We start from the raw sequence: 56,870 nt of genomic DNA, 5'->3' as shown, positions 1-56,870 counted from the left end.
GCGCGCCAGTTCGCGCAGCACCGCGCGCTCGGCGACCACGTAGCCGCAGCGCAGCCCCGGCGTCACCGTCTTCGAAAAGCCGCCGACGTACAGCACGCGCTGCAAGCCTTCCATCGCCGCGAACAGCGGCGCGCCGGACGGCGCGAGTTCGCGGCTCACGTCGTCCTCGATCACCCACATGCGCTGACGCTCGGCGATCTGCAGCAGGCGGAACGCCGCGGACATTCCGAAGGTCGCGCCGGTCGGATTCTGCAGCGTCGTATTGACGAAGATCGCCTTCGGCTTGTGCTCGGCAACCAGCGCTTCGAGCACGTCCGTATCGACGCCCGCCGGCGTGCGCGGCACGCCATGCACGACCAGGCCGGCGAGCTTGAGAATCTGCAGCAGATTGCAATAACCAGGATCTTCGACGATCACGGCGTCGCCCGCTCGCAGCAGCGTACGCACGATCAGATCCAGCCCTTGCGTCGCGCCTTGTGTGAGCAGGATGTTCGACACATCGACCGGCAAGCCGCGCCGGTCGAGTTGCTCGGCGATCCGCTCGCGCAACGGCGCGAATCCGTACGGATGCCCGTAATCGCCGAGACGCGCGGCCGGCACCCGGCTCATCGCGCGCAGCGCGTGCTGCAAACCGGTTTCGTTGATCCACTCGTTCGGCAGCCAGCCGCCGCCCGCCTTGATCGGCACCGAATGGTCGGCGAACACGTCGGACAGGAGCCAGGTCGCGGTGAGGCTCGGCGGCTGCCAGTCGGTCGCGGCGACCCGCGCCGACTGCGAGCGCGCCGCCACGCGATAGCCGGAACCGCGCCGCGCGACCACGAGGCCCATCGACACCAGCCGGTTGTACGCCTCCGTGACCGTGAAGGTGCTCAGGTCATGGCTTTGCGCCAGTTGCCGCACCGACGGCAGCAGCGCGCCCGCGCGCAGCGATTGCCCCTCGATGGCGCGCGCAAAGCCTTGCACCACCTGGTCGACGAGCGTGGGAGCGGCGCGCCGGTCGCGCTCGAGTTGTAGTTCGATCATGGTCTGGACAAAAAAGCGGGCCGCGCGGGGCGGCTGAACGGGTGAATACGTGCGTAATGCGTACGTGCGAAATGCGGCGCCGGCGAGCCTGCCGACCTGCCACGGCACGCATCGACACAGTTGGCGAAGATTCACCAACACAGTTAGCGCCACACCGCGTCAACTGTTTATGCCGCCATTAAACCGCGAACGCTACAGTTTCGCCATGCCCCGAAAGGAAGTCCTTCCTGGGGGACTACTTCGATTCGAGGAGATACCATGACTTCGCGCCCCGTCATCGACGACCTGTCGTCTTTCTGGATGCCCTTCACCGCCAACCGCCAGTTCAAGGCCGCGCCGCGCCTGCTGGAGTCAGCCAAGGGCATGTACTACCGCAGTACGGACGGGCGTGAAGTGCTCGACGGTTGCGCCGGTCTGTGGTGCGTGAATGCCGGCCATGGCCGTGACGAAATCGTCGCGGCGATCACGGAGCAACTCTCCACGCTCGACTTTGCGCCGACCTTCCAGATGGGCCACCCGCTCGCCTTCGAAGCGGCCACGAAAGTTGCCGAGCTGATGCCGGAAGGCCTCGACCGCATCTTCTTCACGAACTCGGGTTCGGAATCGGTCGATACCGCCCTGAAAATCGCGCTCGCCTACCACCGTTCGCGCGGCGAAGGCCAGCGCACGCGACTGATCGGGCGCGAGCGCGGCTATCACGGCGTGGGCTTCGGCGGCATTTCGGTCGGCGGCATCGCACCGAACCGCAAGACCTTCTCGGGCGCGCTGCTGCCGGCGGTCGATCATCTGCCGCACACCCATAACCTCGAACACAATGCGTTCACGAAAGGCCAGCCGGCTTGGGGCGCGCATCTCGCCGAGGAACTCGAACGTATCGTCGCACTGCACGACGCGTCGACCATCGCCGCCGTGATCGTCGAACCGGTGGCCGGCTCGACGGGCGTGCTGATTCCGCCGCAAGGCTATCTGCAAAAGCTGCGCGAGATCTGCACGAAGCACGGCATCCTGCTGATTTTCGACGAAGTGATCACCGCGTTCGGCCGCGTCGGCAAGGCTACGGCGAGCGAGTACTTCGGCGTGACGCCGGACCTGATCACGATGGCGAAGGCCATCAACAATGCCGCGATCCCGATGGGCGCGGTGGCCGCGAGCCGCACGATCCACGACAGCATCGTGAACGGCGGCGCGCAGGGCGCCATTGAACTGTTTCACGGCTACACGTATTCGGCCCATCCGGTCGCGACGGCCGCCACGGTCGCGACGCTCGACCTGTACAAGCGCGAAGGCCTGTTCGAGCGCGCCGCGACGCTCGCGCCGACGTTCGAAGCCGCAGCCCATTCGCTGCGCGGCGCCAAGCACGTGAAGGACGTGCGCAACCTGGGCATGATCGCCGGCGTGGAACTGGAATCGCGCGACGGCGCACCGGGCGCGCGGGCTTATGAGGCGTTCGTCAAATGTTTCGAAGCCGGTGTGCTGGTGCGCTTTACGGGCGATATCCTCGCGTTCTCGCCGCCGCTCATCATCAACGAAGAGCAGATCGCGCATATCTTCAAGACGGTTGGCGACGTGCTGGCTACGGTGCAGTAATTAGCTTGCGATAAGCAGCAGGAAGACGGCGGCGCGTTATTCGCGCCGCTTTTTTTTGAGCGCGCTTTGCGCCTTACCGGCTCGAACCAGGCACGTCGAGGATGGCGGCATCGCGCAAGACAGCGCGGCCGCCGCCGGGCACGGCGGACGGCGGGCCATCGGCCTGGCTCAGTTCGGCTGACCGCCGGACCGCGCCGCCCGACTGCAACATACCTCAGTGATGCGTACGCGAAGCCCGCGTCTGAGCAGCTTTCTTCGCCGCCGCTGAACGTCCTGCAGCCCCCTTCGTCGCGGCCGCCTTCTTTGCCGCAGCCGAACGGCTGGCCGCCGGGCGTTTCGCTGCCGCGGTCTTCGTCTGCTTCGACAGCGCCGCGCGCGACGCGCCCGCGCTGCCTTCACGCTTCAGCGCATCGGTAGCGGCGCGCGAGCGCTTCGCAGTCGACTCTGTGCTCTTCTTCGTCGTGCTCTTGTGCTGGCCCGCGGCGTTATCCGTGGCGGCTTTCTTGCGCGTGGCCTCGCTTGCCGTGCCCTTCTTCGGCGATTTCACGGCCACCCCCGCGCGGCGCGCTTCCGAGAGACCGATCGCAATCGCCTGCTTGGCGGACCTGACGCCGTGCTTGCCAGCACGCACCTTGTCGACCTGTTCCTTGATGAATTCACCCGCTTGGGTGCTCGATGCTTTGCCGGCGCGCTTGTCACTCTTGGCACGCTCGATCGTTTTCTTTTCAGGCATGACGGTTCTCCGGTTGGGTATGGCCTATGTCATGCAGCAACGCGTGTGCCGCGCGGCGCCCACAATTGCCCGTGGCGTTTGGTCAAGTTCCCCAGCACCGCAACACCGCTCCCCGTCAGCCTAAGAAACGACAACCGTAAATTCGACCCCTGACTCGAAGTCCAGCGTCGTCGTCGAGAAGCGCGGATTGCCGTCAAGGTAGTGCTTGTATGGCCGAACGGCGTCCTCGGCTGTGTACATGTTATCGGCGAGAACGATAGATCCGGGACGTAGCAGCCGTTCAACCTGCTTAAATAGATTCAGATAGGAGCTGGCCCATACGTCGATAAACACCATGTCGAAAGTGCCGTCCAGTCCGGAAACGGTCTGGAAAACATCGCCCTCCCGCAGGTCGACATATGTTTGCACGCCCGCCGTTCCGACGTGGGCGCGAAGTTGCGCGCATTTAACAGCGTCGAGTTCGGTCGCGACAACGATGCCACCGCCGAGCATGCGGAGCGCCTCGGCGAAATACAGCGTGGACACACCGCAGGAACTGCCGAGTTCGAGGATTCGGGCCGGTTTGTGCGAAAGCACCATATTGCGCAAGAACCTTCCCGTTTCCGCCGACACGGCGAGAGACAGCGGTGTGCCTTGCGAGGACTCGAAATCTTCGCTGGATAGCCCGAGCGTTTCGAGGAACCGTCCACGCAGACGCGGCGCGAGCATTTCGTATTCCTCGGCAAGATCCTGAAACTCCTGGCTCGATCCCTGGAACTGCGCCCGTGCGCGGGCTATGACTTCTGTCTGGCTCTGTTCATGAAGCCGCTGCAAAAGACCTGTGGTTGATGAAGCCATATGCGCTCCTTGACGAGACCAAAAATGCTGATGACGTATCAAACGGCAAACCACCGCACTGTCTTTCCGTCGCCAGCTAAAAAACGTGCGGCGCTATGCCGTTCTGGCCAGCTTGATCGCCCGTTCGGGACACGCCGTCACGCAAAGCCCGCATGACCGGCAGGCGTGCGCGTTGGGCGTGTAGGCGACATTCATTCCATGCACGCGCAGCTTGAGGCGATGCAGCAGATCGAGGCCGCGATAGTCGACCTCGTCGATGCGCCGGATCTCAAACACATTCTCGGGGCAGACCTCCATGCAATCGCCCTTTCCCTCGCAACGTGTCAGGTCGACAACGGGTGCAATCACGCCCGGCATCTGTTTGCACTCGGCCGCTGGTTTCTCGCGCATGTTCAATCTCCTGTGCGCCGGTCGCGGCCCGATCGCCATGCCGTCTTGAAATGCTCGCGTTCTTCCGGCGTCATCGCTTCCCATTTGCGCCAGCGACGCCGTTCGCGCCAGCCGCCGTGTCCGCGGAATCCGCCGAACAGGATGCGGCTCAAAACCAGCAAGCCCAACGCATGGGCAAAGTCGATCGCACGAGCGCCGACGAATAGCGCCGGAATCACCCAATTCCATAGCGTCATGACCACCCAGCCGAGCACGCCGATAGCGACCACCACAAGCAGTGCCTTACCCGCACATCTGGTTCGAAAATTCATCCGCCAACTCCTTTAGATACCCAATTCGTCATAAATGGCCTGCAGCCGCGCACGCAGATGCAAGACCGCATAGCGTTTGCGCGCGAGCAACGTATTGAGCGTGACGCCGCTTTCCGCCGCCATCTCCTTGAAGGACCGGCCCTCCAGTTCGTGCGCGACAAAGACCTCACGTTGATTCGCCGGCAACTCGTCGAGCGCGTCCTGCAAGGCCTTGAGCAATAGAGCGCGCGCGTAGAGGGCTTCGGGGCCCGCATCGTGCGCCGGCAGGTCGAGGTCGAGGCGATATTCACTGTCGGCGTCGTCTCCGCTCGCGGACAGATCCGCCAGCGGCTGCTCTTTCTTCTTGCGAAACCGGTCGACGATGCGATTGCGCGCGGCACGAAACAGCCACGCGCTCGCCTGTTCGATCGGCGCGGGAAGCCGGTAAGCCTGCACGAATTCGTGGAACACATCCTGCAGAATGTCCTCGGCATCGTCCGGGTCGCGAATTCGACGCCGGATAAAATTGACGAGCCTCGTGCGCTCACGCACCACGGTCGCGGTGATGTCGGTGTCTCGTTCGGTCATCGTGTGCGAAGTGGGTGGCGGTTCCATGCGCCTGAAGACGTTTCAGGCACGCGAATATTGTGGCGGGCGCGAAAAATCTTTGCTGGAGCAACTGTGCAACAGCGCTCGCGCCGCTCATCCGGACGGCGTATGGTGCTGGTAAGGGTCGGCGTGTGGTCCGGTCCGACGGGAGACGTCCATGAAGATACCTACCGTACGTGCCGGCGCGCATATCGAGGGCGTGCACTGGATCGCCGAGTACGCCGAAGACGTCCACGAGATTCGCGTCTTTCGCGAAGGCCAGGAAGTGGACGTGCACAACGCGCCGTCCACCCTGTTCGGCGACGAGGAAAATGCGGGCTCCAAAAGCACCGCGGATCATCGCGCGGTCGAAGCCGCCGTACTGGCTTATCTGAAACGATTCGTGATCGAGCACGACGCGGAGGAGTAGCCCGCCGTGCTCCGCGCACTGCCCTCCGCCGCGCGCTGCGGCGGGTCACCGTGGATCGCCGTGCGGCGACCGCGTGCATTTTGCTTCAGATGCCCGCGACGCCGCGCGCCGCAGGCATCGGCACCTTACTCGGCAGGCCGCAGCTTCTTGACCTCGGCATCCGAGGGCTGAACGCTCGCGCCATCGATATACCGGTACGAGGTCATCACGCCCTTGCCGTCCTTCAAACCCGTCACGCCGACATACGCGCCCATGGTCGACTGATTGTCCTGCGCGCGAAAGGTGATCGGCCCGAACGGCGTGTCCACACCGAGGCCCTTGAACGCGGCGGCGAGCTTATCCGGATCGACCGACCCCGCCTTCTTGATCCCGGCTGCAATCGACATCAACGCCGAATACCCCACCACCGAGCCGAGCCGTGGATAGTCGTGATACTTGGCCTGATACGCATCGACGAACTTCTTGTTGGCCGCGGTATCGATCGAATACCACGGGTAGCCCGTCACGATCCAGCCGGTCGGCGCTTCCGCGCCCAGCGGGTCGAGATAATCCGGCTCGCCCGTCAGCAGCGACACCACGCTGCGATCCTTGAAGAGCCCGCGAGTATTGCCCTCACGCACGAACTTGCCGAGGTCGGCGCCGAACAGCACGTTGAAGATCGCGTCCGGTTTGGCGTCGGCGATCGCCTGCGTCACCGCGCCCGCATCGACGTTGCCAAGCGGCGTGGCCTGCTCGGCGACGAACTGCACGTCGGGTTGCGCCGCCTGCAGCAGCTTCTTGAAGGTCGCCACCGCCGATTGCCCGTACTCGTAGTTCGGATACACGAGTGCCCAGCGCTTCTTATGCAGCTTGGCGGCTTCCGGCACCAGCATCGCCACTTGCATATACGTGGAAGGCCGCAGACGGTAAGTGTATTTGTTGCCATCGGCCCAGACGATCTTGTCGGTCAGTGGCTCGGCGGCGAGGAAGAAAATCTTCTTCTGCTTCGCGAAGTCGGTCAGCGCGAGGCCGGTGTTGGAGAGAAAGCCGCCGAACAGCAATTGCACCTGCTCGCGCGCGATCAGTTCCTGCGCGACGCGAATCGTGTCGCCCGGATTGCCGTTGTCATCGCGCGACACCACTTCGAGTTGTTTGCCGAGCACGCCGCCCGCGGCGTTCACCTGGTCGAGCGCGAGATTCCAGCCGTTCTTGTAAGGTCCGAGAAAGGCGGGTTGCGCCTTGTAGCTGTTGATCTCGCCGATCTTGATGGTCTGCTGTGCGCTCGCACTCAAGGCGGCAAGCGAGAGCACCGTCGGCACCATGAGGCGAGAAATCCATCCTGCGCGCGTGGTCATGCGTTTCTCCGTTATCAAAAGGATTGCGGGAATGCGGTCATTGTTATCGGGTGTTTCGAAAGCGGTTCGCGATTCAGTCGGCTCGCGGCGGCGTCACGCGAATCCTGGCAACCTTCGCCGCGACGTCCTGCCATGCCGGCTTGCCGCCGGCGAATTGCTGACGCAGGTACGACACGAGTTCGGCGACCTGGGCGTCGTTGAAACTGTCGCGGTAAGCCGGCATCGTACCGAGTTCGGGCCGCGCAGGCGAGCCGATGCCGTCGAGAATCACGCGAATCAGATTATCAGGCGTCGCGCTGTGCAGATTCGTGTTAAGCGCCAGCGAAGGATGCGCACCGAACAACTGCGGCCCGCTGCCCGTGTGATGACAGGCGGCGCACGCGCCGTCGAAAAGCCGCGCGCCGAGGCCCGCAGGCGCGCCCGAGATCGCGCTGGCCTGTTCATACTGACGCGCCACGGCGGCTGGGTCGGCGTTCGGTTCCAACGGATTGAGCGACGCGAGATACGTGGCCATCGCGCGAATATCGCTGTCGGGCAGCGCCGCCAGATCGCCGACGACCGGCGCCATCGGCCCGGCTGCGACGCCGTGCAGCGGCGCGTGACCATTGCGCAAGTAGCTGAAGAGTTCGTCCTCGCTCCAGGGCACGGGCGCGGTCGAGCGCGCCGACAACGCGGGCGCTTCCCAGCCGTCCGCCATGCCGCCGCCCATGAACGCCGCACCGGTTTTCTCGGCGCCGAACGCATTGCGCGGCGTGTGGCACGCGCCGCAATGGCCGAGTCCGTTCACCAGATACGCGCCGCGATTCCATTGCGCGGTTTGCGTCGCGCTGGGGGTGAACGTTGTGCGCCCGAGAAACAGCGCGTTCCAGGCAGACATCAGCGGACGCACGCTGAACGGATACGCGAGCTTCGTTTCCGGCGGACGCGAGCGCACCGGCGTTTGCGCCATCAGGTAGGCATACAGCGCTTTGAGATCGTCGTCCGAGGTATTCTGGAACGAGGTGTACGGAAAGGCCGGGTAGAGGCGATGGCCATCGCGGCTGATGCCTTGCCGCATCGCCCGCACGAAGGCTTCGAGCGACCAGTTGCCGATGCCGGTGTGACCGTCCGGCGTGATATTGGTGCTATACACGGTGCCGAACGGCGTATCGAGCGGTTTGCCGCCGGCGTTCGGCACGCCGTTGTGCGCGGTGTGGCAAACCGCGCAGTTGCCGAGCGATGCCAGCAGTTTGCCGCGCGCCACGAGTTCCGGCGCGAACGCGCTCGCCAGCGGCGGCGTGATCGGCGCGATAGCGTGCGGCGCGATAGCGTGCGGCGCGATAGCGTGCGGCGCGAGCGACCATGCGCCGAGCCAACCCGCCGCTCCTGCCGCCAACGCGCCTAAAAACCCAAACCGCCAGCGCTTCTTCCTACGCGCCGCCTTGTCTTCGGCTTGCGCATCGGCGAGCGCGGCGCGGATCGTTTCCGGCGTGAACGGCGGCCGCCGAAACCGCACGCCCGTGGCGTCGAAGAGCGCATTGGCAATCGCCGCCGCGCCGGGCAGCGACGCGGATTCGCCCGCGCCCATCGGCGGCTCGCCGTGGCGCGGCATCATCACCACGTCGATCACGGGTACTTCGCGGAAGGTCAGGATCGGATACGCGCCCCACTCCTGGCTCGTCACCGCGTTCTCGCCGAACGTCACGCGCTCTTTCAGCGCGCGGCTGGTCGTCTGGATCACATTGCCGTGGATCTGATGACGCACGCCATCGGGATTCACCATCGTGCCGGTGTCCTGACCGACCACCACACGCGTCACCGCGAGTTCGCCGCTCTTGCGATTCACTTCGACGTCGGCCACCCACGCGGACCATGCTGCACCGAAGCCGGGGAATTTGCTGTGCACGTAGCGGGCGTAAGCGATGCCACGCCCGCGTGCGATGTCGCCTTCCTCGTCTTTAAGCTTGGCGTTGTGCTCGGCATTGCGCTCACTGTTCCGTGGCTCCCAGCCGGCCTTTTCCGCGACCGCTTTCACCAGTTCGATCGCTCGCGGATCGGTCAGATGCCTCAGGCGGAACTCGACCGGATCGACGCCGGCTTCCACCGCGAGTTCGTCGATGAAGGACTCGTGCGCGAACGTATTCGGCAACGCGGATACGCCGCGCAACCACGACGCGCGCACGATCGGCGGCGTGTCGTCGCAAACGATGCGCATGCTGCGGTAATCGTACGGCGGCACCGCCGTGCGGTCGCCCATTTCGAACACCTGTGGCTGCGCGGAGATCGCGCCCGTCAGCAGCAACGCCAGCGTCGGCGCATCGTTGGACGGATAGCGCGTCGCGAAATCGTAGGCGGCCAGTTCGCCTTCGGCATTCAGCGCGCCGCGCACGTCCATCAATTGCGCGGCGCCTTTCGGTTCCCACGCGTGCTCGTCTTCGCGCGAGAGTTGAACGCGCACCGGACTGCCGGTGGTGCGCGAAAGCAGCGCGGCGTCGGCGGCGACATCGTCCGCGCAATTGCGGCCGTAGCAGCCCGCCGCTTCCATTCGCACGATTTCGATGTGCGCTTCGTCCATGCCCATCAGCAGAGCAAGATCGGCGCGCAGCGAATGCGGGTTCTGCGTGCCCGACCAAACTTTCAACGCGCCCTCGCGATAATCGGCCACCGCGCATGACGGCCCAATCGATGCATGCATCTGAAACGGCCATACGTAGGTGCGTTCCAGCGTGCGAGCGAAGTCTTGCGCGAGCGCTGCATCGACATCGCCTTCGATCACCAGATCGCGCCGTTTGGCGGGATTCGCGCGCAACGCCGCTTCCACTTCCTCGCTGGTTTCGAGCGACGGCAAACCTTCTACCGCTTTCCATTGCACGCGAAGCCGCTTCACGGCCTGCTGCGCGACTTCCTCGCGCTCCGCCACGATGCCGACGAAATCGCGAATCACCACCACTTTGACGATGCCGGGCAAATCGCTAATGGACTGTTCATCCACCTGCAGCAGACTATTGCCCATGAAGTCGCCCTGCGCGACTCCAGCGTACGGCGGCCGCACCACACGCCCATGCAACATGCCGGGCACGCGCACGTCGTGCACGAAACTCAATTCGCCCGTTGCCTTCGCGGGAATATCGACGCGCGGCGCGCTCTTGCCGACGATCTTGTACGTGTCCGACGACTTCAGCGGCGCATCGGTGGCGAGCTGCAATTCGACGCGTTTTCCGCCAATCAACTCGCCGTAGCCAATGCCTTTCCCAGCCGCGCCGCAGTCACGTCGATAAACGACGCCATCGCGCACATCGAGTTGCTCGGCGCTCACATTGAAGCGCGCCGCCGCTTCCGCCAGCAGAAATTGCCGCGCCTGCGCCGCAGCGTGCCTCAATGGCACCGCCGAAATCTGAATCGTCGCGCTGGCAATCGTCGGCCCCTGATTCGGCGCTTCACGTGTGTGACCGAGCACGATCGACACGCGCGTCAACGGCACATCCAGTTCTTCCGCGACGATCTGCGCGAGCGCCGTGCCGATGCCCGTGCCCAGATCGACGTGACCGTTGAACGCGACCACGCTGCCGTCGTCGCGCACCACGAGAAACATGTCCGCTTCAGTCGGCACGAACGATGAACGCGAGCCCGGCTGACCGATCGCCGGCTTCACCGGCGCCTGCGGCGCACGCATGACGATCAGCACGCTCTGCGCATCGTAGAGCTGCTGCCGGGACGGCGGCGCGCTGCGTCGATCGACGCTGAAATCCGGCCCGGTCATGCGCGCACTCCTTCGTGCACCGCTGCCCGCGCCCCGCCTTGCGCATCGAGCAATTCAGCGGCGCGCTGCACCGCGCGCACGATCTCGACATGCGTGCCGCAACGGCACAGATTGCGGGACAGCTCGCGCCGGATCGTCTCGACGCTCGGATGCGGATCGCGATCGAGCAGCGCCTTGGCCGTCATGATCATGCCGTTCAGGCAATAGCCGCATTGCGCGGCCTGTTCTTCGATGAACGCCTGCTGCACCGGATGCAGCGCGGCCCGTGTGCCCAGTCCTTCGAGCGTGGTGATTTCGCGGCCCAATGCGACCTTCGCAGTCGTGACGCACGCGCGCGTCGGCATGCCGTCGAGCAACACCGTGCACGCGCCGCATTCGCCGAGTCCGCAGCCGAACTTCGGACCGTTCAGCGCGAGGTCGTTACGCAGCAGATAAAGCAGCGGCGTGTCGGCGTCGGCGCTGACGAGATGCGCCGCGCCGTTCACCTTCAGTAGAAGAGGCGCGGGGCGGTTCATGACCGTGCCGGAGCGGCTATGCGACACGTGCTCACAGCACCACCGGCACTTCGGTAGCCGGCGGCGTATTACGGCTGCGCCGGCAGCGGATCAGACCGTCGATCATCACCATCCCCACGCCCGGAATATCGCCGAGCTGCACGCTTTCGAGCAGCGTATCGGCCGCCGTATGTTGTGCGCGATCCATGAACACGAGGTCGGCGGGGCGGCCCACTTCGATCAGCCCCTGGCGCAGATTGCGCTGACGCGCGGTGTTGCCCGTTGCGAAGCAAAAAGCGATTTCCGCGGGCACGTCGGCGAGGCTCGAAATCAGCGCGATCATGCGCAAGATGCCGAGCGGCTGCACGCCGGAACCGGCGGGACTATCGGTGCCGAGAATGATCCGGTGCGGGCACTTCAATTCGATCGCATGACGCGCGGTCAGCAAGGCGATCCGTTCGTTGCCGTTGTGGACGATTTCCAGCGCGCGGCTCGACTGCTCGCACAGATCGCAAACATGCCGGTATGAGAGCGACGTATGCCCGCCGTTGATGTGGCCGATCACGTCCGCATCGGCCGCGAGCACCACGTCGCGATCGATCAGGCCCGAGCCGGGAATGGACGGACCGCCCGTGTGAATCGTGCTCTGAATGCCGTACTTGCGCGCCCATGCGACCATTTGCGCGGCTTCCTCGCCGCCTTTCACGCTGCCGAGGCCGACTTCGCCGAGCAGTTTCACGCCCGCTTCGGACAGCTCCTTGAAGTCCTCTTCGACCATGCCCTTCTCGATCACCGGCGCGCCCGCCATGACCTTCACGCCGCCGCCGACACCTGCGCCCCGCATGCCTTCGAACGAACGTTGCGCAGTAATCGCAAGCGCCTTCACGCCGAGCACGTCTTTGGGGCGGCCGGGCAAATGCACTTCGCCGGCGGAAATCATCGTGGTGACGCCGCCGTTCAGATTCGATTCGATCCAGCCCATCTGATTCTGCCGCGGTGTCCAGTCGCCGAACACGGGGTGCACATGCGAGTCGATGAGTCCGGGCGCGACCGTCGTGCTTTTGCAATCCACCGTCGTGCGCGCGCCTTCGAGATCGCAGTCCTTTTCCCTGCCGACCGCAACGATCACGCCGTCGTCGATCAGGAGCGTGTCCGCGTCGAGAATCGGCTGATCGATGTCGCCCGATAACAGCAGCCCGATATTGGTTACCGCGACCTTGCCCGACAAGCCTGTCAACGTCTCTGCTGCCATCTGCCTCTCCTTTCGCAACGACTGCCCGGCGCTCACGAAGTGTCACAGCATGCATTTCGCGCGCGCCGATGGAAGGAATCACACGCTCAGATAAGCGCGCCTCACTGTTTCGTTCTGTGCGAGTTCGCCGATCGTGCCGCTAAAACGGATCTGCCCTTTTTCGAGCACATACGCGCGGTCGCTGACCAGTTCGGCGAAGTGCAGGTTCTGTTCGGACAACAGAATCGACAGCCCTTCGCGCTTGAGTTCGAGAATCATGTTCGCCATCTGTTCGACGATCACGGGCGCCACGCCTTCGGACGGTTCGTCGAGCAGCACGAGATACGGATTGCCCATCAGCGTGCGCGAGACGGTGAGCATCTGCTGCTCACCGCCGCTCATTTGCCCGCCGGGCCGCTGCGGCATTTCGCCGAGATTGGGAAAGAGCCGGAACAGTTTTTCCGGCGTCCATTGCGGCGCGCCGTCGCGCGGCGGCTGACGGCCCGTGGCGAGGTTTTCCATCACGGTCAGATCGGCGAACACGCGCCGATCCTCGGGCACAAAGCCCATGCCCATGCGCGCGATCTTGTACGGCGGCAGCGCCGCGATGTTCTGCCCGCGAAAATTCACTTCGCCCTGACGGCGCGGCAGCAAACCCATCACCGCTTTCATCGTGGTGGATTTGCCGGCGCCGTTACGGCCCATCAGCGCAACGACCTCGCCGCGCCCGACTTCGAGGCCGACGTCGAACAGAATATGCGCGCGGCCATAGAACGCGTTGAGGCCGGAGACTTTCAGCATCGGCTCGCTCATTGCAGCGCTCCTTGTCCCTGACGGCCGCCCGCTGCGTCGTGCAGCGGCGCGTGCGGCTGGAAGGTCTTGCCGGTGCCGAAATAGACTTCCTGCACGCGCGGGTCGTTGCGGATCGTGTCGGCGTCGCCCTCGGCGATCAGCTTGCCGCGCGCGAGCACGATCAGGCGATCGGCGTAGGCGAATACGACGTCCATGCTGTGCTCGGTAAACAGCACGCCGATCTTGTGTTCGGTGACGAGGCGTTTGGTCAGCGCCATCAGTTCATTGCGCTCCTTCGGCGCCATGCCCGCAGTGGGTTCGTCCATCAGCAGCAGCTTCGGGCGGTTGGCGAGCGCGATCGCGAGTTCCACGCGCTTCACGTCGCCATAAGCGAGTACGCCGCAAGCGCGGTTCGCGTCCGCGGCCATGCCGACCTGGTCGAGCAGCGCGAGGGCTTCGTCGGCGTAGCGCGCGCCGGCGGGTTTCCATAGACCGAAGGTTTTGCGTTCGCGCGAGACCAGCGCCATCTGCACGTTCTCGATCACGGTCATGGAATTGAAAGTCGCGGCGATCTGAAACGTGCGGCCCACGCCGAGCCGCCAGATATCGCGCGGACGCATGCCGACCAGTTCCTGACCGTCGAGACGGATCGATCCAGACGAAGGCGGCAATTGTCCGTTGACCATGTTGAAACAGGTCGACTTGCCGGCGCCGTTGGGTCCGAGCAGCGCGAGCAATTGGCCGGCTTCGAGATCGAACGAGACATCGTCGACCGCCTTGAGTCCGCCAAACGATTTGGAGAGGCCAGAGACGCGCAGCAAGCTCATAGCCCCTCCTTGATCGCGGCGCGTTGGGAAGGCGAAACGGCGCTCCTGTCCGCGGGATCGGCACTGTCGTCGCCGAAACGCTCGCGAATGAAGCCGACGATTCCCTGCGGAAACGCGATCACCAGCAGCAGGATCGCGAAGCCCAACAGCGCCTGCCAATAGTCGGTCTGGCGCGCGACCGTGTCTTGCAACCACGTGAACACAGCCGCGCCGACGATCGGCCCGGTGAGCGTCTGCAAGCCGCCGAGCAGCACCATCACGAGACCGTCCACGGAACGGCTCACGCTGATCACTTCCGGCGAAATCGTGCCCTTGGAGAACGCATACAGCGAACCGGCGAGCCCGCAGAACAGCGACGCGATCACGAACGCGGCCCATTGCACGCGCTTCACGTCGATGCCGATCGCCTCGGCGCGCAGCACCGAATCACGCGAGGCACGCATCGCGTAACCCAGCGGCGAGAACAGCATCTTGCGCAACAGCCACACGCCGATCACGGCGCACACGAGCGTCACGTAATAAAAGGCCACCGGGGAGGACAACCAGTTCGACGGCCACAAACCGAGAATGCCGTTGCTGCCGCCCGTCACGTCGTCCCACTGGAACACGACCGACCAGACGATCTGCGCGAACGCGAGCGTCAGCATCGCGAGATACACGCCGGAGAGGCGCACGCAGAACCAGCCGAACACCAGCGCGCCGGCCACGGCCAAAAGCGGGCCGAGCAGCAAGGCGGCTTCCATCGGCAGATTCAGCACTTTGAGGAACAGCGCGGCGCCGTACGCGCCCAAGCCGAAATACGCAGCGTGGCCGAACGAGTGCATGCCGCCCGGTCCCATGATGAAATGCAGGCTCGTGGCGAACAGCACGGCGATCAGGATCTCGACCAGCAGCACGGGCATGTACGGAAACGCGTTGGCCGCCAACGGCGCGAGCACCAGCACCAGCAAAGCAATGGCGGCCAGCCACTTGAGACGCTTGCCCGCCGGACGCAAAGGCGTTTCCGGCGCCGCCATGCCGCGCACCGCGGCGCTCGCGCGGCCGAGCAAACCCCACGGCCGCACCACCAGCACCACGGCCATCACGACGAATTCCGCTACCAGCGTGAAGCGGCTCAACGACAGCCCGACGCCGAAGATCGTCACATGGCCGATGCCGATGCACAGCGCCTTGATCTCCGCGATGATCAGCGCGGCGACGAACGCCCCCGGAATCGAGCCCATGCCGCCGACCACCACCACGACGAACGCGTTGCCGATCGTCTCCAGATCCAGCGACAGATTCGCCGACATGCGCGGCCCTTGCAGCGCGCCGCCCAGGCCCGCGAGAAACGCGCCGACGAAAAACACGCCTGTAAACAGCCACGCCTGATTGATACCGAGCGCGCCGAGCATCTCGCGATCCTGTGTCGCGGCACGCACCAGCGTGCCCCAGCGCGTGCGCGTCAGCGCGTACCAAAGCAGCAGCAACACCACTGGCCCGATCACGATCAGCGCGATGTCGTAAGTCGGCAGCGGATGGCCGAGGAAATCGACCGCGCCCGCCAGATGCGGCGCACGCGGTCCGAACAGGTCTTCCGGACCCCAGAGCCACAGCGCGGCATCGCGAAAGATCAGCACCAGCGCGAACGTGGCGAGCAGATGAAACAACTCGGGCGCCTGATAGATGCGCCGCAGAACCACCATCTCGACCAGCGCGCCCAGCACCGCGACCACCAGCGCCGCCGCCAGCACCGACAGCCAGAAGCCGCCCGTCGTATGTCCGAAGCGGCTCGCGATGCTGTACGCGAGATAGATTCCGAACATATAGAACGAGCCGTGCGCAAAGTTGACGATGCGCGTCACGCCGAAGATCAGCGACAAACCGGCGGCGACGAGAAACAGCGTCGACGCGTCGGCGAGTCCGTTGACCAGCTGTACCAGCAAATTCGAAAGCATCGCGACCCTTGGCAGCTTGCCGAATAGCGAAGGCGCGGCTTGGGCGCATTCGACGCGATCGGCAGACATTGCAGCGCGTGCGGCACCATGCGCGCACGCATCAACGGCAGGACAATACAATACGCCCCGAAGAAAGTCCCTTGGGGCGCCGGCGAAAACGCCGAATGCAAACTCCTCAGCGCAAACCGTCTTCGCCCTTGATCTCGCTCACCTGCAAGCCGCCGATGCGCGGCAGCGGCCGCCCCGACGCCGTCACCGCGACGGCCACGACAATTTCATTCGCGCGAGGAGCGTCCGATACGCGCGCTTCGATCGCATCGAAATGGCTGCGCACGAAGGCGGCGTCTTTATGGCCAAGCGGCACGTCGATCGCGGTGCCGAGCGTGCCCATCTTTTTCGCCGACGGCACCAGCGCCGCGCCTTTTTCGACCGCTACCCGCAGCGGCGCGCCGAGCTTGGGATGCAGAATCGCCGCGGCATGTTCCAGTTCGCCAGCCTCGCCGACGATGGCCGCCTTGCCATAGCTTTGCGCCTCGCCGGGCGCGATGCCCAGCGCTTGAACGCACTTGTTACCGAGCAACGCGCCCAACTCTTCGCCGGCTTCGATCAGCGCGTCGAGTTTGGCCTCGAAGCGGCCGGCGTAGGGATTATCGATCACCGCAATCGCGACCGCGCGGCGCGCCGGCGGCTCGATGGCCTGGCCCATTTCAATGCGTGTTTCATCCACTTGCACGACCAGCTTGCGAAGCTTGATTGCCATTTCGCTCTCCGAGTTTCGATGCCTGCTCTGCTTGGTTTCAATGCTTTAGCGCGGCGCGTGATTCAGGCGCCGCTCAGCGCAAACCGTCCTTGCCCAAGATCGCCTCTTTCGCGAGGCCGCCGACGCGCGCATGCACGCGCTGCCCCGTGCTCATCACGAGGATATACACCAGTTCGTCCGCAGCGGGCGCGCCGGGCACGCGCACTTCGATCGCATCGAAATGGCTGCGCACGTAGCTCGCGTTCACGTGTGTGAGCGGCACGTCGAGCGGCGTGGACGGCGCGCCCACTTTCTTCGTCGACGGCACGATGGCGTTGGTGGGCACGCCGTTTTTCTCCAGCAACTCACGCATCGCATAGCCGCCGGGAACATGCCACAGCGCGCCATGTTCGAGTTCGCCGCGCGCGCCGACAATCGCGCCCTTGCCGTAACTCTCGATCGACGCATGCGGCACCGCCATCGCCGCCAGCAGCCGTTGCGCCATATCGAAGCCGATCGGCTTGAGCGCTTCCATGGCGTGCTCGATTTTCGCTTCGTAACGGCCGGCGAACGGGTTGGTCATCACCGCGGCAATCGCGCCGCGCCTGAGCGGCTGCGCGGGCGCGGGGCCGAACTCGTGGAAGATGTCTTCGACGTGCGTCAGCACGCGGCGTATTTCAAACACGGAGCCTCCGTTTTAATTTGCGCGCTCTGCGAGAGCAGACCGCTTGCGTCATGAATGCCGGCGACGCGCACGCTTCCTTGCAGAAAAAGCGCCGCGCCTTCGATCAAGCCCTGGTCGAGCAGACGCCGCGCGGCTTCGACGCCACGTGCCAGCGCGAAATCAATCAGCGGCTGCGGCAACGTCGGCACGTCGACCGTGACGAGCATGTCGCCCAGGTCGCTCTCGTCTTTCAGCGACGAAGCCGGACGCCGCAGAATACCCTCGTGATCCAGATCGACTGCGTTGGCGATTATGGTTGCCGCAGCGTCGGCGGCGGCGGCGTTGCGCGCGAGCACGGTGACGCTGTCGGCAATGCCCAGGCTGAAGCTGCGGCCGCGCCAGCCGCTCGTCGCGATGCCGCGAACGGCCAGGCTGGCGTCGAGCGTCAGATTGGCGTCGAGCGCGTGATCGCGCGACAGCCGCACGGCCGAAAACGACGCCAGGTCCGCGAACACGCCGACGCGGTATTGCTGCCCTTCGGTCAGATACAGCGCGATGTCGCCGCCGTTGTTGATGTAGGCACGTGAGACGCCTTCGCGCGCAAATGCGGTGATCAGTTCATCGGCCACGCTGCCCGCCACGGCGGCCATCGGCGTGATGTAGCGCGCGCGGTGAGGATGGCAGGCCGACCACATGCGGCGGGCAACCGGGCCTTGCAATGCGTCGTCGTGCAGCGCGGCTTGCGATGAAACAGGTTGCTTGAGCTGCTTCAGTTCGCCCACGAGTTCCGCAAGCACATCGACAAAGCGTGCCCAGCACGCCTCATACGCGGCTTGCACCGCCTGGGGCGTGCCGTCCGCGCTGAGGATCAGATCGATCGGCCCATGCTGCCAGTGCCAGCGGGTCGCATCGAGTCGGGTGCGTGTGGGGTTCATGGTGTGCGTTGTGCTCGTCTTTTCGTCACGTGTCTTGCAGGCGTCCGCCCGGTCAGCCAAGCATCGGCGGCATGGCGGGCGGCCAGGGGTTGTCGGGATTGCGCGCCAGCGTACGGCGCGCGCGCGGCGCGCCTTCCGCATGTTCCGGCCCGTTCGCGAGCACGCTCTCCAACGACCGCACCGCGTCGAGATGACCGCCGAGATCGCGATACGCGTCGTACGTCATGGTGAACTCGATCGGCGCGACGATCGCCGGCGTCGGCACCGTGCCGAACGAACGGTCCGGCATGCGCGCGACATCGACCATCACGGTGATCCCGCCGCCCGGCCACACATAAGCCGGCGCGCCGCCGCAGGTCACGTTGACCAGCTTCTGTTTGATCGCGCGCGTGAGCAGCACGGGGTTCTCCGTGGCGCCCGCCCGCAGACTGCCGCCCGCGCCGCCGAGGAACAGCACGGTGGCGAGCGACGGCTCGCAGTTCTCGCCGATCCGCTCCACCGTGCGGCGCACCGTATCGGGCATCGCCGCGATGCGCGGCACGAGGTTCTGATCCAGTTCGTACCACTGGGCGTGTTCGCCGGTGGTCGACACCATCAATAAGCGCATGCCGGGTTTGGCGACGGCGGGGTCGAAGCCCTCGACAATCGCGAGCGGGTCCTGAATGTCGGTGCCGCCCCAGCCGGTGCCCGGATTCGCCACCTGGAAATAGCGGCCCGGCGTCGACTTGCGTCCGCGAATCTTCACGCCTGAGCGCGTCATGCCGAGGCAGCGCCCGGCCTGATGTTCGGTGAGCACGCCGGTGATGTGATCGTCGACCACCACCACTTCGTCGGCATGACCGAACCATTGCTTCGCGAAGATGCCGATAGTCGCCGAGCCGCAGCCCACACGCATGCGCTGCTCCTCAACACCGTCGACGATCGGCGCCGCGCCCGCGCGAATCACGAGACTCGCGCCGCCGTCGATGCTCAGCTCCACCGCTTCCTTGTTGCCGAGCGCGAGCATCATGTCGCAGGTCACGCGGCCTTCCTTCTTGCTGCCGCCGGTGAGATGGTGCACGCCGCCGAGGCTCAGCATCTGCGAGCCGTATTCCGCCGTCGTCACATGGCCGACTATCTCTCCGTGGCAGCGCACGTTCGATTGCTCCGGCCCGAGGAAGCGGTCGGTGTCGATCTTCACCTTGAAACTGCAGTAGCTGAAAATGCCTTCGGTAACGACCGTGATCATGTCGACATCGTCGAGTTTCGAGGCGACGATAAAAGGCGCGGGCTTGTAGTCGGGATAGGTAGAGGAAGCGCCGACGCCGGTCACGAACAATGCCTGCCCGGCAGCGGAGTCGTGCACTTCAGATTCCGAAGATGCACCGAATTCAATCGCGGCATTCGCCTCGGACGTTGAAGATAAAGACGCGCGCGACAAAAACACCACCGGGTCGACGCGAATCAGCCGCCCATCCGCGTTCGCATAACGATCGCACGCGCCGGTGCGCCCCTCGGATATCTGACACAGCACCGGGCAGGCATTGCATTCGATCTTGTTCGACGCCATCCGCTCGCTGCGTGGCGCGGCCTTCTCGAGCACGGTCGGACCCGGCGTCGAGGCGGTTTCGCCGTCGACGCTGTCCGCACCGAAATCGACCTTCGTATGTTCTGTCATGGTGGAGTTCCCATACGACGACATTACAATCGGTCCCGCTCCGGCTGACGAATAGTGCCTGTTTGCAGGTACTTTCGCGTGATCCGCCGATTTCCATGTTGCGGTCACTCACCGTTCGTGTAGTATCCGCTACACCAAACTCGTTAGAAATCTACTCGATCAATTTAGTCTGTGCAACGTATTTACCGGCGTGCGCGCGATTGGTGCAATGCCACATCGCCGCTTTATTGGCAGCGTGGTCACGCTTCAATCTACGCCGAAGTGAATGATCGCGCAGCGCATGCCGCAGCAGTCCGTGCGGGCTGTATGATGAAGGCGCGCGCCCGCCTGGCCGGCCGCGGCGCATGCCGTTCAACCTGACGCTAACAAGAGATCCGAGACCGCCATGAGTCCCACCGCCGCCCGCAAGCCGGGCGCCACCGGCATCCGTGCGAAACAGGCGCAGGACACGCGCGCCAAAATTCTGAAAGCGGCGATCAAGGTTTTTGCCAAGCAGGGCTATGCGAGCGGACGCGTGGAAAGTATTTCAAAGGCCGCGCGCTCGCACGACCGCATGATCTACTACTACTTCGGCAGCAAGGAACAGTTGTTCGTCGAAGTTCTCGAAACGATCTATACGCAATTCAACGAGGCGGAAAGCAAGCTCGATCTCGATCTGGACGATCCCGTGCACGGACTCGAACAGATGGTCGAATTCGTCTGGCAGTATTACCTCGATCATCCCGAGTTCGTCACGCTGCTCTCCAGCGAGAATCTGCACCAGGGCAAGCACGCGAAGAAATCGCTGAAGCTGAAGGAGATTTCCGGCTACGCGATTTCGGTGGTGCAAAAGTTACTGGACGCGGGTCAGGCACAACACGTCTTTCGTAGCGACGTCAGAGCGCGCGACGTCTATCTGATGATCGCGTCGCTCGGCTACTTCTATAACGCCAATCAGTACACGTTGGGCGCGTTTCTCGGCGAGCCTTTGATGGACAAGGCGTCGCTCGACCACTGGCGCGAGGTTATCAAGGACACGGTATTGCGCGCGGTGCGCTCGGGCTTGCCGCCGCAGCCGGGTGCGACGGCGCTTACCGCTGCCTTGAACGAGGCAAGCCAGAATAGCGAGGCATGACCGCCTCACCGCAAGTTGGCGCTACACCTGAAAGTGATCTCTCAATACGCTTACGATTCGTTCGGACGCCTGGCCGTCACCGTAAGGCGACACGCCTCGCGCCATGCGCGAGTATTCGGCCGGGTCGTCGAGCAGCCGTTGCGTGTTCGAGACGATGTCGGCGTATTCGGTGCCCACTAGCTTGACGACCTCGTGCGCGACGGCCTCCGGACGCTCCGTCTCGCGCCGCAGCACGAGCACCGGTTTGCCGAGCGCCGGCGCCTCTTCCTGTACACCGCCGGAGTCGGTCAGGATTAGATAGGCGCGCTTCATCGCCGCAACGAACGGCAGGTAATCCAGGGGTTCGCACAGCGTGATCCGCGGATGATTGTCGAGATGGGCGTATGCCGTCTCGCGTACGTTCGGATTGGGGTGAACGGGATAGAGGACGTGCACGCCGGGATTGTTATCGGCGATCGTTTTGATTGCTCGAAGGATGTTCTGAAACGCCTCGCCGAAATTCTCGCGACGGTGCGAGGTCACCAGAATCAGCCGGCTATCGCCCTTGAAAGGCGTTGCGCCATCGCACCGCGCGGCCACATCCAGCAACGCGTCGATAACCGTGTTGCCGGTGACGAACACGCTCGCTGCATCGATGCCTTCTGTGAGGAGATTCTTTTTCGCTGTCTCCGTCGGTGCGAAATGCCAGCGCGCCAACCGGCTCGCGACCACACGATTCATTTCTTCCGGAAACGGATTCGACAGATCGCCCGTTCTCAATCCCGCTTCGACATGTCCGACCGGCACGCGCCGGTAAAACGATGCCAGCGCCGCCGTCAATACAGTAGTCGTGTCGCCCTGTGCGAGCAGCACGTCGGGCTGTTCGGCGGCAAGCACATCGTCGAGCCTGGTCATGAGCCGCGAGGTCAGCATGGGCAGAGACTGATTGGGTTGCATGATATCGAGGTCGATATCGGCCTTAATCTCGAACAGCCGCAACACCTGGTCGAGCATGCCGCGATGCTGCGCCGTTGCCAGCACGCGGCAGTCCGCCCATTCTTCGCGCTGCAGCTGCTTGACGAGCGGCGCCATTTTTACCGCTTCAGGACGTGTTCCGATGGTGACGATGATCTTACGTTTTTTCACAGCGTTTTCCGGTATTGGACTTGATAGAGGGTAGGCGGCTATAGCAGGTGGCGGACCTTTGCATGGTCACGCTCTACCGGCCAACCGGCGGATCGCGCTTCGCAGCCGCCACGTCTTCGAGCGCAGCATCGTGTTCAATTGCCTTTCGACCGCGTCCGCATGCGCTCGCGCTTCGGTCAGCAACGCCGCACATTGTTCGCCTTCGCTCTTGTATCTTTCGACGCACGCATGAAGCGAAGCAATCTCCGCAGACAGCGCGCGGCATTCCTGGCTCGCTTCGCCCATTGTCTGGTCGTGTTCGGCGATTGCTCGTGTTAGTTCGCGGACTGTCTGCTCCCGCTCGGTGATTGCTTGCCTCAATTCGTCGAGCGCTTGATCCCGTTCGGCGAGCGTCTCTTGCGAGCGCTTCAGCTCTGCTTTCTGCGTATCGAGTTCCGCGCATACTTGCTGCAGCGTCTTCTCTGTCGATTCGAGTCGCGCGGTCGTCGCGGCATACTCGCTATGACTTTGAGCAAGCTGCGCCGCGAACTGCTCCCTCTCCGAGGCGTGCTGTTGAGCAATGCTTTGACTGCGCTCTAGCGCGAACGCCTCGTAGGTATCGTCGCCCGTAAAAAAGTTGCGCAGATCGGGCCGGGTGTCTCCGAGCGCCGAGAGCCGTGCGTAGACGACCAATATCTGCTTGCCGTTCCAGTAGTCGATATTGATTTTTGCCGCATCGACGACGCGGCAGGCCACCGCGGCGAAACCGGCCACCGGACAGACGGGAATGTTGTCCAGGTCGAACGTGAAGAAATGCTCGGGAATCCGGTCATATTCCTGAAACGGCAGAAGCAGAACCAGAAAGCGCTTCGTATGCTCGGCCAGACGCGCGACGACATCAAACGGGCTGTCGAAATGTTCAAGCGTATTCGACGAAAAAATGACGTCGTAGTCGTCCAGGTCGTCGAGAGACTGCGCTTTGAAACGCCTGTGCGGAAAAGACGCCTGGGCTTTCCCAATCGCCACTTCCGAAATATCGACACCGGTGATGGAGTTCACGCCGAGCCATTTACTCAGTTCGTCTACGCCCTGCCCCTCCGCACAACCCCAGTCGCAAATCTTCCATTGCTCGCGCAACACCAGGTCCTTGAACCAGTCCGGCATCAGCTTGGCCGCAAGCGTCGCGAAAAATCGCGTTTGCCCATGTCCGCCGGCAGACACCCAGTCCGTCGAGAAACGATGGTCCCAGTATTGCTTCGAGTTGATGTCGGTCATACAAGGCCTGTTGGTCTGCGCATTCCATTGAATGCGCGCGCGTTCGCGATGGGGTCGACGATACCTAGTCGACAGTCAGCGTGCTTTCGATGACCTCGCGCCAGCGGTTTTCCCATTCCTTCTTCGCGAACGCGGCCGACGACTCAAGTCCGTGCGCCGCGAGTCTGGCGAGCCTCACTCGATCGTCGGCCAGTTCTTCGATAGCGGTCGCAAGCTCGATATAGTCCGCTCGAATCAGCTTGCCGTTGTAGCCGTCGACAATCAGATTCGGCAATCCGCCAACGTTGGTCGCGATGACCGCGTTATTGGTCGCCAGAGCCTCGATGCAGGACAGTGACGTTCCTTCCGAATACATGGTCGGCACCAGCACGATATGGCTATCGACATAGGCTTTGTGCATCTCTTCCATGTCGTATTCGGTCCACGTCACCCGGTGCGAGTGACGCGCCATGAACGCTTTCACCGCTTCCGCATCTCGATCGATCGCCTGACCGCATAGGACCAGACGGATATCCGAGCGCCGCGAAAACAGAAGATCGAACGCGTTGATGGTCAGATAGAGACCCCGCGCTTCATACAGCCGGCGCGGCAGGAGAACGCACAACTCCTCCGTTTCGAAGTTCTTCGGCTGGCTCCTGAAAGAATCCAGATCGACGTAGTTCGGGACGTATGTCAGCGTGTTGGCGAGCGCCCAGTCATAGGTGCGCACCCAGTTGATAAAGTTCGTGTCGACACACACGCATTGGTCGCTGTTGCGCAGCGCGCGGAACAGCGTTTCATAACGTCCCCGGTCAAATGTTGCGAGGTTATTGGACGCGCCGTCCCAATGAATGCCGTGGTTGATCGAGATGACGCGCCTGGTTTTTCCAAGCGAAGCGGCGAGTTCAGTCGGCGACGCGATGATGAGATCGACATCCGCGCAATATTCGGCATAATTGCTCGACATCATGTCGAAATCAAAGTTGTCCGCGGCCTTGACCCCGACAACCTTCACGCCTCGGAAATCGCGCTCGAAAGGCTCCCGGGCATTCTGCAACAGGCGAACCTCGCACCCCATGTCATGGAGCACGACCGCCAGGTCGTAGACGTAGCGTTCCGCCCCGCCCTTGTAGACGGTTTCGCCGTTCCAGTCGTAGAAGTTGACATTGATGATGTCGACTTTCATCGTGCGCCGCGCGGAAGGGGCCGTCAGCCGCGTCACGTTCCTGGCGTTGACCTGTCTGAGCAACGGCGCGTGAAGCACCGGCCAGGCGTGCGCGCCCGCGACCTCTGCCGACGCCTCCGTGTATGCCGTCGACCAATCTCCGCTCGCCACCGCGTCGACGAAGTCGATTCCCGAGGCGACGATCATGGCGTGTTCATACTCCCTGATGGTACGGGTCGGCGTGCCGATCACCGGCTTCCCCGCGGCCAGATACTCGAACAGCTTCAGCGGCGAAACGGGGTCGGTTTTCTCGCTGACCACGAACGGCACGATACCGACATCGATCCAGGCAAGGTAGTGCTTCAGTTCGGCATATGGTTTCGGACCGAGGTGAATGAAATTGTCGAACGTCTTCAGCCGCGCCATGCGCTCCTGAACCTCGACGCTGTATTGCGGCTCGAAAGCGACGACGGGACCGACGAACAGCAGCACAATGCCGCTGAGCCGCACGATTTCGTCGAGCAAATCGAAATCGAGTAGCTCGGAGATCGCGCCGTGGTAGCCGACAACCTTCCGGTTCGCCACCATCTCGTACAGCTTCGCCGGCACGTCGCATCGCTCGCGCTCGCCGTGAGTGAAGTCTTCGGGATACACGCCGTTTTCCAGCAGAAGCGCATTGGTGACCTTCGCGCGGTTCGCCTCAAACAGCCGATTCGACGAGAACAGGCAGACATTCGCGATTTGCAGCAGGACCTCATGGTCGCACCGCATGACGTCGGAATAGTTCGCGAAGATGGTCAGGTCATCCAGAACATCGTAGATCGTCAATGCGGCACGGCAAATTTCGGCGACGTATTTGAAACCCGGCCAGTGGAGATACAGCGTGACCGGCTCGTCCTGGAAATAGCCGAGGAAATCCTCGACCATGTTGGACACGTACAGGTTTTTTGTCCTGGGCTGGATAACAGGATAAAGACCGCCGAACTCCAGCATCACGCAAAGATAACCCGCCTTGGCGAACTCGGCCATGATGTGGTCGGGACGCTGCTTGAGCGAAAGATCGTAGGCAACCGGGCACAGCAGCACACCGCGGCGGTCCGGATGCGCCGAGAGCAGGCGGCTGATCTGGTGCCTTCTTTGTTTCGAGGGATCCTTTGCGTAGTTGCCAAAGTATGTCGCCTGGGCGCGCGTATGGGTTTCGTAGTCTCCGCCGGCTATGGGCAGGACGTCATGCATGGGAACACCGGCAGCAGCCGGCGCCTGCGTCTTGCCGCGCGCCGCCAACGCGTAAACCGCGCTCGCAATGCGTCGCATAGGCGCGGTCAACTTCCACGAACTGCTTTCGAAGACTTCACTAAGGGCGCCCTGCACCCGCTCGCGCTCGCGAACCTCGAGCCCAAGCTCGCTCGATACGTCGTTCAGCGAGCGCTTGAGACTATGGATTTCCGACAGCGCGTCCGACAACCGCTTCGCCAGTGTGTACCGGTCTCTGCGCGCGAGCCGCTGCTCCTCCGCAATCTGCTCGTGTTGCGTGATGAGAGCATCCGCGTCGGAGATCGAAGTGCTCCGCTTCGTGACCGATGCGAGGGTTTGTCTGCGCATTACGTTTGGCATTGCTTCCTGTCCGTCCATGGCCAACCTCTCGAGTCGCCGTTATTCCAATTGCTCTTTCTGATGCCGTCAGCGCCTGAGTAGAGACGTCTCGTCCATGCGTATTTTTTCTGTGATGTCCGGCAGGAACAGCCCGTATCGATCGCTCTCAACGTAGGAAGAGAAATAGCAGGCGCCCTCGATGTACTCGTAGTACTGCGGCACTGCGGCGGACCGGTCTTCGAGGGCCGCCACGAGCAGATACCGGCCTGTGTTGAGCTGGTTTCTCAGGCGAAACTCGATTTCGAACTCGCTGCCGTCGAACTCGAAGTCAATGCCTTTCTCGTCGTGAGTGGTTCGGACGATCAGGTCCGTGCCTTTTGTATCCTTGATGGAGAAAGCCACGCTCAGCGCGCGGCGATCGACGCCATCAGGAATCTGGATCGCCAGGCGGACGATCATCGGCTCGAATGCCGTGAACACGCTCTGGCGCCGACCGTCCGAGTCCAGGACCTGAGACGACACGATCGATCCGATATGTGTGCCCCAATGGTTGATCGGTTCGTCGCTGGCAGTCGAGGCAAGGCGCCCCGCGTTCTCCGCGGTCTGACCGTTTTGCTTCGCTTCTTCGTCAGGTCCGGCCGCGCTGTCTGCCGGCTGGCTGGATATTCCGATCGCCTCGCTTTCGCCAAGTCCTTCGGACATGAACTGCGTGTATTGCGCGGTGACGGCGAACGCGCCACCCTCCATCCGAACCCGGCCACCATCGAGCCAAACGGCGCGCTCACACAAGGTTCGCACTGAGCCCACGTCATGCGACACGAAAAGAATCGTGACGCCCGATTCCTTCAGTTCCTTGATCTTGTTGAAGCATTTGGCCTGGAAACGCGCGTCGCCCACAGCAAGGGCTTCGTCGATGATCAAGACCGCCGGCTCGACGTGAATGGCCACGGCAAACGCGAGGCGCACATACATGCCGCTCGAATACGTCTTGACCGGCTGATCGATGAAATCGCCTATTTCCGCGAACTGCTCGATGCTGGCGAATTTCCGTTCGATCTGCTCAGACGTCATTCCCAGCATGGCGGCGTTCAGATAGACGTTTTCCCGGCCGGAAAACTCCAGATTGAAACCGGCTCCCAGTTCGAGCAAGGCCGCCACGCGACCGTTGATCGCGATGTCACCCTGCGTGGGGCGAAGCGTTCCGCAAATTATCTGCAAAAGCGTGGACTTGCCGGAGCCGTTGCGCCCAATGATGCCGACCGTTTCGCCGCGTGTGACCGAGAGCGATACGTCCCGAAGCGCCCAGAATTCCCGCGAATAACCGGTGCGTTTTGGGAAGACGATATGCTTGAGACGATCGAGCGGCGTTTCGTAGATGTCGAAACGCTTCGAGGCGTTCGTCACCTGAATCGTGGTTTCAGGCTTGCCGGCTTGATTCATTTCCATGAGCATCGGTATTTACAGAACGTCCGCGAAACCCTCGCGTGTCTTCTGGAACCAGGCCAGACAGATCCACGCGAAACCGACGCTGCATGAAAGATAGATCGCTATCCCCACGAAGTCAGGCAACTCGCCCGCAATCATGACCGCGCGCGCCTGCTCGATGATGAACGTAAGCGGATTGGTCAGAATGAGCGCCCTGAAAGCGGGCGTCAAAGTGTCGAGCGCGTAGAAAACCGGCGACAGGAACATCAACAGCGATGAAAGCAGCGTGGTGACGTACGTCAGGTCACGCACGTAGACGCCGGTGGCGGCGAACAGCCAACCCACGCCCACGCCGACAAATGCGAGCGGGACGAAGAGCGCCGGCAAAAAGACGATCGTCCATTGAAGCTTTCCGTATACGCACAGCGCAAAGACAACCCAGACGGCAAAACTCGTCAGGAAGTGAAAGGCCGCCGAGGCGACCGTAATCCACGGCAGGATCTCGAGAGGAAAGACGACCTTCGTCACGTAGTTCGCGTTGGTCGTGATAATGGTCGGCGCTCTATTCAGGCACTCGGCGAAAAAATTGAAAAGAATCAGGCCCACGAACAGGATCACCGCGAACTGAAAACTATTGTCGGTTCCAGGCCAGCGCGATTTCAACAGGGTGCCGAAAACAACCGTGTACATGGCGAGCATGATTAACGGCTGAACGATGGACCAGGCCAGTCCCATTACCGACCCGCGATACCGGCTCAATATGTCACGCCTGGTTAGCGCAACGATAAGCTGGCGTTGCTGCCAAGGCAGCAAAAAAAGATCACGAAAATGAGCACGGGGATGAGATTCCTCGCGACCATCGTGTTTATAGGTAAAACTCATATTGGCAGATCGCCTTGAACAGCGCCGGCTGGTTTAACGGTCAAACGAAGAGGCAAACCATGCGGCGTCAGATGAACCTGCCGGGATTCCGCCAGCCGGAGGAGGCTCCATTGCTCTTGAAAAATCCTACGGACCAGCCGGACTCACGCGAGTGAATCACTATCTTGAGGCGGCTAAATTCACATCTAAAACGTGCAAGAAGATTAATAGCAGAGAGCTCACAGGCCTTCGTATTGTCAACGAATTGGGCCGGCCAAAATCTTGGAAAATGACGATGCGCAAACAGGAAAGTCAGAAATGTTTGCAGGAAAATTCAATTCAGTGTGCGAATTTTCTGCAAAAATCGACGGGAGTGGAATGCGACCGAATCTCGCAGTGCGCGGCGTCCAGGTCGAACGCCGCCGGATCTCAGGTATCCTTATCACAACCCGTTGCAGGCTGGATGAAGTCGAACATCGTCGATGTTGAGAAGCAGCGTGCATTTGCCCGCTGCCTGGCACGTCAGCTCGATTGCATGGCTTACGGCTGAGTTGCCGCTGCGTCGTCTTCGCGGAACAATTTGTCCGCAAGGTGAAACGCCGAATTGGCCGCCGGCACGCCGCAATAGATCGCGGTTTGCATGAGCACTTCCTTGATCTGCTCGCGCGTCACGCCGTTGTTCTTCGCGGCGCGCAGATGCAGTGCGAGCTCCTCGCTGCGATTGAGCGCGACCATCATCGCGATGGTCAGCAGGCTGCGCGTGTGGCGCGGCAAGCCGTCGCGCGTCCAGATTTCGCCCCATGCATAGCGGGTGATGAAATTCTGAAACTCTTCCGTCAACTCATTGCGATTCGCAAGCGACCGGTCGACGTGCGCACTGCCCAGCACCGCGCGGCGTACATCGAGGCCGGCTTCATAGCGATCTTCGTCGTTCATTTCTGCTCCGTCAGGAAATCGATCACCGTCTTCGTGAAAGCGTCGGCTTTCTCGATGTTGGAAATGTGCGAGGCGTCCAGTTCCACGTAGCGCGCGCCGGGAATCGACTGCGCCAGCTCGCGGCCTTGCGCCGGCGTCGCGGCCAGATCGTGCGTGCCGCTGATCACCAGCGCCGGCAGCTTGATGCCGGGCGCTTCGGGGCGCAGGTCGGCCGCGTCGATGGCGTCGCAATTCGACGCGTAGCCTTCCTTGTCGGTATGCACGAACACGTCGCGAATCAGAGCCAGCACCGCCGGCTCGCGTTCGATGTAGTCGGCCGTGAACCAGCGCGGCAGCACGGCATCGGCGAGCGCGAGCATGCCTTCGCTGCGCGCTTTCGCGGCGCGCGGCACCCACACTTCCGGCGAACCGATGCGCGCCGCCGTATTGCACAGCACGACGCGTTCGAACCGGTTGCCGTGACGCGCCGCCAACGCAACGCCCGTCAGGCCGCCCATGGAAATTCCGCAGAAATTCGCGCGGGCGATCTTCAGCGTATCCATCAGGCCGAGCACGTCGCCGGTCAGCTGTTCGATCGTGTAAGGACCCTTCGGCGCTTCCGAATGGCCATGGCCGCGCGTGTCGTAGCGCAGCACGCGAAAGTGTTTCGACAGCGCCGCGACTTGCGACGCCCACATGGACAGATCCGTGCCGAGCGAATTCGACAACACGATCCACGGCGCGTTGCCGTGACGGTCGCCGTCGATTCGATAGTGAAGCTCGGTCCCGTTGACTGCGGCGTAAGGCATGCCGGTTACTCCCTGGAATGGTCGCGCTGCGAGCGCGTGGTGTGAAGGGCCAGCGCGGCGTCCACATAAGCGTGCGCCTGGCCGACGTATTGAGCCGGATCGAGCAGTTGCTTCAGGCGCTCGGGCGGAAGGTGCGCGGTGACAGCCGGGTCCGCGGCGAGCACGTCGAACAGCGTCTGGCCGTCGCGGATCGCGGCTTTCGACGCGCGCTCCACCAGATGATGCGCGTCGAGCCGGCCGATGCTGTCGCCGAGCGCGAGCATCACCGCTTCACCGAGAATCAGGCCGTGCGTGACGTCGAGATTGGCGGCAAGGCGCGGCACATTGACGTTCAGCCCCGCGGCGATCTGTTCGATGTTGGCGAGCGCGCCGCCCGCGAGACGCGCGAGATCCGGCAGCGCGTCCCACTCCGCTTGCCAGCCGCCGAGCGCGCGTTCGTGCTCCTGCACCATGCCGGCGAACACCGTGGCGACCAGCCCCGGCGCGCGCGTGGCGGCCGTCAGCACCGCCGCGCAGCCAACCGGATTGCGCTTGTGCGGCATGGTCGACGAGCCGCCCTTGCCGGCCGCGGCCGGTTCGGCGAGTTCGTCGATTTCGGTTTGCATCTGCAGCGAGATGTCGCGCGCGATCTTGCCGAGCGTGCCGATCAGCATGCCGAATAGCGCCGCCGTTTCGGCGATGCGATCGCGCTGCGTATGCCAAGGCAGCGTCGGCACGGTGAGGCCGAGTTCTTTTGCAAGTGATTGCGTGACGTGCGGCGCGGCATTGCGCAGGCTCGCCAGCGTGCCCGCCGCGCCGCCGAATTGCAGCACCAGCGCGCGAGCGCGCAACGCATCGAGCCGCTCGCGATGGCGCAGCAGCGCGTCGAGCCATTGCGCGAATTTCAGGCCGAGCGTGATGGGCAGCGCCTGCTGCAACCAGGTGCGGCCGATCATCGGCGTGGCGCGATGCGTGGCAGCGAGTTTCGCCACGGCGTCACAGGTTGATTGCAGGCTGGTGTCGAGCAGATCGAAGGTGTCGCGCAGTTGCAGCACCGTCGCGGTGTCGATGATGTCCTGGCTTGTGGCGCCCCAATGCACGTATTTCGACGCTTCGGCGTCGGCCGCCTTGACGCGCGCGGTGAGTTGCTTGACGAGCGGAATCGCGAGATTGCCGCCGAGCGCGGCGTCGCGTGCGAGTGCGTCGGCGTCGAGTTGATCGGCCTGGCAAGCGGCTTCGATCGCGGGCACCGCCGTTTGCGGAATCACTTGATGCGCTGCCGAGGCGCGCGCAAGCGCCGCTTCCACGTCGAGCATCCGTTGCAGCGTGGCGCGCGGCGCCCAGATGTCGTTCATCGGCTGTGTGCCGCAAAGAAGTCCGGTGAGACGGGCGCTGGAGTCGAGCATGGTGACGTCGATGATCGAAGGTGTCGGTGATTGAGTTTACGCCGCGAGGCGCCGGCATGCGAGCCGGCGTGTCGCGGCGCGTTGCGGGCGCGTTAAGCCGCCTGCGTGCCGTCGATCAGCGGCACACCGGTCAGCTTGTGCAAAGCATCGAAATCGATGTCCGAGAAAATCTCGCGCACCACGAGGCCCTGATCGGTCACATCGATCATTGCCAGATCCGTATAGATGCGGTCGACGCAACCCACGCCCGTCACCGGGTATGAGCATTCAGCGGCGATCTTGCTCTCGCCCTGCTTGGTCAGGTGCTCCATCATCACATAGACCTGCTTTGCGCCGATCGCCAGATCCATCGCGCCGCCGACGGCCGGAATCGCGTCGGGCGCGCCGGTGTGCCAGTTTGCCAGATCGCCCTTGGCCGACACCTGGAAGGCGCCGAGCACGCAGAAGTCCAGATGGCCGCCGCGCATCATCGCGAACGAATCCGCATGGTGGAAGTACGCGCCGCCCGTGAGCAGCGTGACGTGCTGCTTGCCGGCGTTGATCAGTTCGTCGTCTTCCTCGCCTTTGGCGGGCGCCGGGCCCATGCCGAGCAGGCCGTTTTCGCTATGCAGGAAGATTTCCTTGTCGGCGCCGAGGTGGTTGGCCACCAGCGTCGGCACGCCGATGCCGAGGTTCACATACGCGCCTTCGGGGATATCCAGCGCAACGCGCTTGGCCATTTCATCGCGGGTCAGTTTTTTCATGTCGGTCTCCGAATCAGGCGGCAGCGTCGTGAGGATTGGGCATCGGGGCGTGTGCCGCTTGCGGCACTTCGATCACGCGCTGCACGAAAATGCCGGGCGTCACGATGTTTTCCGGGTCGAGTTCGCCGAGCGGCACGACTTGCGATACCTGCACGATCGCGGTTTTCGCCGCACTGGCCATGATCGGTCCAAAATTCCGAGCCGTCTTGCGATACGTGAGATTGCCCCAGCGATCGCCCTTATACGCCTTGATCAGCGCGAAGTCCGCATGCAGCGGCGCTTCCAGCACATAGTGCCGGCCGTCGATCAGACGGGTTTCCTTGCCTTCGGCGAGCTTGGTGCCGTAGCCGGTCGGCGTGAAGAAGCCGCCAATGCCCGCACCCGCCGCGCGAATGCGCTCTGCCAGATTGCCCTGCGGCACCAGTTCGAGTTCGAGTTCGCCGGCGCGATACAACGCGTCGAACACATACGAATCGCTTTGGCGCGGAAACGAGCAGACGATCTTGCGCACGCGCTTGGCTTTGAGCAGCGCAGCGAGGCCGATGTCGCCGTTACCGGCATTGTTGTTGACGATAGTGAGCTCGCGCGCGCCCTGTTCGATCAGCGCGTCGATCAGCTCCGACGGCATGCCGGCCGTGCCGAAGCCGCCGATCATGACGGTCGCGCCGTCGTTGACATCGGCGACCGCCGATTGAAGTGACTCGAAAATCTTGTTGATCATGTCGAATTTCCTTTGAGGGCGCTGCGTGCCGTCAGACTTGCTGCCGTGCGGGCAGGGCTTGAGCGGGACGGTCTCCGGCCGATGCTGGCGGCGGCTCGCCGAGTGCAATGCGGGCTGGCGCCGTTGGTTTGCTCGCTTCAAATTTGTTCGTTACATGAACATGGATTCGTTTAGCGAACGCTGAGGCGATTATCGTAGTCCTTCGTGCACGTTGTCAAGGCAGGGAATTCCCCTTAATCATAGGTTTTCGCTGCACGAGATGCCGGTTCGTTGTTGCCGTGGGCCGGCCGAAGCGGACAATGGCACTATCCAAGCCTGAGATTAATGGGCTAACCTCTATCCACATATCAAATAGCAATCCGCGCCGCCGGTCGTCGAGCATGTCAGAAACAAATCTGGATCTGAATCTGATTCCTTTCCTTGTCGCGATGGAAGACACCCGCAATGTCAGCCGCGCGGCCGAGCAGCTCGGCGTCAGCCAGCCACGCGTAAGTACCGCGCTGGGCAAGTTGCGGGAGTACTTCGACGATCCGCTGTTCGTGCGCACGTCCAAGGGCATGGAGCCGACTCCGCGCGCGCTCGCCATCCTGCCCGCCGCGCGCGACGCGCTTCTGCGCATCGAGAAAGGCATGCTCGACGTGCAGGAATTCGATCCGGCCACCAGCACCCATACATTCTCGATCGCGCTCTCCGACGTCGGCGAGATCGTGTTTCTGCCGCGGCTTCTGCAACTGTTCGCCGAACGCGCGCCGTTTGCGAATCTGCGCTCGGTGACGGTCTCGCCGTCGCAGGTGGAACGCGGGCTCGAATCGGGCGACGTCGATCTGGCGATCGGCTATTTCCCTGACCTGGCGGGCAATAACTTCTTCCAGCAACGGCTCTTCAGCCATCGTTTCATCTGCCTGATGCGCACGGGACATCCATTGTCGAAGGCGCCGCTCACGCTGGCTCAGTATGTGGCGTCGGGTCACGCCGTCGTGCGCTCTGAAGGACGCAGTCAGGAAATCCTCGAGAAATACCTGGAAAAGAAGCGCATCAAGCGCCGCGCCGTGCTCGAAACGCCTCACTTCATGAGCCTGCCGTTCATCCTCGCGCGCACCGATCTGCTGGCGACCGTGCCGCATGCGATCGGCTTCGCCTACGTGTCGGAGCATGCGTCGATCACGCTGGTCGAGCCGCCGCTGCCGTTGCCGCATTTCGATCTGCGCCAGCACTGGCATCGCAAGTTTCATAACGATCCGCGCGGCGGCTGGCTGCGTAGCGTGGTCGCCGAACTGTTCAACGATGCGATGGACGAATGGCCCAAATGAGCGGCGCCCCGACAGCACAAAGGGACATCAGCACGACTCATTGCAAAACATGGAACAATGACCGCACTCATTGAACCCGCGCGCTCCGTACAGCGTCGACGCGCGATCCCGTAGGAGCGACGGATGACCAGCAGCAAGGCGAAGAAAACCAAATCCATAACCGCAACGGAGCGCCCGAGCCGCGAGGAAGCTGAAGCAGCGGTTCGCGTGCTGCTGCGTTGGGCCGGCGACGATCCCGCGCGTGAAGGCCTGATTGATACACCGGCGCGCGTGGTGCGCTCATACGAGGAGTTTTACGCGGGCTATCAGGTCGACCCGCGCGAGATCCTCGCCCGCACCTTCTCCGAAGTAGACGGCTACGACGAAATGATCGTGCTGAAAGACATCCGCTTCGAAAGCTACTGCGAACATCACATGGTGCCGATCATCGGACGGGCGCACGTGGCGTATCTGCCGGAACATCGCGTGGTCGGCATCTCCAAGCTGGCGCGTCTGGTCGATGCGTTCGCCAAACGCCTGCAGATCCAGGAAAAGATGACGGTGCAGATCGCCGACACCTTGAACGAAGTGCTGCAACCGGCAGGCGTCGGTGTGATTCTCGAAGCCGCGCACCAATGCATGTCGACGCGCGGCGTGCACAAGGCCGGCGTGACGATGGTCACCTCACGCATGCTCGGCACGTTCCGCACGGATCCGTCGACACGTCGCGAGTTTCTGTCGATCGTCGGCAATCCGGGCGTGGTGGCGGTCGCTAACACCTAGACCCAGGTTGAACGCAAGCGCGGCATACCTGCCTCATGCCGCGCCGCGCCTCATGCGCAGTTGGCCGAAAGTGGCCAGCAACACCGCGCCCAGCACGCATGCGACACCGGCCAGTTGCGCCGCGCTCACCGGCTCGCCCAACACCATGGCGGCCAACGCCACCGCGCTCACCGGCACGAGCGCGGTCATCAATCCCGCTTCCGCGCCGCTGATTCGAGCGGCGCCCGCATACCAGAGCACGAAGCCCACCACGGTCGGCACCAGCGCGTAATACAGCACGCCGCCGAGCGCGCTCGCATCGACCGGCAAGGCCCACGGCTTTTCGAAGCAGGCCGGCACGAGCGCCACCGCGAAACCGATGCCGCACATCAACGCCGACAGCGGCAACGGCGCCACTGCCGTGCGCAGCTTGCGATTAAGCAGAATGAACAACGCCTCGCAGACGATTGCGAGGAACACCAGCGCGTTGCCCGCCAGCGAACTCGCCGCATGCGGTGCGCCGAATTCAGCGGGATGCACGGTGCACACGAGCACGCCCGCCGTCGCCAGCAGGATCGCGCCGATCAACGCGGGCGCGGGGCGCTCGCCGAGCGCCAGCACGGCGACGCCGGCCGACACGGCGGGCAAGGTGCCGGCAATCACGCCGGCATCGGCAGCCGAGGCGAGTTTCATCCCGCTGATCAGCAGCACGGTGTAGCCGACGCTCCCCGCGCCCGCCTGGGCGATCACGAGCAGCGTATCGCGCCGGTCCAGACGCGGCCAGCGCACGCCTCGCCAGCGCATCGCCAGCACGAACAGCGGAAAGGCAATCGCGAAGCGCAACGCGGTCGCGCTGAACGGCGGCAGTCCGGCCGCGATCGATTTGCTGACGACCACCGTGCTGCCGACGCCGATCATCGCCAGCGCGCAATACAGATATCCGGCATACCGCGAGTTCATGGTGCTGTCCTGTTGATTGGATCGAGCACGCAGAGTAAAGGCACGACGAGCGGCGGTCTTGAACGAAATTGCAACGCCTGCGCAAGTCGACAAGCGAGTCAATGAACCAGGTCAGCCCGCTTACGATGACGCCGTCAATGCTGGCCCGGCGCCGAATCCATCGAGTATCCTGAGCGAACGGAACGCCGCTCGCATGAAAGCCAGCCAGCAGGCCGCTCGGGTACACGCATTGCGACCGCCTGAAGAAAAGCCCTCGAAGCACGCCGGCTCAACCGAAAAAACAGGAGCTCCTCAATTGGTAGAATTTCCGTCTTCGGCGGTGTCGACCTGGGGTGGCGCGGTCGTATTCCTCAACGTCCTGTTGACGCGCCTCGGCGTACCGATTCCCGCAGTGCCCGTGCTGCTGTTCGCGGGCTCCGCGATTGCCGCCGGTACGCTGTCGTTCTGGCCGGTGCTCGGCGCCGCCGTGCTCGGCGCGCTGCTGGGCGACGGCGCATGGTTCGCGGCTGGCCGCCTGTATGGCCGCAAACTGATCGCCGCGCTAGGCCGGCTGTCCCCCGCTGTCGATGCCAAAGTGGACAAGGCGCGCGCGCTGTTCGAGCGCTTCGGCGTGCCGCTCGTATCGATCTCGAAGTTTGTCCCCGGACTCGCGCTCATCACGCCGCCGCTGATGGGCACGACCGCTGTCGACGCCCGCATCTACGCCGCCTGGGATGTTGCCGGCGCCCTCGCGTGGGCGGCCTTCTGGCTGCTCGGCGGCGCCGCGGCGGAACGGCAACTGCATATGCTGCTCGAATTCGTCAAAGCTCGTGGCGGCACTGTCATCGACATTTTGCTGGCCAGCGCGCTCCTCTATCTGGTCTTTCGTCTGCAGCAACGACGCCGCGAACGCCGCCGTTTCAGGGAAGCCGCGGCGGCACAGGCCGCTGGCGGCTGGCTCCGTCTCGCGCCGCCGCCCAAGGTGCTCGATGCCCGTCCGCAAGCGCCCTCGCACGAAGCGCCGTGCCGCATTCCCGGCGCGCTCGCGCTCGATCCGCACTCGCCGGAGCAGATCGAAGGAGCACTGCGGGCGCACGACACGGTGATCTACTGCATTTGCCCGGACAGCGCGACCGCGGTCGAAATCACGCAACGCATGCGTTACAACGGCTACACGCGGATTCGCGCGCTACGGGGCGGCCTCGATGCCTGGCAGCGGCGCGGCTTTCCCGTCGAACCCCTTGCTTTAACCGACGATCCGGGCACCGGCAACCGCGCAGCGGCATCGCACGGCGAAGCGCGCGGGGCGATCACGTTGCGGGGCTTCGCGCCGCGCAGCACGCAAGGCACCTGAGCCGCGCTACTCGCGGTTCAGGCTGCACCGCTTACGTCGACAGGTCGCAGCGTTCGACGTTGCGTGCGCCAACGACCCACACGTAGCACGCCTGCGCCAACGCGCGGCCAATGCTGTTATCCGGATGTTATTCGCGACGCCCGTCCGCCGCTTCGCCACACAGACGCACGCCGAATCACAGCTTGCGCAGCAGTCCGGCCGCCGAACGCATCCGGCGTTTGCGCTCCTTGCCGAGCCAGTGAAGCGCCGCTTCGGGATCGCCGGCGCCCGCCAGCAAGTCCGCATTGTCGCGCAGCAACATTTCGCTTGCGACCACATCGTTCAGCGTACCGAAACGTTTCTGGATCTGCTTCAAACGTTTGAGGGTGCGTTTGCGCCCGCCGCTCAGGATGGGTCCGAAAAACTCCAGCAGATAGCGCAGCTTCTTGCCCGCCTTCCTGACGTTGTGAAAGGCGACGTAGTTGGAGCGCTTCGCGCGGCGCGCGCGTTTCATCCGCTTCTTAAGCGAACGCTCGGAAGCGGCCACGCGTTGCTCAGCGAATTTCCGCAGCGGCATGCGTTCATGCGCGGTATTCAGTTCTTTGGACGCACTGGACAGAGCTTCGCGCAGCAGATGCTTAACGTCGGCGTTCGAGAGCGTTTCACGGCTCGTCGTCAACGCGGCGCCGCGAGCGTCCTGCAGTTTGGGCGCCATTTCGCCGGTGCCGCTGCGCGCGCCGTTATCGTCGCGTATTAGCAATTCGATCAGAATGTCCCAGTCGCGCGTTTTGCCGGCGGCTGTGGCTAGATATTTATATAGCGCACGTTGCCGGGTGTTCTCGCCTTTTTCGAGCAACGGCTCGAACGCCCACCACAACGAGCGCAAACGCCGTAGCGAGACGCGCAATTTGTGCAGCGCTTCCGGCGACGGGTCTTCGCGCACCGCGTTGGCGTATTCGATCGCGTGATCGACGAGAGGGGCCGCATACGACGAGAAAGCCTCTTGTGCGGAGTGCGCCTTGAGCGCCGGTTCACTGTCGGCGGATCGTTTTTCGCCGTTGGGATTGTCGCGCTTCATCGAAGCCCCTTGAGAACACCCTATGGACAGACTAGCAAAAAAAGCGCCCAAGCAAAATCGACGCGTGGTCATTGCGTCGCTTTAACGGCCCGCACGCATGATCTAACGCAAGCTTCGCCCGCCTCGCGGCGAGCGTGCTACTTTTTTCGGCGTTCAGCGACATCGCGTGCATGGAGCGACTATCTTTAACAGACGCGACAGCACTTAACCGCGCATCGGCGCCGCAATCCGATTCGGCGCAAAACACAAACAGCTTTCAGGAGCTTGTATGCGAATACTGATTGTCGGTGCAACAGGTCTGATCGGCGGCGAGGTGGTCAAGCTGCTCGGCGCCGAGCACGACGTCGTCACCGCGAGCCGCAAGGGTTCCGATCTCCACGTGGATCTGTCGAACAAAGCCAGCATCGAATCGATGTACCAGCAAGCAGGCACGCTCGACGCGGTCGTCTGCACCGCCGGCGCAGCGAAGTTTGCCCCGCTCGCCTCGCTCTCCGACGACGATTTCTCGTTCAGTCTTGCCAACAAATTGATGGGCCAGGTCAATCTTGTGCGCTGCGGCGCGGCACACGTGTCACAAGGCGCGTGCTTCACGCTGACGAGCGGCACGCTCGCACAGCAACCGATGGAGGGCAGCGCCGCAGTCAGCATCGTCAATGCCGGCGTGGAAGCGTTCGCGCGCTCGGCGGCGCTCGAACTGCGCGGCAAAGCCCGCGTCAACGTAGTCAGCCCGGGCTGGGTCGCCGAGACGCTCGAATTGATGGGCCGCGATCCGTCGCAAGGCGTGCCGGTTGCCGTGGTCGCGCAGGCCTACAAGCGCAGCCTCGGTGGCAGCGCGAGCGGAGAGGTGATCTCCGCCTCGTGACGGATCGCGTGCGCCAGTCCTTTTCGGACATCTGAGCATCCGTATCCGACAACCTGTAAACCGTACTCCGAAGCAACGCGCCGCCAGTGGCCGCGCGCCTTCTCGCGCGCCACGACGGCGCGCCGCCGCGTCACGCCACTGTCATCATTACGACACACACGCCCCGCAGGATCGGAAACTCGCGACAAACTTTTGGGGCTCACGTCATGCCGGAACTTTCGTATCCACAGCCAGGCACTGCTGCCGGAAAGGGGCGCAACATCAGCCTCATCATCTTCCTCGCAGTGATCCTGGTGGGCGCGGTGTACTGCGCTGTGCACTTATTGGACGATCTGCAACCCGTTCGCGAAAGCTCGGTTCTGCCTTACCTGCTACTCGGCATTGCATTGTTGATCGCGTTGGGCTTTGAGTTCGTCAACGGCTTTCACGATACGGCCAATGCAGTCGCGACCGTGATCTACACGCATTCGCTCGCACCGAACTTTGCGGTGGTGTGGTCCGGCAGCTGGAATTTTCTCGGCGTGTTGACGTCGAGCGGCGCGGTCGCTTTCGGCGTGCTGCAACTGCTGCCCGTCGAACTGATCTTGCAGGTGGGCAGCAGCGCCGGTTTCGCGATGGTCTTCGCCTTGCTGATCGCGGCGATCATCTGGAATCTCGGCACGTGGTGGTTCGGCCTGCCGTCGTCGAGTTCGCACACGCTGATCGGCTCGATCATTGGCGTCGGCCTGATGAACCAGTTGATGCACGGCACCGACGGCACGAGCGGCGTGGACTGGAATCAGGCGCTCGGCGTGGGCAAATCGTTGCTGTTTTCGCCGCTGGTCGGTTTTCTCGCGGCAGGTTTGCTGTTGCTGATCCTGAAAGCCGTGGTGCGCATTCCCGCGCTGTATGCCGAACCAAAGGGCAAGGAGCCGCCGCCGTTCTGGATCCGCTGCCTGCTGATCCTGACCTGCACTGGCGTCTCGTTCGCGCACGGCTCGAACGACGGCCAGAAAGGCATGGGCCTCATCATGCTGATCCTGATCGGCACGGTGCCGACGGCCTATGCGCTGAACAAGGCGGTCACGCCGGCGGAAACGCAAACCTTCCTCGCCGTCGCGCATGAAACTTCCGCGACGCTCGCCAAGTACACCCAGGGCGCCACGCCCTCGGCCAATCCGCGTGCCGATGTCGAAGCGTATGTGCGCACGCACCAGTTGACGCCCGCCACCGTGCCGGCCTTGCAGCAACTGACCGACATCATTGCCGGCCAGGTCGGCACATCGGGCTCGATGGCCGCGGTGCCGCAAGGCATCGTCGATAACGTGCGCAACAACATGTACGTGGCCTCCGAAGCGATTCGCCTGATGGCCAAGAACAAGCAGCCGGCGTTCTCGCCGGAAGACGCCAAAACGATCGGCAACTTCAAGACGCAAACCGATCACGCCACCAAATTCATTCCGACGTGGGTCAAGGTCGCGGTGGCGATCGCGCTCGGTCTCGGCACGATGGTGGGCTGGAAGCGCATCGTCGTGACGGTCGGCGAGAAGATCGGCAAGCAGCATCTGACATACGGACAGGGTGCATCGGCTGAATTGGTGGCGATGCTCACGATCGGCGCCGCCGACATGTACGGCCTGCCGGTCTCCACGACGCACGTGCTGTCCTCGGGCGTGGCGGGCACGATGGCGGCCAACGGTTCCGGCCTGCAATGGGGCACGGTGCGCAGCCTGATCCTTGCCTGGGTGCTGACGTTGCCCGTTTCGATCGCGCTGGCAGGCGGCTTGTACTGGGTGTTCCGGACGGTGTTTTAAACCTGTGCGGCGGCCGGTTCCTCAACTGGCCGCCGCTTTGAAAAAGCATGAAAAAAGCGCGGAACGAGCCGCGCTTTTTTCATTTCACCACCCCGCACTTTCTCGCCGATCAGTACACCTCAGGCACGATCATCGAGGCCGGCACAGGCTGACGGCTGTACTCGTCGTGATAGACGCGCGAGGGCAATTCGATCTGCGAATGCTCGATCTCGTGATACGGCACCTGGCTCAACAAATGATTGATGCAGTTCAGGCGCGCGCGCTTCTTGTCGACCGCCTGCACGACCCACCACGGCGCTTCGGGAATATGCGAGCGCTGCAGCATCACTTCCTTGGCCTGCGTATAGGCTTCCCAGCGGCGGCGGCTTTCAAGGTCCATGGGACTCAGTTTCCACTGCTTCAGCGGGTCGTGAATACGGTTCTGAAAGCGGATCTCCTGCTCTTCGTCGGTAATCGAAAACCAGTATTTGAGAATCTGCACGCCGCTGCGCGCCAGCATCTTTTCGAATTCCGGCACCGAACGGAAGAACTCTTCGTACTCTTCGTCGCTGCAAAAATTCATCACGCGCTCGACGCCCGCGCGGTTGTACCAGCTGCGATCGAACAGCACCATTTCGCCGCCGGCCGGCAGATGCGACACGTAGCGCTGGAAATACCATTGCGTGCGTTCGCGGTTGTTCGGCGCCGGCAGCGCCGCCACGCGGCACACGCGCGGATTGAGCCGTTGCGTGATGCGTTTGATCGCGCCGCCCTTGCCGGCCGCATCGCGCCCCTCGAAAATCACCACGAGGCGATGGCCGGTCTGGACGATCCAGTCCTGCAGTTTCACGAGTTCACCCTGCAACCGGAACAGCTCGCGGAAGTACATCTTGCGCGCCTCGCGATGCTCGGGCGTGAAGCCCTCCGCGCCGTCGATGATGCGGTCGTCGACCTCCATTTCGAGTTCCTCGTCGTAGGCGTCGATCAGGTCCTCTTCGAAACGGCGCTGCCGTTCTGCCATTAATTCAGCCTCGGGTCTCGGATCCTGCTCTTTCATTGCGGCTCTCCTGGCAACGGAAATGGTTGGGCGCGCGGCGGCAAACGCGACGCGGACGCGTTCGATTATCGAAGGGTCAGGTGTCAGCCGTGTTACCACTGCGGCTTAGCGCCTTGTCGACGCCCATGATAGCGAGTTTCGCCCGGCCGCCCGGCGCTAGCGCAACGGTTTCGCGAAGCTGAGTTCGTGGCCGTCCGGATCGGTGATGTGGAAATAGCGCTCGTCCCACGGCGCGTCGGACGGTTCCAGCGACGGTTTTAGCCCCGCTGCCAGCGCTTTGCGATAGAGCGCGTCGACGTCGGAGACATAGATGATCACGCGGCCCCACCAGGCGACCGGCGCGCGCGTATCGACGATCAGATTCAGATACGAGCCGCCGAACGCAAACGATGTAAAAGCCTCCTGCGGACCGCCGAATTTCATCGGAAAGCCGAGCGCTTCGTAAAACAGCACGGCGCGTGGCATGTCGCGGGTGGCAAGCGTGATGGCGCTGATCGATTCGATTTGCGGTTCCGTCGGCCCGCCCGGCGTGGCGGATGTGGCGGCTGGGTTCATGGCGGCGCTCTCCTTGGCATGGCGGACGTGTTGTGTGCGCAGCACGGTGCGTGCCGTAGCTGTGGCGTCTGCTCTGGCTTGCTGGCTTCAGAAAGTGTCTCACAGCGCCCGCCGCCGCGGCGCGCCTCGCGGCCACTTGAAAACCTTCGCGACGCCCCGCATCTCGCATTCCGTTTATCCGGAGCATCGCCATGGGAAGCCGCCCACGCTTCGTCGATGACCTGTCGCGCGCCGCATCCGACGCCCCCGGGCCCGAGACACTCAATCCTTTTTCCGACGACGCCCTGCTCGACGCCTATTCCCGCACCGTAATCGGCGCGCTGGAACGCGTTCAGCAAGCAGTCGCGTTCATTGCCGTCGAACGGCGCCTGCCCGGCGAGCCGTCCGGCCGCGGTTCGCGCGGCGGCACCGGCTCGGGCTTTCTGTTCACGCCCGACGGCTATCTGCTCACCAATAGTCACGTCGTGCACGGCGCTACCCACATTACCGTGACGCTCGCCGACGGCGCGAAATTCGACGCCGATCTGGTGGGCGACGATCCCGGCAGCGATCTGGCCGTTCTGCGGATCGGCTCGCCGGAGGCGCTGCCGCATGTCGAACTCGGCGAATCGTCGAAACTGCGTGTCGGGCAGATCGCGATTGCGGTCGGCAACCCGCTCGGCCTCGCGCAAACGGTCACGACCGGTGTGGTGTCGGCGCTCGGCCGCTCGCTGCGCTCGAATTCGGGCCGAATGATCTACGACGTGATCCAGACCGACGCCGCGCTCAATCCGGGCAATTCGGGTGGTCCGCTGATCAATTCGGCGGGCCAGGTGATCGGCGTGAACACCGCGATCATCCCCGGCGCGCAGGCCATTTGCTTTGCCACGGCAATCGACACCGCCAAGTGGGTCATCATGCAGATCTTCGCGCATGGCCGCGTGCGGCGCGCTTATATCGGCGTGGCGGGCACGACGAGGCCGCTATCGCGCCGTGTGCAGCGTTATTTCGGCTTGAGCTCGGAAAGCGGCGTACATGTCATGGAGATCGTCAAGGGCAGCCCGGCCGCGCTCGGCGGTGTGCGCACCGACGATACGATCATCGCGATCGATACGCAGGCCGTGCAGGACGTGGACAGTTTGCAGCGCACGCTCGACGCATCGCGAATCGACAGACCGGTCAATGTGACGGTGTTGCGCGGCGCGCAGCGGCTCGAATTGACGTTGACGCCGGTCGAGCAGGCTAGCTGAGACGACACCGGCATGCATGTTCCTGAAGCACAAAAAAGCCTCGCGTTCGAACGAACGCGAGGCTTTTTGTCAGGAGGCGGCGCATCTCATCACGAGATGCACTGCCCGATGGCCGGCCGTAAGACGCTTACTGGATCACGCGCGTCACACCACGGCCGCGCGGATCGGCCGCGGCTTCCGGCGTATTGCCGTCGATCTTGATCGCCTGGATATCGCCGCTGAAATCCTGTCCCTTCAGCGTGTAGCCCTTGGCTTCGATCTGCTTGGCGAGTTCACCGTCGATCGGCTTGTACGGCTCCCAGAAGATCGTGTTAGGCGGCAACAGTTGATGATGGAAACGCATCGCGGCAACAGCCTGCTGCAGCGGCATGTTGTAGTCGTAGACGTTGTTGATCACCTGGAAGATCGACGTGAAGATGCGTGAGCCACCCGGCGTGCCGATCACGAGCGATACTTTGCCGTCTTTCGTCAGGATCGTCGGGCTCATGGAGGAGAGCGGCCGCTTCTTCGGCTCGATCGCGTTCGCGTCGCTGCCCACCACGCCGAACATATTCGCGACGCCCGGCTTCGCGGAGAAGTCGTCCATCTCGTCGTTCAGCACGATGCCCGTGCGATCCGCCACCACGCCCGAACCGAAATAGCCGTTGATGGTGTACGTGTTCGAGACGGCGTTACCCCACTTGTCGATCACGGAGAAGTGCGTGGTTTCCGCTTTCTCCGGCATCGACGTGCCGAGGCCGGCCTGAATGCTCTTCGTGTCCGAAGGTGCGTTGGGATTTACTTCGCCGGCGCGCTTGGCGATATACGCGTCGTCGGTCAATTGCGCGACCGGTACCTTATAGAAGTCAGGATCGCCGAGGTATTGCGCGCGGTCGGCGAACACACGCTTTTCGATTTCCGCGATCAGATGCACGTATTGCGCGGAATTGAGCGCGACGTCTTTAAAGTCGGGAGCAATGTCGGCCTTCATTTTGAGCAACTGCACGAGACCGATACCGCCAGAACTGGGAGGCGGCGCCGTGTAGACGCGATAGCCGTTCCAGTCGGCCTGGATCGGCTCACGCCACACTGCTTTGTACTGTTGCAGATCGGCCTTGGTGATCAGGCCGTGACCGCGCATGGATGCCGCGATCAGATCGGCCGTCTTGCCCTGATAGAAGTCTTTGGCGCCCTGATCCGAAATGCGCTGCAACACGGCGGCCAGATCCGGTTGCTTGAAGTTGACGCCCTGCTTCAGATTGCCGAAGTAGGTATCGAAGTTGGTCTTGCCGGCGAAGTCTTTCGCGGCTTCGTCGCGGCGTTCCTGCAACTGTTGGCTGACCTCGAAACCATCGCGCGCGTAGTGGATGGCCGGTGCGAGCACCTGCTTCCACTTGAGCTTGCCGAAGCGGCGCTGCGCCTGCCACATGCCGTCCACGGTGCCCGGCACGCCCACTGCACGGTAACCGAACAGGCTCATGCCTTTGATGACCTCGCCCTTGTCGTCGAGATACATGTTCCTCGTTGCGGCCAGCGGAGCGCGCTCGCGGTAGTCGAGGAAGTACGGCTTGCCGTCGACATAGAGCGTCATGAAACCGCCGCCGCCGATGTTGCCTGCTTCCGGATAAGTCACGGCAAGCGTGAAGGCAATTGCCACGGCTGCGTCGACGGCGTTGCCGCCTTCCTTGAAGATCTGCTCGGCGGCGTCGGCACTGAACTTGTCCGCGACCGCGATCGCGGAGGCAGTGAGGACAGCCGGTTGAGCTTTCGCGGGCGGCTTTGCAATTGCCGGCGTGGCTTCGAGAAAGCCGGTGGAAACAGAAACGAGTGCGACCAGCGCGAATCCGCTGGCCGACGATTTAACGTTGCGGAACAACTTCATTGCCTATCCCCCAAGACGACTTTCATCCGACGATTACAGATGCCTTGGGTTTATAACATGCGAACCGATCACTTGCGAAGCCGCTATATATCGTAGGGCCCATGGTGCGGCACACAAAAGCATCTGTCAGAAAACCCAAGACAGAAGCGCTCAGCAAGCCGCATGCCGCGCCGCTCGATGCCACCGGGCGTTGCGCTTACGCGTTGCCGCGACTGCCGCGCGCAATCTCGTCGCCGGCACCGTGCGGCAGGCGAGCGGTGATCGGAATCGACATGAAGGAGAACAGACCGACCACGAGAAAAGCCGGCCAGAAATCGGAGAACACGATGGCCGAATGACCCTGCACGTTATGCGAAATCTGCAGCACGATACCCGCGATCGTCACACCGAGGCCCAACGAAATCTGCTGGATCACGCTTGCGACGCTCGTCGCGCGGCCCACGTCGCGGCTCGGAATATCGGCGTATGCCAGTGTGTTCAACGACGTGAACTGCAGCGACGGAAAGAAGCCGCCGAACAGCACGACACACCAGATCAGCCAATGCGGCGTGCCGGGAAAGAACAGACCGTAGACCGCGATGGCGAGGCCCGCGCAGACCGCGTTGAACATCAGCACGGTGCGAAAACCAAAGCGCTCCAGAATGCGCGACGCGGCCGCCTTCATGAAGATCGAGCCGAACGCGGACGCACAGGTAATCGACCCCGACTTGAAGGCCGTCATACCCAGGCCTTCCTGCAAGGCAAGCGGCAACAGAAACGGCACCGCCCCAAGGCCGATGCGAAACAGCGAGCCGCCCACCACGCTCGCGTGAAAACTCGGGATGCGCAGCAAGCGCAGATCGAGCACAGGCAATTCGACGCGGCTCGCGTACAGCACATACAGCGTCAGCAACACCACGCCGATCATGCACATGCCGACCGACACCGTGTTCGAGACCAACTCGCCGCCCACCAGCGAAAGCCCCAGCATGAACAGCGACGCCCCGCTCGCGGACAAAAAGAAACCGGTCCAGTCGAGCCGGCCCGGATGCGCTTCGCGCACGTTGGCGATGTGTTTGTTCGCGAGCCAGATGCCCAGCAGGCCAATTGGAATGTTGATGAAAAAGATCAGACGCCAATGCAGATAAGTGGTGATGAAACCGCCCAGCGGCGGCCCGACCACCGGTCCGAGCAGAGCCGGCACCGTCAGATAGTTGACCGCGCGAATGAAGTCCGACTTCGGCACCGAACGGAAAATGATGATGCGGCCCACCGGCACCATCATCGCGCCGCCAATGCCTTGCACGAAGCGCGCAACCACGAACGTGCCGAGCGATGTGGAAGCCGCGCACATCAGCGAGCCTGCCATGAACACGCCGATGGCCGCGCGAAACACCGTGCGCGAACCGAAGCGGTCGGCAACCCAGCCGCAGATTGGAATGAAGACGCCGAGGCCGATGACATACGCCGTCACGGCAAGCTTGAGGGTGATGGGATCCTGACCGAGATCGCGCGCCAGAACCGGCAGCGAAGTCACGATGACCGTGCCGTCCACGTTTTCCATGAACATCGCACACGCGACGATCAGCGGAACAATGAAAGTGCCTAAAGCGAGAGGCATTGGCATGGCGACGGGTTGCGAGGCCGTCGGCGTAAAGCGTCGATTATGGCATCGCATCGCCAACCGATGTTGTTGCGCGAGGTCTTTTCGTGCTCGATGGTTGAGCGTGCAACCAGGCAGCGCTCACTGCGATGAGCGAGCCGTAAACGCAAAAAGGTCGAGCCGGCATTCAGCCGGCTCGACCTTCTCAATACGTCAACGAACAGGCTGACGAATGACTTAGCGCGATGCGCTGACCAGTGGCTGCAACTGCGGCAGAATCTCGGTGCTTGCGCGAGCCACGTCGTTCGGGAAGTCGATCTCGATCCACGGTGCGCCGGTCACGTCGGCGGTATCGAACACCTGGCTACGTTCCAGCAGCAGATCACGCACCGCTTCTTCATGCGGCAGGTTGGCGCGGCCGCTGTCCACATAGCCGGCCACGATCTGCGCAAAGCGTTGCGCGGTCTCCTGGCGGAAGCGGAAGAACCCGACCGATTCGCCGATGGTGTCGTACTCGAGATTCACGGCGAGCTGCTTACGCAACTCGACCGGCACGCCGTCTTTCAGACACAGCTTGACGGGTTCGTCGCCGGCTTCGAAATCACGGTCAATCAACAGGCGGTTGACCGTCTCGCCCTCCACCAAAGCAGCCAGGATGCGCTCGTCGTAGAGCACATCGGCGTCCATCAACAGCACGTCGCCGCCGCGCGTTAGCGCCTCGGCCACCGTGTGCACCGTCAGCACGCTGCCCAGGTCGTAACGCGTGTTCAACACCGTTTCCACCTGATGCGGCCAGTTGATGCGCTCCAGTTCCGCCTGCACCGATTCCGGCTGAAAGCCGAGTGCCAGCACGACTTCAGTCACGCCGGCGGTTTCGAGCATTTGCAGATGCCGTTCGAGCAGGCTCATGCCGTCGAATTGCAACAGACACTTCGGGAACTGAGCTTCCGGCGGTTGCTGGAGACGCAGGCCGAGGCCCGCAGCGAGAATGATGGCACGCATGCGCGGTCCTTTAAAAAAATGCGGAGTTTAATCGACAACCGGCACGCGCCCGAGAGCGCGGCGCCGTTGCCAGCTTCGTTCGCTGAAGTGCAAAACCAGCAGACCGGGCAAGCCTAGCAGGATTTCGCGGGCGCGCTTGGCGAGCGACAACGCCAGGGCCGCGTCCGGCGGCAAACCGACCAGCGGCGCGAGCAGCAGATAGCCGCCTTCCTGCACGCCGAGTGAACCGGGAATCATGAATGCCGCGCCGCGAATGGCCTGGCCCAGGCTTTCGAGCAACAACGCGTCGACCCAGTCGACGGGATGTCCGAGAAAGCGCAGCGCGAGCCACACTTCCACCGTGCCGACGATCCAGCCTAGCAGGCTCATCGCGAAGCTTGCCGCCACGCGGCCGCGTTCGCGGTACATCGCCTGCACGGCGGCGTCGACGGCTTCGGCGCGCGTCATCAGCGAAGACCAGTCGCGCTTACCGAAAACCTTGGAGACCACGCCGAGCAGGCGGCCGAACAGACCGCGCCGTTGCGCGTAGTAGAACCCGACAATCATCGCGCCCAGCACGCCGGTCGCGATCAGAGTGGCGGTTTGCAGATCGTGCAGCGCGCCGTGCGCGGCGTAAGCGCCGAACAGCAGCAGGCCGCCCAGCGCGAAGACGATTTGCGCGAGCGCCTGCGCGGTGGTGCTCACCGTGATCGCAGCGGCCGCATCGCGCATGCGCATGCCTCGCTGGGACAGTTGCCGCACCATGACCACCGGGCCGCCGATCTGGCCGGCCGGCAACAGGCTATTCACCGATTCGCCGATCCAGCGCGCGAACAGCGCGTCGCGCCACGTCAGATCGTGATGGATGCCGTCACGCCGAGGATGGAACAACACCGAGATCGCGCCGGCATCGAGCAGCACAGGCACGAGGTGAAACGCCGCGACGAGCGCGAGTCCCCAGCCTGCCGTGAGCAGCGTCGAGGCGACCGAGCCGAAACCCTGCCAGGCGAGCAGGCCGACAAACAGCGCCGTCCCGATCGACAGCAGAATCAGGGCCGCGCGGCTCATGCGTGATCCTTCCCGCGGCGGGTCATCTGGCGAAAAACCTGGCGGAAGCCGAAGTACGCAATCGCGTCCTTCATGTTCGAGATGAAGCGACGCCACGGCCGCATGTTCGGGTCAGTGACGTATTCGAAAGTGAGCGACACGCGCATTTCGTTCGCGCCGGCGGGCGTGATGCGATGGCGCAGCTTGTCGCCGTCGAAAAACACCAGACCGCCCGGCGGAATCTGCACCGAGCCCGGCTGATCCGCAACATCCGGATTACGCGTATGGAGCTCGTAGTCGAGGCGGCACGACGATTCGTCGATCACGCCGAGCAGCAACGTATAACGGCGGCCGTCATAGTACGAAGTATCGTAGTGCCAGCCGATGTGGTCGCCCGGCCGCGTGTAGTAGTAGAGCGCGTACGCATGCGGATCGTCGGCGGGCGAAAGCTGCAGTTTGTCGCCGCTCAGTTGCTCCAGCCAGCCGATCAATTCCTTCGAGCGGTACAGCTCGGCGATGAACGGCGCCAGGCGATCGATCGTATGACGGCTCACACTGCCGCCCTGCTTGTGGCCCGGCAAATAGTTGCGGTTCACCTCGTCGAGCAGCGAACGCGCGCTGTGAACGAGCTGCGCCGTGACTTCGGGCGCGAGAAAGTCTTCCAGATAAAGAAACGCGCCCTGCTCAGCAAAGTCCTTGCGCAGACGCGGGTTGTCGAATCCGCGCGTGCGACTTGCAACCGCGCGGTCGGCATTCGGTGCGGGCGATGCAGCCGGCGAGTGCTCTACTGCATCGCGCGCGATCAAGTTGTTTTCGGCCTGCGTACTCATTCGCTGGCCCACATTTGACGGGTTTCGGAGGTGCCGGCGGCAACCGGCGCCGGGCTGGCGGCACGGCGCGCAACGCGCCAGTAGTCGACCACCACCCAGACAGCGAAGAGCGGCGCGCCGATCGACGCAACCACCACGAAGGGCAAGACGACGCTCGTCACCGTGACGATCGGTAGCAGATACAAGACGTCTTCCGTTTCGAAACCGCCGACTGATGCCTGCTTCGTGCCCGCCTTGCCGGCCATCTCCTCGATGCGCATGCGCAGGAAGAAAATCAGCGCGATCGCCACGCCGGCCACGGCGCCAAGCACACCCGGCGCGATCTTCAAGCCGGCGATGTGCGTGGCGCCCGCTCCCACGCCCATGCCGACGAACAACATGACGGTCACGAGGGCGTCGCAAGCGAGGTCGTAAAAATGACCGATCCGGCTCGACTTTCCGCCGATGCGCGCGAGTTCACCGTCCGTATGGTCGACGAAGTTCGACAGCACGATCAGGAGGGCGCCGGCATTGGCCCAGGCGAATTCGCCGTGAGCGAGGCAGAGCGCGCCTGCCAGCCCGATCAGAAGGCGCAGTGTGGTCAGATGGTTCGGGGTGACCCACGTGTTCACGAGCGGAGTCACAAGCCGGCGGGCGAGCCGCGCGTCCCATGTTCTGGGCGGCGGAACGTTAATTGGAGTCTGGGGTCGCGAATTCATAACCCGGAAATATATACGGGATCGCGAAAGATTGCTTTCTTCCCGCGCGTTTCTTTGGGCGCTGCTGGTTCCCGATCTGTGCTGGCCGCGAAGCAAGATTGGCCGAATCGCGATAAAGTACAAACCAGTTGCGTCTGTCAAGGGCATGACTTCGATGCGCAACGTCTGTTCCGGTCTCGAGTTCACGCCACCGCCCGTTGCGAACAAACTACATCGATTCAGGTGGCCGTCCACGCTTATGAAACGCTTTCTTTCGTCTGTACTCCTTGCTCTGGCAGCCGCCGCGTTGCCGCTCGCCAGTTACGCCACCGCGCTCGACGCGCCGCTCGCCTGCAATGAAAGCGGCCATCAGTTCATTGCCGACCTTGCGGACCAACAGCTGATCGACCCGAAGCCCACGCGTGTGGAGAGCAACTCGATCAACGCCTTCTCGCCGACCTCCGGCGCGAATCTGACGGCATACGGCTTTCGGGTGTTCGCGGTGGTCGGCTACGAAAAAGACGACCCCATGTTCCGTGTCGGCGACGGCGAACCGGTCGCGCGATCGGCCTACGGCGTCGTGGTGTTCGGTAGCGAGGCCAAAGTGCGGAACGCGATGGCCGGCACCGGCAGCACGGCGATCGTGCACCACGTGGCGCCGCTGATTACGGCGATTTTTTGCAAGCGGAGTTGAGGCGGCACGACCGAGCGCAGGGCTCGTTGGAATGGCCAATGGGCAGATAGGAAGACGAGTTCTTACGCGTTATGATTGCCGCAGATGGATTTTCCGGGGCCCGAAAGGGCGTCTATCTGCCTCCTCGTCAAACAGGATCCAGCCGTGCTGGTTACGTCGGCTCACGCCGATCAAGCGCACCCGCGAAGTTATGAGGCCCCCTTGTGGGGCCTCACCTGTTTTCGAGGCTGGAATCGGCGAGTTATTCACGGATGCCACATCGGCTAACGGCGGTTGAAACTCGGATCGCGAATCGACTCGCCCCTCAATCACTGCATACGCCGGCCGAAGGGGAAACCGCAAATTATCGCGAGATTCCCCCTCGCTGACTCCTCAGCCGGATGGCCTAAGACAGGCGAGTTCGACTTGTGCGCCTTACAACTTGATCCCCGCCGGATCCGCTGTCAGATACCCCACCGTCGCCCCGAAGCGGTCCTTATAGTTCGCTCGCACGAGCGGATCGAGCGTCGATTTGATCTTGTCGTGCAACGGACTTTCCCAATCGCCGACGTGCTGAAAGTTGCTCATCACGTAAGTCCAGCCGTTGATTTCATCAACCGCGTGCAGGCCCGTCGATTCCGCGCCGGCCGGGCACGAGAGCACGCGCGCGAGCGTCTTCGTGTCGACGTTGTACGCCCACAGGAAGTTGTTCACGTGCATGCCGCTGTCCTCGCCGATAAAGAGCGTGCGCAGTTTCTCCGAGAACTTGAGGTTGTCCGGGTTGGCAATGCGCTCGGGATTCGCCGTGTTGCCGAGCGCGTCGGCCGTCGACAGATCCTCTCCAACCAGCGCCGCGGGCGCGGCCATGTCCACCGGCACCCATTCGCTGTCGATCGCGGCGCCGCTGCGGTCGCGCTGGCCGCCCTTCATGTTCAGCGCGTAGACCGCGCCGGCGCTGATCGTCTTGTCGACGGCCACGTCGGTGGATGCAGCGTTGCCGCGCACCATCGACTTCTCGATACGCGACATTGCCGAATACAGCACCTTGTCCTTGATATTGACCGTCGTGCCTTCGAGTTTCGTGAAGCCCATGCTGCCGCCGGCCAGCGCCGCATACCGATGCGTCTCGAGGAAGGTTGCCGCCTGCGTCATGCCGGGCTTGACGCGCACCCAGTTGAACGTGCCGTTGTAGTTGATCTTCGTGTAGGCCGGATCGAGCGGGTCTTTTGTCGCGACGTCCATGATGTCGCTGGCGCGCAGCTGATTGGCGAGCGCCTCGATTTCGTCGCTGCTCGCGTGGCCCAGCTTGATCCACGACAGCGTTGCCGCGCCCGCACCGCTCGCCGACACCTGCGTCCACTTCGCGACGTACAGCGTGCCCGCCGACAGATCGGCTTCGCGATCCGCGATGAACATGAACAGGCCGCCGTTGGTCGCGTCGTCGCCCATCAGGACAGTGCGCTTGTCTGGCATCACCTGAATCAGTTCGTGCGAGATGCGGCCGAGGCAGTAGTGCTTTTTGATCGTGCCAGTGCCGTCCGGATTCACGGTGACTTCCGGCAGATGCCCGTAGTGATACGGGTTCGCGGTGGTTTCATCGCCATACAAACTGCGGCTGAAGCCCTTGAACTGGCTGTTGCTGGCGATCGTCGTTGCATCCGGCTCGTACTCTTCACTCGACAGATGCGTGTTCCACGGCGACAGGCTCGCGCCGCAGGTAATCCACAAACCATGGGCTTTCGACGTATCGACGTTCGAGTAGCCCGCCAACGTGAGCTTGCCGGTGGCCGGGTCCTGGTCGAGCGTGAGCACGGCAATCGGCGACGGCAGTTGGCCGTACATCGAGACCAGACTCTGATCGCGCGTGGTGTATTCGAATTGCACGACGGCGAACACCGCGTTGCCCTTGAGGCCCTTCACGGTGGGATTGTCGAGGCGGATCAGCGAACTGCCGTCCGGGCAATCCGAGTAAAACTGACGCTCCTTGCCCGCCACCGATTTATCGACGATCGGCTGGTTGTTGATGTCGAAGTAGCCGCCGGCAAGAATCGTCCCGCCCTTCACGTTCGGCACGCTGTCGCCGGTGACGAAGAACGGCTGGTACGCCAGCTTGAACGCGCGGCTGCTGCCGTCGCTCAGTTGCACAGTCAAGGTCGAGCCGACCGTGGTCTTCGCCATGGCCGCCGGGTCGGCCAGCGTCGGCGCGGCCATGCTGACGAACGCTGCGGAGACAAAGTTGGCGACCGGTTTGACGGGCGTCGCCAGCTCGTCGCTGCCGCCGCAAGCAGTCAGCATCGAGGCCGTGGCGAGTCCGCCGAGCGGCAGCATCGGCGCGCCCACGAGAAGTTTCAAGGCCTTGCGGCGGGAAAGGTCGAGCGGCTCTGCCATGTTGTCGTGATCCAGTGTTTGGGTAGCGTGGGTGAATGCACAGCGGGCACGCACTCAGACCCAAACCACATGGTTCACGCTCGCGCCGCTATGACGCGAGGATTCTATGAAGTGAATATGAAAGTATATTGACAGCAATTAGTAATTTAATGCCCAAACCTTTGAGAGACAACGTCTGCCAGCCCCGGAGCCTGTTGCTGGGCGCAGCGGCACAGTCCTCTAACCCGGACGACGAAACTCGTTCTCGACCCACGCCGCCGCGCTCGCCTTGCTGAGTTTGAAGTTAGGCGCAACCTGCACTTGCGCGAGCTGCTCGCCGAATGTATCGAGCGCGGTCAGCAATGCATAGGGCTCATCTTCGTCGGGAACGATGTCGAGCGTGATGTCGAGTTCGTCGTTGCCGTCCGCGCTCGCCACCCGCACTTCTTTATGCAGCTGCGCGCGCAGTTGTTGCTCATGGCGACGCAGCACTTCCGACGCCGTCTTCACCAGCGTGTTGAACGCCGACGTGTCCAGCGGCTTCGGATCCTTCTTGTTGCGGCCCATGGTCCACGGACCGACGAGCGCGGGTTCCGCTTCGCCGTCCTTGATCATGGCGACGGCCCAGCCTTCGTCGTCTTCATTCTTGATGACGCGCGCGGTCCAGCCATCGTCGCGCCACAGACGCGCTTCATGCACGGTTTCGCCCAGTTCGGACGCGCCTTCCGTCGTGAGATCTTCAGCGGTGTCGGACGATGGAAGGGGTAGATCGGTCATTGCAGGTTCACTCACGTTCGCAGGGGCGGAAACACATCTCAAGCGCGCAATTCTACCCGCCTCGTACACAGCGGATACGGCCCTCTGACGAACGGACAAGACGCGGCGAGCGCATCGACAATCGAAATAATCTATTTGCTCGTTTGCGGTGACTTATAAACCGGCTATTAAAAATTGCATAAAAAAACGCGGCCCGAAGGCCACGTATAAAGATGAAAAAGACACCCTTGGTCAGAGGGCAAGGCGAATTGTAAAACCGTAATTCATTGAGATAGAACCAATGAATTGAAAGAGTGCATTGCGTGAAACAGAATAAAATGGTGAGATATCTCGAAATAACGCCATCCCTTACCGACAATGGCTTGCGGCGAGTCGTCGCGGTCAAGCAACATCGCCTGGTTGAAATGGCATCCATGAATCCATAGAGGCATGGATTTTTTCTTTATCTATCCACACTTAGACAATTCTCCATTCGTCATTACGGATTTGAAAATGGATTGTTGTGCCATTTGCAATTAAATACGCGAATAGCAGGAAATACACTGCGCAGCGGATCGTCAGCCCGCCAGCACAATTGGCGGTGATCACTGCAGCACGATTCCCATGCACGTTTCGGAGTTATCTAACCATGAAAAAAACCCTCATCGCAGCAGGTCTCTTCAGCGCGGTTGCCATCAGCGCCCATGCCCAGAGCAGCGTGACCTTGTACGGCACGCTGGACGCCGGCCTCGTCTACTCGAACAACCAGGGCGGCCATAGCAACTGGCAACAAGGCAGCGGCTCAGTGTCGAACACCTACTTCGGCCTGCGCGGCAGCGAAGACCTCGGCGGCGGCCTGCATGCGATCTTCACGTTGGAGAACGGCTTCAACCTGAACAACGGGCAGAACACGGAAAGCAACACGATGTTCAACCGTCAGGCCTTCGTCGGTCTGAAGAGCGATCAGTACGGTGCGCTGACGCTCGGCCGCCAATACGACTCCGTGGTCGACTACCTCGCGCCGCTGTCGGAAGCAGGCGCCGGCTACGGCAACAACCTGGCGGCTCACCCGCTCGATAACGACAACCTCGACAACTCGTTCTCGATCAAGAACGCCGTCAAGTACACGAGCGCGAATTACGCGGGCCTGAAGTTCGGCGGTCTGTATGGATTCAGCAACTCGGCCGGCGATTTCTCCAACAACCGCGCGTGGAGCGTCGGCGCTTCGTACGACAACGGTCCGTTGAGCGTTGCCGCCGCGTACCTGCAACTGAACCAGTCGGGCAGTTCGAACCTGAGCGGCGCGGTGTCGCAAGGCGACGGCACCGCGGCGGTCGCGGCCAATCTGCAGCGCACGTATGGTGCGGGCATCAATTACACGTACGGCCCGGCAACGGTCGGCTTCGTCTACACGCATACGCAACTCGACGGTATCACCGGGGTGGACGTCGGCGGCACGACGCTGCCTGGCGTCGCCGGCACCAACCTGCACCTGGACAACTACGAAGTGAACGGCCGCTATGCGCTGACGCCGGCCCTCAGCCTCGCGGCGTCGTACACGTTCACCGACGGCAAGATGTCCGGCTCGAACGGCTCGGGGGATCCGAAGTGGCACACGGTATCGCTGCAAGGCGACTACTCGCTGAGCAAGCGCACCGATGTGTACGTAGAAGGCGTGTATCAGCATGCCTCGGGCGAACTTGGCAACTTTGGTTCGAACGTCGCGGCGATCAACACGCTCGCACCTTCGTCGACCGGCAATCAGGTGGCGGCGGCAGTCGGCTTGCGTCACCGCTTCTAAGTATTTTCAGCTGAACACCGCGAAGCGAATGGTTCGACTCGCTTCGCGGACAACCCGCGCGTGACACGATCACATCGCGGGCTCTCGTGGCCTTTACGTTTGG

General features: G+C 62.9%; 51 protein-coding genes (1 of these 51 running past the window's edge). 12 read left to right on the top strand and 39 right to left on the bottom strand.

Annotation, left to right across the window (positions count from 1 at the left end; all coding sequences use genetic code 11):
* On the bottom strand, window positions 1-1,023 hold the 5' portion of the coding sequence (locus tag ACFSNN_RS06205) for an aminotransferase-like domain-containing protein (protein ID WP_134459943.1). It extends 393 nt beyond the left edge of the window; only the first 1,023 of its 1,416 coding nucleotides appear in the window; the start codon lies at window positions 1,021-1,023; its stop codon lies beyond the left edge, outside the window.
* Window positions 1,024-1,281: 258 nt separating this feature from the next.
* Between ACFSNN_RS06205 and aptA the strand changes: the two genes are divergently transcribed.
* Window positions 1,282-2,610, top strand: coding sequence for an omega-aminotransferase AptA (gene aptA / locus ACFSNN_RS06200; protein ID WP_134459946.1), 1,329 nt, complete (start codon window positions 1,282-1,284; stop codon window positions 2,608-2,610).
* A 214-nt stretch (window positions 2,611-2,824) separates the two neighbouring features.
* Here the strand turns inward: aptA and ACFSNN_RS06195 are convergent, their stop codons facing one another.
* The 5 genes from ACFSNN_RS06195 to ACFSNN_RS06175 all read right to left on the bottom strand — a co-directional run bounded on the left by ACFSNN_RS06195 (window position 2,825) and on the right by ACFSNN_RS06175 (window position 5,475).
* Window positions 2,825-3,343, bottom strand: coding sequence for a DUF6496 domain-containing protein (locus ACFSNN_RS06195; RefSeq protein WP_134459949.1), 519 nt, complete (start codon window positions 3,341-3,343; stop codon window positions 2,825-2,827).
* Window positions 3,344-3,463: 120 nt separating this feature from the next.
* Window positions 3,464-4,180, bottom strand: coding sequence for an O-methyltransferase (locus ACFSNN_RS06190; protein ID WP_134459952.1), 717 nt, complete (start codon window positions 4,178-4,180; stop codon window positions 3,464-3,466).
* Between the two features lie 93 nt (window positions 4,181-4,273).
* Window positions 4,274-4,570 carry a 4Fe-4S dicluster domain-containing protein gene (locus tag ACFSNN_RS06185; RefSeq protein ID WP_134459955.1) on the bottom strand — a complete coding sequence of 99 codons (297 nt, stop codon included), beginning with the start codon at window positions 4,568-4,570 and terminating at the stop codon, window positions 4,274-4,276.
* A 2-nt stretch (window positions 4,571-4,572) separates the two neighbouring features.
* The gene (locus ACFSNN_RS06180; protein ID WP_134459957.1) at window positions 4,573-4,881 is read right to left on the bottom strand and encodes a hypothetical protein; all 309 of its coding nucleotides are present in this window, start codon (window positions 4,879-4,881) and stop codon (window positions 4,573-4,575) included.
* Between the two features lie 12 nt (window positions 4,882-4,893).
* On the bottom strand, window positions 4,894-5,475 hold the full coding sequence (locus ACFSNN_RS06175) for an RNA polymerase sigma factor (protein WP_208949538.1): 582 nt from the start codon (window positions 5,473-5,475) through the stop codon (window positions 4,894-4,896).
* A gap of 151 nt (window positions 5,476-5,626) precedes the next feature.
* Here ACFSNN_RS06175 and ACFSNN_RS06170 point away from each other — a divergent pair, with 151 nt between their 5' ends.
* On the top strand, window positions 5,627-5,878 hold the full coding sequence (locus ACFSNN_RS06170) for a hypothetical protein (RefSeq protein ID WP_007178046.1): 252 nt from the start codon (window positions 5,627-5,629) through the stop codon (window positions 5,876-5,878).
* 125 nt (window positions 5,879-6,003) lie between these two features.
* Here the strand turns inward: ACFSNN_RS06170 and ACFSNN_RS06165 are convergent, their stop codons facing one another.
* The 11 genes from ACFSNN_RS06165 to ACFSNN_RS06115 form a co-directional block, all read right to left on the bottom strand.
* A complete protein-coding gene (locus ACFSNN_RS06165; RefSeq protein ID WP_134459963.1) occupies window positions 6,004-7,212 on the bottom strand; it encodes an ABC transporter substrate-binding protein in 1,209 nt (402 codons plus the stop codon).
* 73 nt (window positions 7,213-7,285) lie between these two features.
* Complete coding sequence (locus ACFSNN_RS06160; RefSeq protein WP_134459966.1) at window positions 7,286-10,951, bottom strand: molybdopterin cofactor-binding domain-containing protein; 3,666 nt, start codon at window positions 10,949-10,951, stop codon at window positions 7,286-7,288.
* A complete protein-coding gene (locus tag ACFSNN_RS06155) occupies window positions 10,948-11,466 on the bottom strand; it encodes a (2Fe-2S)-binding protein (RefSeq protein WP_134459969.1) in 519 nt (172 codons plus the stop codon). Before ACFSNN_RS06155 ends, ACFSNN_RS06160 begins: the two co-directional genes overlap by 4 nt.
* A gap of 31 nt (window positions 11,467-11,497) precedes the next feature.
* On the bottom strand, window positions 11,498-12,697 hold the full coding sequence (locus ACFSNN_RS06150; protein ID WP_134459972.1) for an amidohydrolase family protein: 1,200 nt from the start codon (window positions 12,695-12,697) through the stop codon (window positions 11,498-11,500).
* A 78-nt stretch (window positions 12,698-12,775) separates the two neighbouring features.
* Window positions 12,776-13,489, bottom strand: coding sequence for an ABC transporter ATP-binding protein (locus ACFSNN_RS06145; RefSeq protein WP_134459975.1), 714 nt, complete (start codon window positions 13,487-13,489; stop codon window positions 12,776-12,778).
* Window positions 13,486-14,295, bottom strand: coding sequence for an ABC transporter ATP-binding protein (locus ACFSNN_RS06140; protein WP_134459978.1), 810 nt, complete (start codon window positions 14,293-14,295; stop codon window positions 13,486-13,488). The genes ACFSNN_RS06145 and ACFSNN_RS06140 overlap by 4 nt, the downstream gene beginning before the upstream one ends.
* Window positions 14,292-16,232, bottom strand: a complete 1,941-nt coding sequence (locus ACFSNN_RS06135; RefSeq protein WP_134465478.1) for an ABC transporter permease — start codon at window positions 16,230-16,232, stop codon at window positions 14,292-14,294. Before ACFSNN_RS06135 ends, ACFSNN_RS06140 begins: the two co-directional genes overlap by 4 nt.
* A gap of 175 nt (window positions 16,233-16,407) precedes the next feature.
* On the bottom strand, window positions 16,408-16,992 hold the full coding sequence (locus ACFSNN_RS06130) for an amino acid synthesis family protein (protein ID WP_134459981.1): 585 nt from the start codon (window positions 16,990-16,992) through the stop codon (window positions 16,408-16,410).
* Window positions 16,993-17,065: 73 nt separating this feature from the next.
* Window positions 17,066-17,656, bottom strand: a complete 591-nt coding sequence (locus tag ACFSNN_RS06125; RefSeq protein WP_134459984.1) for an amino acid synthesis family protein — start codon at window positions 17,654-17,656, stop codon at window positions 17,066-17,068.
* The gene (locus tag ACFSNN_RS06120) at window positions 17,632-18,570 is read right to left on the bottom strand and encodes a UPF0280 family protein (protein ID WP_134459986.1); all 939 of its coding nucleotides are present in this window, start codon (window positions 18,568-18,570) and stop codon (window positions 17,632-17,634) included. Before ACFSNN_RS06120 ends, ACFSNN_RS06125 begins: the two co-directional genes overlap by 25 nt.
* 52 nt (window positions 18,571-18,622) lie before the next feature.
* Window positions 18,623-20,227 carry a 6-hydroxynicotinate reductase gene (locus ACFSNN_RS06115; RefSeq protein WP_134459988.1) on the bottom strand — a complete coding sequence of 535 codons (1,605 nt, stop codon included), beginning with the start codon at window positions 20,225-20,227 and terminating at the stop codon, window positions 18,623-18,625.
* Between the two features lie 385 nt (window positions 20,228-20,612).
* Here ACFSNN_RS06115 and ACFSNN_RS06110 point away from each other — a divergent pair, with 385 nt between their 5' ends.
* Window positions 20,613-21,341, top strand: a complete 729-nt coding sequence (locus tag ACFSNN_RS06110) for a TetR family transcriptional regulator (RefSeq protein WP_134459991.1) — start codon at window positions 20,613-20,615, stop codon at window positions 21,339-21,341.
* 21 nt (window positions 21,342-21,362) lie between these two features.
* Here the strand turns inward: ACFSNN_RS06110 and wecB are convergent, their stop codons facing one another.
* The 5 genes from wecB to ACFSNN_RS06085 form a co-directional block, all read right to left on the bottom strand.
* A complete protein-coding gene (wecB, locus tag ACFSNN_RS06105; RefSeq protein WP_134459994.1) occupies window positions 21,363-22,466 on the bottom strand; it encodes a non-hydrolyzing UDP-N-acetylglucosamine 2-epimerase in 1,104 nt (367 codons plus the stop codon).
* Window positions 22,467-22,532: 66 nt separating this feature from the next.
* Window positions 22,533-23,720 carry a class I SAM-dependent methyltransferase gene (locus ACFSNN_RS06100; protein ID WP_134459997.1) on the bottom strand — a complete coding sequence of 396 codons (1,188 nt, stop codon included), beginning with the start codon at window positions 23,718-23,720 and terminating at the stop codon, window positions 22,533-22,535.
* Window positions 23,721-23,784: 64 nt separating this feature from the next.
* Window positions 23,785-26,466 (bottom strand): glycosyltransferase, encoded by a 2,682-nt coding sequence (locus ACFSNN_RS06095; protein ID WP_244322875.1) that lies wholly within the window; start codon window positions 26,464-26,466, stop codon window positions 23,785-23,787.
* Between the two features lie 78 nt (window positions 26,467-26,544).
* Complete coding sequence (locus tag ACFSNN_RS06090; protein ID WP_244322876.1) at window positions 26,545-27,903, bottom strand: ABC transporter ATP-binding protein; 1,359 nt, start codon at window positions 27,901-27,903, stop codon at window positions 26,545-26,547.
* Between the two features lie 12 nt (window positions 27,904-27,915).
* A complete protein-coding gene (locus ACFSNN_RS06085) occupies window positions 27,916-28,764 on the bottom strand; it encodes an ABC transporter permease (protein ID WP_134460006.1) in 849 nt (282 codons plus the stop codon).
* A 151-nt stretch (window positions 28,765-28,915) separates the two neighbouring features.
* Between ACFSNN_RS06085 and ACFSNN_RS06080 the strand changes: the two genes are divergently transcribed.
* Window positions 28,916-29,293, top strand: a complete 378-nt coding sequence (locus ACFSNN_RS06080; RefSeq protein WP_377688961.1) for a hypothetical protein — start codon at window positions 28,916-28,918, stop codon at window positions 29,291-29,293.
* Here the strand turns inward: ACFSNN_RS06080 and pcaC are convergent.
* From pcaC to ACFSNN_RS06055, 5 genes are all read right to left on the bottom strand, one after another.
* Window positions 29,284-29,679, bottom strand: a complete 396-nt coding sequence (gene pcaC / locus ACFSNN_RS06075; protein ID WP_134460011.1) for a 4-carboxymuconolactone decarboxylase — start codon at window positions 29,677-29,679, stop codon at window positions 29,284-29,286. The two genes, ACFSNN_RS06080 and pcaC, sit on opposite strands and share 10 nt — an antisense overlap.
* On the bottom strand, window positions 29,676-30,467 hold the full coding sequence (pcaD, locus tag ACFSNN_RS06070) for a 3-oxoadipate enol-lactonase (protein WP_134460014.1): 792 nt from the start codon (window positions 30,465-30,467) through the stop codon (window positions 29,676-29,678). Before pcaD ends, pcaC begins: the two co-directional genes overlap by 4 nt.
* Before the next feature lie 5 nt (window positions 30,468-30,472).
* On the bottom strand, window positions 30,473-31,852 hold the full coding sequence (locus ACFSNN_RS06065; RefSeq protein WP_134460017.1) for a 3-carboxy-cis,cis-muconate cycloisomerase: 1,380 nt from the start codon (window positions 31,850-31,852) through the stop codon (window positions 30,473-30,475).
* Window positions 31,853-31,944: 92 nt separating this feature from the next.
* On the bottom strand, window positions 31,945-32,595 hold the full coding sequence (locus tag ACFSNN_RS06060; RefSeq protein WP_134460020.1) for a 3-oxoacid CoA-transferase subunit B: 651 nt from the start codon (window positions 32,593-32,595) through the stop codon (window positions 31,945-31,947).
* A 13-nt stretch (window positions 32,596-32,608) separates the two neighbouring features.
* Window positions 32,609-33,316: a 3-oxoacid CoA-transferase subunit A gene (locus ACFSNN_RS06055; RefSeq protein ID WP_134460023.1), complete on the bottom strand. Its 708-nt coding sequence runs from the start codon at window positions 33,314-33,316 to the stop codon at window positions 32,609-32,611.
* Between the two features lie 380 nt (window positions 33,317-33,696).
* Between ACFSNN_RS06055 and ACFSNN_RS06050 the strand changes: the two genes are divergently transcribed.
* Both ACFSNN_RS06050 and folE read left to right on the top strand, forming a co-directional pair.
* On the top strand, window positions 33,697-34,626 hold the full coding sequence (locus ACFSNN_RS06050; protein ID WP_134460026.1) for a LysR family transcriptional regulator: 930 nt from the start codon (window positions 33,697-33,699) through the stop codon (window positions 34,624-34,626).
* A gap of 123 nt (window positions 34,627-34,749) precedes the next feature.
* Window positions 34,750-35,388 (top strand): GTP cyclohydrolase I FolE, encoded by a 639-nt coding sequence (gene folE / locus ACFSNN_RS06045; RefSeq protein ID WP_134460029.1) that lies wholly within the window; start codon window positions 34,750-34,752, stop codon window positions 35,386-35,388.
* 33 nt (window positions 35,389-35,421) lie between these two features.
* Here the strand turns inward: folE and ACFSNN_RS06040 are convergent, their stop codons facing one another.
* Window positions 35,422-36,327, bottom strand: a complete 906-nt coding sequence (locus ACFSNN_RS06040) for a DMT family transporter (RefSeq protein ID WP_134460032.1) — start codon at window positions 36,325-36,327, stop codon at window positions 35,422-35,424.
* 295 nt (window positions 36,328-36,622) lie between these two features.
* On the opposite strand from ACFSNN_RS06040, the gene ACFSNN_RS06035 reads away from it, so the two are divergent.
* Entirely contained in the window at window positions 36,623-37,660 is a 1,038-nt protein-coding gene (locus ACFSNN_RS06035) for a VTT domain-containing protein (RefSeq protein ID WP_134460035.1), read from the top strand.
* A 175-nt stretch (window positions 37,661-37,835) separates the two neighbouring features.
* Here the strand turns inward: ACFSNN_RS06035 and ACFSNN_RS06030 are convergent, their stop codons facing one another.
* Entirely contained in the window at window positions 37,836-38,717 is an 882-nt protein-coding gene (locus ACFSNN_RS06030) for a CHAD domain-containing protein (protein WP_134460038.1), read from the bottom strand.
* A gap of 268 nt (window positions 38,718-38,985) precedes the next feature.
* On the opposite strand from ACFSNN_RS06030, the gene ACFSNN_RS06025 reads away from it, so the two are divergent.
* Together ACFSNN_RS06025 and ACFSNN_RS06020 are read left to right on the top strand one after the other, a co-directional pair.
* Window positions 38,986-39,579: a short chain dehydrogenase gene (locus tag ACFSNN_RS06025; RefSeq protein WP_134460041.1), complete on the top strand. Its 594-nt coding sequence runs from the start codon at window positions 38,986-38,988 to the stop codon at window positions 39,577-39,579.
* 206 nt (window positions 39,580-39,785) lie between these two features.
* A complete protein-coding gene (locus ACFSNN_RS06020) occupies window positions 39,786-41,372 on the top strand; it encodes an inorganic phosphate transporter (protein ID WP_134460044.1) in 1,587 nt (528 codons plus the stop codon).
* Between the two features lie 109 nt (window positions 41,373-41,481).
* Here the strand turns inward: ACFSNN_RS06020 and ppk2 are convergent, their stop codons facing one another.
* A complete protein-coding gene (gene ppk2 / locus ACFSNN_RS06015; RefSeq protein ID WP_134460047.1) occupies window positions 41,482-42,408 on the bottom strand; it encodes a polyphosphate kinase 2 in 927 nt (308 codons plus the stop codon).
* Between the two features lie 156 nt (window positions 42,409-42,564).
* Entirely contained in the window at window positions 42,565-42,963 is a 399-nt protein-coding gene (locus tag ACFSNN_RS06010) for a VOC family protein (protein ID WP_134460050.1), read from the bottom strand.
* A gap of 191 nt (window positions 42,964-43,154) precedes the next feature.
* Between ACFSNN_RS06010 and ACFSNN_RS06005 the strand changes: the two genes are divergently transcribed.
* On the top strand, window positions 43,155-44,192 hold the full coding sequence (locus tag ACFSNN_RS06005) for a S1C family serine protease (protein ID WP_134460053.1): 1,038 nt from the start codon (window positions 43,155-43,157) through the stop codon (window positions 44,190-44,192).
* Between the two features lie 127 nt (window positions 44,193-44,319).
* On the opposite strand, the gene ggt is transcribed toward ACFSNN_RS06005, so the two are convergent.
* The 6 genes from ggt to ACFSNN_RS05975 all read right to left on the bottom strand — a co-directional run bounded on the left by ggt (window position 44,320) and on the right by ACFSNN_RS05975 (window position 51,191).
* Window positions 44,320-46,053, bottom strand: coding sequence for a gamma-glutamyltransferase (gene ggt / locus ACFSNN_RS06000; RefSeq protein WP_134460056.1), 1,734 nt, complete (start codon window positions 46,051-46,053; stop codon window positions 44,320-44,322).
* 196 nt (window positions 46,054-46,249) lie between these two features.
* Window positions 46,250-47,653, bottom strand: coding sequence for an MFS transporter (locus tag ACFSNN_RS05995; protein WP_134460059.1), 1,404 nt, complete (start codon window positions 47,651-47,653; stop codon window positions 46,250-46,252).
* A gap of 219 nt (window positions 47,654-47,872) precedes the next feature.
* Complete coding sequence (locus tag ACFSNN_RS05990) at window positions 47,873-48,637, bottom strand: phosphocholine cytidylyltransferase family protein (RefSeq protein WP_134460062.1); 765 nt, start codon at window positions 48,635-48,637, stop codon at window positions 47,873-47,875.
* Window positions 48,638-48,664: 27 nt separating this feature from the next.
* The gene (locus ACFSNN_RS05985; RefSeq protein ID WP_134460065.1) at window positions 48,665-49,684 is read right to left on the bottom strand and encodes a lysylphosphatidylglycerol synthase domain-containing protein; all 1,020 of its coding nucleotides are present in this window, start codon (window positions 49,682-49,684) and stop codon (window positions 48,665-48,667) included.
* Window positions 49,681-50,493, bottom strand: a complete 813-nt coding sequence (locus tag ACFSNN_RS05980) for a HalD/BesD family halogenase (RefSeq protein ID WP_134460068.1) — start codon at window positions 50,491-50,493, stop codon at window positions 49,681-49,683. Before ACFSNN_RS05980 ends, ACFSNN_RS05985 begins: the two co-directional genes overlap by 4 nt.
* A complete protein-coding gene (locus ACFSNN_RS05975) occupies window positions 50,490-51,191 on the bottom strand; it encodes a CDP-alcohol phosphatidyltransferase family protein (RefSeq protein WP_134460071.1) in 702 nt (233 codons plus the stop codon). The genes ACFSNN_RS05980 and ACFSNN_RS05975 overlap by 4 nt, the downstream gene beginning before the upstream one ends.
* Window positions 51,192-51,429: 238 nt before the next feature.
* Here ACFSNN_RS05975 and ACFSNN_RS05970 point away from each other — a divergent pair, with 238 nt between their 5' ends.
* Window positions 51,430-51,864, top strand: a complete 435-nt coding sequence (locus tag ACFSNN_RS05970; protein WP_134460074.1) for a hypothetical protein — start codon at window positions 51,430-51,432, stop codon at window positions 51,862-51,864.
* A gap of 414 nt (window positions 51,865-52,278) precedes the next feature.
* Here ACFSNN_RS05970 and ACFSNN_RS05965 read toward each other — a convergent pair whose 3' ends face one another.
* Together ACFSNN_RS05965 and ACFSNN_RS05960 are read right to left on the bottom strand one after the other, a co-directional pair.
* Complete coding sequence (locus ACFSNN_RS05965) at window positions 52,279-54,231, bottom strand: PhoX family protein (protein ID WP_134460077.1); 1,953 nt, start codon at window positions 54,229-54,231, stop codon at window positions 52,279-52,281.
* A gap of 219 nt (window positions 54,232-54,450) precedes the next feature.
* Window positions 54,451-54,987, bottom strand: a complete 537-nt coding sequence (locus tag ACFSNN_RS05960) for a hypothetical protein (protein ID WP_012426185.1) — start codon at window positions 54,985-54,987, stop codon at window positions 54,451-54,453.
* 628 nt (window positions 54,988-55,615) lie between these two features.
* Between ACFSNN_RS05960 and ACFSNN_RS05955 the strand changes: the two genes are divergently transcribed.
* Window positions 55,616-56,767: a porin gene (locus ACFSNN_RS05955; RefSeq protein WP_134460080.1), complete on the top strand. Its 1,152-nt coding sequence runs from the start codon at window positions 55,616-55,618 to the stop codon at window positions 56,765-56,767.
* The last annotated feature ends 103 nt before the right edge of the window (window positions 56,768-56,870 follow it).

It is taken from the genome of Paraburkholderia dipogonis (genome assembly GCF_042680985.1).
GTDB lineage: Bacteria > Pseudomonadota > Gammaproteobacteria > Burkholderiales > Burkholderiaceae > Paraburkholderia > Paraburkholderia phytofirmans.
Note: the sequence above shows the minus strand (reverse complement) of the source record. Positions and strands in the feature narration are given on the sequence as shown.

Bases quoted from the DNA above. Each gene is read 5' to 3' on its own strand.
- ACFSNN_RS05990 (WP_134460062.1), bottom strand. From the start codon at position 48,637: ATGCGTGCCATCATTCTCGCTGCGGGCCTCGGCCTGCGTCTCCAGCAA.
- ACFSNN_RS06115 (WP_134459988.1), bottom strand. From the start codon at position 20,227: ATGACAGAACATACGAAGGTCGATTTCGGTGCGGACAGCGTCGACGGC.
- ACFSNN_RS06065 (WP_134460017.1), bottom strand. From the start codon at position 31,852: ATGCTCGACTCCAGCGCCCGTCTCACCGGACTTCTTTGCGGCACACAG.
- ACFSNN_RS05960 (WP_012426185.1), bottom strand. From the start codon at position 54,987: ATGACCGATCTACCCCTTCCATCGTCCGACACCGCTGAAGATCTCACG.
- ACFSNN_RS06060 (WP_134460020.1), bottom strand. From the start codon at position 32,595: ATGAAAAAACTGACCCGCGATGAAATGGCCAAGCGCGTTGCGCTGGAT.
- ACFSNN_RS06185 (WP_134459955.1), bottom strand. From the start codon at position 4,570: ATGCGCGAGAAACCAGCGGCCGAGTGCAAACAGATGCCGGGCGTGATT.
- ACFSNN_RS06120 (WP_134459986.1), bottom strand. From the start codon at position 18,570: ATGAACCCCACACGCACCCGACTCGATGCGACCCGCTGGCACTGGCAG.
- ACFSNN_RS06005 (WP_134460053.1), top strand. From the start codon at position 43,155: ATGGGAAGCCGCCCACGCTTCGTCGATGACCTGTCGCGCGCCGCATCC.
- ACFSNN_RS06180 (WP_134459957.1), bottom strand. From the start codon at position 4,881: ATGAATTTTCGAACCAGATGTGCGGGTAAGGCACTGCTTGTGGTGGTC.
- pcaC (WP_134460011.1), bottom strand. From the start codon at position 29,679: ATGAACGACGAAGATCGCTATGAAGCCGGCCTCGATGTACGCCGCGCG.
- ACFSNN_RS05985 (WP_134460065.1), bottom strand. From the start codon at position 49,684: ATGAGCCGCGCGGCCCTGATTCTGCTGTCGATCGGGACGGCGCTGTTT.
- ACFSNN_RS06040 (WP_134460032.1), bottom strand. From the start codon at position 36,327: ATGAACTCGCGGTATGCCGGATATCTGTATTGCGCGCTGGCGATGATC.
- ACFSNN_RS06085 (WP_134460006.1), bottom strand. From the start codon at position 28,764: ATGAGTTTTACCTATAAACACGATGGTCGCGAGGAATCTCATCCCCGT.
- ACFSNN_RS06150 (WP_134459972.1), bottom strand. From the start codon at position 12,697: ATGGCAGCAGAGACGTTGACAGGCTTGTCGGGCAAGGTCGCGGTAACC.
- ACFSNN_RS06110 (WP_134459991.1), top strand. From the start codon at position 20,613: ATGAGTCCCACCGCCGCCCGCAAGCCGGGCGCCACCGGCATCCGTGCG.
- ACFSNN_RS05975 (WP_134460071.1), bottom strand. From the start codon at position 51,191: ATGAATTCGCGACCCCAGACTCCAATTAACGTTCCGCCGCCCAGAACA.
- ACFSNN_RS06160 (WP_134459966.1), bottom strand. From the start codon at position 10,951: ATGACCGGGCCGGATTTCAGCGTCGATCGACGCAGCGCGCCGCCGTCC.
- ACFSNN_RS05995 (WP_134460059.1), bottom strand. From the start codon at position 47,653: ATGCCTCTCGCTTTAGGCACTTTCATTGTTCCGCTGATCGTCGCGTGT.
- ACFSNN_RS06170 (WP_007178046.1), top strand. From the start codon at position 5,627: ATGAAGATACCTACCGTACGTGCCGGCGCGCATATCGAGGGCGTGCAC.
- ACFSNN_RS06030 (WP_134460038.1), bottom strand. From the start codon at position 38,717: ATGAAGCGCGACAATCCCAACGGCGAAAAACGATCCGCCGACAGTGAA.
- ACFSNN_RS06090 (WP_244322876.1), bottom strand. From the start codon at position 27,903: ATGGAAATGAATCAAGCCGGCAAGCCTGAAACCACGATTCAGGTGACG.
- ACFSNN_RS06135 (WP_134465478.1), bottom strand. From the start codon at position 16,232: ATGCTTTCGAATTTGCTGGTACAGCTGGTCAACGGACTCGCCGACGCG.
- ACFSNN_RS05965 (WP_134460077.1), bottom strand. From the start codon at position 54,231: ATGGCAGAGCCGCTCGACCTTTCCCGCCGCAAGGCCTTGAAACTTCTC.
- ACFSNN_RS06010 (WP_134460050.1), bottom strand. From the start codon at position 42,963: ATGAACCCAGCCGCCACATCCGCCACGCCGGGCGGGCCGACGGAACCG.
- ACFSNN_RS06100 (WP_134459997.1), bottom strand. From the start codon at position 23,720: ATGACCGACATCAACTCGAAGCAATACTGGGACCATCGTTTCTCGACG.
- pcaD (WP_134460014.1), bottom strand. From the start codon at position 30,467: ATGCCTTACGCCGCAGTCAACGGGACCGAGCTTCACTATCGAATCGAC.
- ACFSNN_RS06155 (WP_134459969.1), bottom strand. From the start codon at position 11,466: ATGAACCGCCCCGCGCCTCTTCTACTGAAGGTGAACGGCGCGGCGCAT.
- ACFSNN_RS06165 (WP_134459963.1), bottom strand. From the start codon at position 7,212: ATGACCACGCGCGCAGGATGGATTTCTCGCCTCATGGTGCCGACGGTG.
- ACFSNN_RS06175 (WP_208949538.1), bottom strand. From the start codon at position 5,475: ATGGAACCGCCACCCACTTCGCACACGATGACCGAACGAGACACCGAC.
- ACFSNN_RS06020 (WP_134460044.1), top strand. From the start codon at position 39,786: ATGCCGGAACTTTCGTATCCACAGCCAGGCACTGCTGCCGGAAAGGGG.
- ACFSNN_RS05980 (WP_134460068.1), bottom strand. From the start codon at position 50,493: ATGAGTACGCAGGCCGAAAACAACTTGATCGCGCGCGATGCAGTAGAG.
- ACFSNN_RS06145 (WP_134459975.1), bottom strand. From the start codon at position 13,489: ATGAGCGAGCCGATGCTGAAAGTCTCCGGCCTCAACGCGTTCTATGGC.
- ACFSNN_RS06190 (WP_134459952.1), bottom strand. From the start codon at position 4,180: ATGGCTTCATCAACCACAGGTCTTTTGCAGCGGCTTCATGAACAGAGC.
- ACFSNN_RS06130 (WP_134459981.1), bottom strand. From the start codon at position 16,992: ATGGCAATCAAGCTTCGCAAGCTGGTCGTGCAAGTGGATGAAACACGC.
- folE (WP_134460029.1), top strand. From the start codon at position 34,750: ATGACCAGCAGCAAGGCGAAGAAAACCAAATCCATAACCGCAACGGAG.
- ACFSNN_RS06055 (WP_134460023.1), bottom strand. From the start codon at position 33,316: ATGATCAACAAGATTTTCGAGTCACTTCAATCGGCGGTCGCCGATGTC.
- ACFSNN_RS05970 (WP_134460074.1), top strand. From the start codon at position 51,430: ATGAAACGCTTTCTTTCGTCTGTACTCCTTGCTCTGGCAGCCGCCGCG.
- ACFSNN_RS05955 (WP_134460080.1), top strand. From the start codon at position 55,616: ATGAAAAAAACCCTCATCGCAGCAGGTCTCTTCAGCGCGGTTGCCATC.
- ACFSNN_RS06050 (WP_134460026.1), top strand. From the start codon at position 33,697: ATGTCAGAAACAAATCTGGATCTGAATCTGATTCCTTTCCTTGTCGCG.
- ppk2 (WP_134460047.1), bottom strand. From the start codon at position 42,408: ATGAAAGAGCAGGATCCGAGACCCGAGGCTGAATTAATGGCAGAACGG.
- ggt (WP_134460056.1), bottom strand. From the start codon at position 46,053: ATGAAGTTGTTCCGCAACGTTAAATCGTCGGCCAGCGGATTCGCGCTG.
- ACFSNN_RS06095 (WP_244322875.1), bottom strand. From the start codon at position 26,466: ATGCGCAGACAAACCCTCGCATCGGTCACGAAGCGGAGCACTTCGATC.
- ACFSNN_RS06025 (WP_134460041.1), top strand. From the start codon at position 38,986: ATGCGAATACTGATTGTCGGTGCAACAGGTCTGATCGGCGGCGAGGTG.
- ACFSNN_RS06195 (WP_134459949.1), bottom strand. From the start codon at position 3,343: ATGCCTGAAAAGAAAACGATCGAGCGTGCCAAGAGTGACAAGCGCGCC.
- ACFSNN_RS06140 (WP_134459978.1), bottom strand. From the start codon at position 14,295: ATGAGCTTGCTGCGCGTCTCTGGCCTCTCCAAATCGTTTGGCGGACTC.
- aptA (WP_134459946.1), top strand. From the start codon at position 1,282: ATGACTTCGCGCCCCGTCATCGACGACCTGTCGTCTTTCTGGATGCCC.